Raw genomic sequence first — 57,671 nt, forward strand, 5'->3', positions numbered from 1 at the left:
AAGCATATGTAATTACAGAAATAGAATTCACTAACACATTAGTGAATTCTATTTCTCCGAATATTTATAATTATTAATTTATACTATACTTCCCCATTTAGAGTTATTTTATAATACATATTAAGCTTTTAAGTAAATATTATAATAAAACCCATTATTATAATAATAATTTTTTTAATATAAATAATCAATACACTTTACAAAAACGATTATTATTTTTGATAAATCGACCATTAGTGATATTTAAATTAAATCATATATTGTTAGCTATTAGAAGTTTCCATTTTATTTTTTCTATATAAATCATCGCTCTCTATTTGCATGTACTCTATAATTAATTCATCTAGTTCTTGACTTATCCCAACTATATTATTATGTGTTAATTTAGCTAAATCATATTGTTCTATCTCGAATTCTAGTTTAGCTTTTAACTTTTTTATATCATCCATAATCGACATATAAAACATTATCCCCCTTATAATTTCAATTAAATTCAATAATGTACTAATAAAATTTATAATTTTTTATACTATTTTTCAATTAGCTTTGTAAAATTGATTAGTTTTTGCGACAATACGATAAATTTTATGTACTTTTTATAAGATAAAAAAGAGTATACCTCAATAATTTAATTATTAAGGGATACTCTTTTTTATATTTCTATATATCTTGTTGACCTTCAAGATTAGAATTTAATGTCTTTTTATAAAATATCATAAAACAAATTAGAGTAGTTGTTGCTGCTAAAATATCAGAAATTGGCTCAGCTAATAGTACTGCTTGGAACCCATTTTCTAATATAGCTGGAAGTATAAATATTAAAGGGACTAATAATACTACCTTTCTTAATAATGCTAATAGTAAAGAAATTTTCGCTTCCCCTAATGCTAAGAATGTTTGTTGACAAGCTATCTGAGCCCCAAATATTGCCATACCTGGGAAGTATATTCTCATCGCCCATGATGTTATTTCAACAAGCTCTGGTTTATTATTAAATATTCCTACAAATACAGATGGTAACAGCATTATTAATGTAACCATTGTAACTGTGTAAATTAAGCAACTTATTATTAATAACTTAAATGCTTTTTTAACTCTATCTAAATTTTTAGCTCCGTAGTTGTAACTTATAATTGGCTGTGCACCTTGGGTAAGACCCATAAGTGGCAATGTAATTATTTGCATTATACTACTCATTATAGTCATAGCACCAATAGCTAAGTCTCCACCAAATTTTGATAATTGATTATTTAAACTAATTAATACCAAACTTTCCGTACTTTGCATAATAAAAGGTGCTATACCTAAAGCCAGTACAGGTAATATTACCTTCTTACTTAGTAATAAATATTTTTTTCTAATTTTTAGAATACTTTTCTTTCCAAGTAAAAATTTTAATACCCAAATTGCAGAAACTGCTTGGGCTATTATAGTAGCAAGCGCTGCACCTTTAACTCCCATTCCAAATCCAAATATAAATATAGGGTCAAGAATTATATTTATCAAAGCACCTATAGATACCGTAAACATTCCTATTTTTGTGAATCCTTGAGTATTAATAAATGGATTCATACCTACAGATATTAGTGCAAATATAGTACCTATTATATATATTGTTAAATAATCCATAGAATATCCTATAGTAGCTTCACTTGCACCGAATGCCCAAAGTATTTGTTCTTTAAAAACTATAAATATTGTCGTTAAAATTAATGATAGTACAATAAGTGTAGAGAAACTATTACTCATTATTTTTTCAGCTTCATCATTATCTTTTTCTCCCATTTTAATTGCTACTAATGGAGCTCCACCACTACCAATTAATGCACTAAATGCAGAAACTAGCATTATTATAGGCATTGCCACTCCAATACCTGCCATTGCCAATTCTCCATTTGGCATTCTACCTATAAATATTCTATCTATTATGTTATATAGTAGGTTTACCATTTGTGCAACTATTGTTGGAACAGCTAAATTTAAAAGTAATTTACCAATGCTACCACTTCCTAGTGCAACATTTCTATTATCCATTTTTACATTCTCCTCTTCTTAAATATTAATTCGTATAAAGCTAATAAATTATATTTTCACTTCCTTGAATTCTTATTATTCTATTATGATATAATAAGATATAGGGTAACACTATAGTCAATAGGAGATTTAAAAATATGAGAAAAAATTTAAGATATCTTTCAACAGGAGAATTTGCAAAGCTTTGTAACGTAAAAAAGCATACATTATTTCATTATGATGATATTGATCTTTTAAAACCTGAAGCTTTTGATGATAATGGATATAGACTATACTCCCATGAACAACTAACCTTATTTTACTTTATATCTATTATGAAAGACTTAGGAATGCCATTATCTAAAATAAAGTATCATCTAGACAATCGTACTCCTAAGCAAATAGAAGAAATCTTTGTAGATAAAATTAATGATATCGATAAAGAAATTAATAAGTTAAAAAATCTTCAACATACACTACAAAATCGAGTTGATAAAATTAGATTTGCTTCTAATATTGACTTTTCCACATTTAATATTGAATATCATAATGAAGAATACTATATTCTAGGTAGATCCCTAAAGGTTTCTACAGATGAGGATATGTATGAAATTATTAAAGATAATCTTAGTGAGTATGTTCACCACTATGATCTTAGTGATTCAATATGCTTATTATTAGATATTGCTCATACAGGTAATGGGTATAAACTAGAGCGTGAACGTGCCTTACAATTAGTAGATAAAAATACTCCTACTTCTAAAATGCATATTAAGAAAAAAGGTCTATATTTAGTTGGATACCATAAAGGATATTATGTAACAGTAGAATCTACCATTGATAAAATGTATGATTATATACAAAAAAATGATCTAAAAATAGGAAATCATTCTTATATAAAAGAAATTTTAAATGAATTAACTTCTGCAAGTAAAGAAGGATATATACTAAAAATATCAATTGAATTAATATAGATAAAAAACCCTGTAACTAATTTTTTATAGATACAGGGTTTTATATATTAAATCAAATTATCTTCTTTTAACAAGTTAAATAATGTAGGATTAAAATTAAACTGATCCATTAAAGTCTTAACTTCATTTAATGATTTTTCTTTTTTATCCTTAGATATATTTCCTTTTGAAGCTCTAATTAGTATGTTCTTAGGAGAATGTGCTATATCTATAAATTCTAAAAGCTGAGTTTTATATCCAGCGCTTTCTAATAAGTTAGCTCTAGCTGCGTCAGTCATAAGTGCTGCTACTCTTTCTTGAACTATTCCATATTTAGTTAATATATCTAAAGATTTAGCTTTCATTTGATGATTAAACTCATGTTGGCAACAAGGAACAGAAAAAATCATTTTACTATTCCATTTTATCGCATTGTATAAAGCATAATCAGTCGCTGTATCACATGCATGTAACGTAATTACCATATCTACTTTATTATTATATTTAAACCCATTAACATCTCCGATTTCAAAATGTAGATTTTCATAATTATATCTTTTAGCTATATCATTACATTTTTTAATTACATCAGCTTTAAGGTCTAAACCTATCATTTTTACATTAATTTTTTTAATTTCTACAAAGTAATAATATAGTACAAATGTTAAGTAAGATTTTCCACATCCAAAATCCAGTATAGTAAGTTCTTTATAATCATTTTTTTTAATTTCATCATCAATAATTTCAACAAATCTATTTATTTGCTTGTACTTGTCATATTTAGAATTAACTACTTTACCTTCTTTAGTAAATACACCTAAATCTATAAGAGGTTGAATTATCATACCTTCTTTAAGAATATAATTTTTTTCTTTATTGTGTCCTTTATTTACAAGGTTTTCATTATCACTTTTCTTTTTTCCTAAAAATACTTTACCTTTTTTAGATATTTTTAAGTCAAATGTACTATCATTTGACCAAGCAGCTAAGTTCTTATAATTCCCTGATAAGTACTTTTCAACCTTCTCATTTAAATCATCTTTGTCAATATTTTCATGAAATACTTGCTTATCTGTGTATTTTTCTATTTGATAATACTTTCCTTTATTATTTTCTTTTAATCCAAATGCTATTTTATTGTACTCAATATCTTTATTCATTTTGTTACTTATAACTATTTTAATTATATCTTGGCTAGTTATTTCATCAATTGCTTTTTTTAAATCGTCCATTTATTCACACCTTATCATTTATTTTAAGTTAATTTTTTACACATCAATATTATTATATATATTAAATTAATTCAAACGCTTTTTTAATACTTATTTACTATTTTCTATTTTGTCTAATTTTTTATTATATAAAAATATATAAAATGCTGCAGAAAATACTATTAAATATCCAACTATACTTAGCATATCCGGTATTTGATTAAATAAAAATATGCTTAAGATTGCAGAGAAAATTATATTACTATAATCGAATATAGATATTTCTTTAGCAGGTGCATATCTATATGCTAAAGTTATTCCAAATTGACCTAAGCTAGCAAATACTCCGGCTAAAATTAAATATAATAATTGAGCTAATGTCATTGGTTCGTATACATATATAAATGCTGGTAAAATTGTAATTAATGAAAACATTGAGAAGAAAAATACTATAGTATAAGGCTCTTCTTTATTTCCAATAGCTCTTAAGCAAGTATATGCAGATGCTGCAAATAAAGCTCCCATAACCCCTATAATATAAGGTATTACTTCTATACTAAATGTAGGTTTTATTATAAATAACGCTCCTATAAATGCTATTATAATTGATCCTATTTGTATTTTATTTATCTTTTCATTTAAAAATATAGCACAAAGTATCACTACAAGAAATGGACTAAGTTTATTTAACATATTTGCATCTGATAAAACTAATTTATCAATAGCATAAAAGTTAAGAATTACACCTAGAGTTCCAAAAGTCGATCTAAGAATTAAAAGTTTCCTATTTTCTTTCTTACCAGTTAAACTTCCTTTATGCTTCATTATTAAATATAGTGCTACTAATGCTGACACTAAGTTTCTAAAAAATACTTTTTGAAAATTTGGTACATCACCAGCTAATTTTACGCATGCTGACATAAGAGCAAATCCTAATGCCGATGCTATTATACATATTATTCCTTTTGTTCTATTTGATTTAATTATTTCACTCATACTTTCAACCTCCTTTTACTTACTTTAATCCTTATGCAAGGATATATTTATCAATTTAAATATCCAATAATTTAGTATATCCTAAAATATGGATAGTTACAAATACATGATAGTTATTATAATTTATACACAAATTATATGGTTTATAATCCCTATAAAAATAGATATTGATTGAAATCAATATCTATTTTTAATAATTTAAAGTATTTTAGCAACATTATTTATTTTTTCTTTCAAATCTATGAGATTTTTTCTAATCTCTTTAAAGTCTGCGCTTACTAATTTCTTATTTTTTACCGCTACTTTTCCATCTACTATAACAGTATCTACATTAGAAGGATTAGCCGAATACACTATAGCAGCATAATAGTCGTATATAGGTTGCATATTAACAGAACTTGTTTCTATTAAAGTTAAGTCAGCTTTTTTTCCAACTTCAATTGATCCAACTTCTTTATCAATTCCAAGAACTCTTGCCCCGCCAATTGTTGCCATTTCTACCAATTCTACTGATGGCATTAGTGTTCTATCGTTATTAAATAATTTATGTACTTTTCCCACTTGAGACATTTGAGTTATTATATCTAATGTATTTCCACTCATCGGTCCATCAGTTCCTAATCCTACATCAATTCCTTTTTCTCTCATTTTTATAATAGGTGCTACTCCTTTTGCTCCCTTAGAATTTGCCCCTATATTATGAGATACTTTAACATTTCTTTCTTTTAATATTTGTATATCATTATCATCGACTAGAACAGCATGCGCTGATATAAAATTAGAATCTAAAATCCCTAATTTGTCCATATAAGCAACCGGTGTTAAATTGTATTTTTCTTTATACTCATTTAATTCATAATCCATTTCTGCTAAATGAGTAGTTAATGGAACATTATATTCTTTACTTATATTGTATGCTTCTTTTAAAGATTCATCAGTATTTGTATACGGTGCATGAGGAGCTATCCCTGGAGTTATTAAATTATCATCTTTCCATTTTTCTATAAACCATTTTGAATACTCTAATCCTCCAAATGGCTCTTTTGCATTTGGTGAAGGAAAATCTACTATAGTTTCACATAATATGCCTCTAATATTCATTTCTTTAGCAGCTTTTGCCACTTCATCTTCAAAATAGTACATATCACAAAATGTTGTGACTCCTCCTAACAACATCTCAGCTATACCATATTTCGCTCCTATATAAGTTAGTTCCTTATCTACTAATTTTTGCTCCAGTGGAAACAAGTATCTTTTTAACCTATCTTTATAATCATCTGCTAAACTTCTAAATGGAACCATTGAAACATGTGTATGACAATTTATCATACCCGGCATTAATATCCCTTCGTCTCCATCTATAATTTCAATATCATATTCATTTTTAAGTTCTTCTTCTATATTCTTATCTGAAACATATATTATTTTATTATCTTTAAATGCTACTAATCCATTTTCTATAATATCTCTATTTCCATTCATTGTAAGTATAGTAATATTTTTTAATATAGTTACTTTATCTTTTGTGTTCATATTATCCTCCAAAGTATAAGTATATTAAATTAGACTATGTATATACATAGTCTAATTCTTATAGTTCTAACTATTACTTAAATAAAGAGATAATCTTATTTTTACCCACATCTATTAATCCTTTATCTGTGATTTTAAGCGCCGGGCTTACTGGTAGTGATAACGTACTAAATGACATTATCTCATTCATATGATTATATCCTAAATCTTTCATAGCACTTCTTACTTTACCTAAATTTTCTCCTAGTATTTCAATAGGTTCATCACTAATTATTCCACCTATTGGTAGACTTAAATTAGCTAATATACTACCTTTATTAGCTACTGCATATCCTCCACCTAGTGAAATAACTTTATTTGCAGCTAATACCATATCATCTACATTATTTCCCATTACCATAAGGTTATGATGGTCATGAGCCCATGTAGTTGCAACTGCGCCCTCTTTTAATATACTACCTTCTACTAATCCAAAAGATACATTATTATTTTTACCATATCTTTCAAATACAGCTATTAATGCGCAATCATTATTTTCCCACTTAAGTATTTGATTATCTAGTTTTAAAGTTTTTTCACATTCCTGTGTAAATGTTGTATTTTCAGACACCTTCATTGTTCTACATGTAACATTATCTAAATATTTATTAGAAACTTTTACTAATAAATCATCATTAATAATTTTATCTAATTTTATGCTATTATAAAATTCTTTTTTTATAGTACTTTTATTTTTAAAATATTCTCTTTTTATCCCATTCGATTTACTGTATACTTGTTCTCCATTTTTATAAACTTCTTCTATTTTAAATTCTTCTAAATTACTAAGTAAAATAAAGTCTGCAATCTTTCCTGGAGCTATACTTCCTCTATCAAATAATCCCATTCTTCTAGCTGGAGTATACGTTGATACATATATGGAATTTTCTGGTGACATCCCCAAATTCATTGCTTCTATAACTAACTTATTAAGGTGTCCATCTAAAAGTTTATCTGCCATTACATCATCTGTTGCTAAGCAAAAATGCTCATATAAATTATTTTCTATCAAATAACTCATATTTTCTTTAGTCATAGATTTATGTTGAACTTCTATAAACATACCATTCCTAATTTTTTCTTCTAGAGATTTCACGCTTTGTTGAGTATGGTCTCCATTGACTCCACTACATAAATAAAGAGATAAATCTACACCTTCTATTTTGGGGCAATGACCTTCTAAAGGTATATTTTTATTATTATATTTAACGTAGTTTATTATATTATTAATTTTAGAAGTTTTATCATCTATTAAATCTTTAAAGTTCATTACTTCTCCTAAGCATAAAACTTTATCATAATTTAATAATTCTCTTACTTCCTTTACTCCTATTTGTCCCCCAGTAGTTTCTAGTTCTGACGATGTTGATGGAACTGAGCTTGGTATTCCATAAAATATATCTACCTTTTCTTCTTCCTTTAAAAATTCTTTAATTCCTTCAACCCCAAAAACATTTGCAATTTCATGAGGGTCAGCTACAACTGTAGTGACCCCTTGTTTTATGACAGCCTTTGAAAATTCACTTGGAATTGTCATTGAGCTCTCTATATGCATGTGTATATCTACAAGTCCTGGAATCATGTACTTATTATTACCGTCTATAATATTATTAGATGTTAGTCTGTCGTCATAGTTTTCCCCTATATGAATAAACTTACCTTCATGTATTATAACATCACCTAATATAAACTGTTTAAAGTAACTATTATATACTTTTAAGTTTTTTATAATTAATTGTACTTCCATAGTCTCACCTATTTAACACTAGTTCATTATTCTGTTCCAAGTATTAATCCATTCATTCATTAATGTATTTACAAATTTAAAGTCTATTACTTTTGCATTTTCTAACACTTTTCCGTATGTTAAATTCTTAGCATCTTCTTCATTTAATTTAACTTCGCCATTAACTGGAGCTTCACTTAAAGCTTTAGCTGCTCTTTCTTGAACTTCTGGACTTAAAGCATAGTTTATAAATTCATAAGCTAAATCTTTATTCTTTGAATTTTTGTTAATATTTATTGTATTGAAGTTTAAGTAAGTTCCTGATTCAGGTATTACATTTTTAACTTCTGGCTTAGCTTTTGCTATTGTTTCAAATGCAAAATCTGAAGCTACTGCTGCTACTATTTCTCCGCTTGAGAACATATTAGCTAAATCTGATGATTTAGAGTAAGTTTTAACAACATTTGGCTTTAATTTTTCTAATTCTTTAAATGCAGCTTCACCTTTATCTTTAGTTATATCTACACCTGCTTTTTGAGCCGCTATACTTACTACCGCAGCACCATTAGTAGTTGTTATATCTGGTATAGCTATTTTTCCTTTTAACTCAGGCTTCCATAAATCTTCCCATGATTTTATGTCTATACCTGCTGATGGATCTACTACTATTCCTATACTATTTAATGTATAAGCTGGACCATATCCTCTTTCTACAGTAGCTTTAGCTTTTTCATTTATACTTTTAGAATTTGGTATTTTTGAATAGTCTATTTTTTCAAATATTCCTGCTTCTATTCCTTGCTCAGCAAATGATTCTGCTAAATAAGTTATATCTATATTTGAATTTGGATTATTTTTCATTTTAGTTAATCTTTCAGAGTTATTTCCAACTTCTAAAACTAATTCTACTCCATGTTCTTTAGCAAATGGCTCAAATACTTCTTTCTTTAATACATCTTCATTTAATCCCCAAGTGGAAACTATAAGTTTTTTGTTTGATGCAGATTCTTCTGATTTTCCACATCCAACTAAAGCTGTCGCTGAAATCACACCTGTTAATAATAATGTTAAAATTTTCTTGTTCATAGTTTTTCTCCTTTATCCTATAATATAACTATTTTATTTGATGGTAATTGAAGTCTTACTTTATTTCCTTTTTCATATATAACACTATTTTCACTATTTACAATTATACTACCCATAGATGTTTTAACATCATATTGGTAAGCCTTACCTAGGAAGGTTCTTATTTCTATAGTGCCCTCTATCGTATTTTCTAATTCTTCATCAACTATTTTTATATCATCTGGTCTTATAGTTGCTTTTACTTGTGTTTTATCCTTATCTCTATCAACCTTAAATTTAACTCCACTTTCATTAACATAAGTGTTATCTGAAATTTTCTTTAAATCAATAAAGTTTTCAAACCCTACGAATCTTGCAACGAATTCAGTAGCTGGATTTGAGTAAATATTTTCAGGAGTATCAAATTGTTCTATAACTCCTTTATTAAGTACTGCTACTCTATCTGATATTGAGAAGCATTCCTCTTGATCATGTGTAACAAATAATGTTGTTATCCCAAGTTTTTGTTGAAGTTTTCTTATTTCAACTCTCATTTTAAGTCTTAACTTAGCATCAAGGTTACTTAATGGTTCGTCTAAAAGTAATAAGCTCGGTTCTATAACTAATGCCCTTGCTATAGCAACCCTTTGTCTTTGACCACCTGATAATTCTTTAGGATATCTTTTTGCTAAATGAGACATATCTACAGTTTCTAAAATATCTGCAACCTTTACTTTTATCTCATCCTTTGGTACTTTTTTCATATTTAATCCAAAAGCTACATTTTCTTCAACTGTTAAGTGTGGGAATAACGCATAGCTTTGGAATACTAAACCGAAGTTTCTTTCATGAACAGGTATTTTTGTATAATCTTTATCTTCTAATAAAAACTTACCTGCTGTTGGCTCTATAAACCCTGCAACAACTCTTAGTGTTGTAGTTTTTCCACATCCACTTGGCCCAAGAAGAGATACTAGTTCCCCCTTTTTAACATTTAGGTTTAAGTTTTCTAATATATTATTCTTTTTATCATATGAAACATTTATATGTTGTAATTTTATTAAATCCATTTTACTAATCCTCCAAGTCTTTATTAGTTATAACTTTATCCTGCAAAGTTGTTAAGACCTAATGTCTTTTCTAAGATGTACATAATTCCAATAGTTAATATCATTAGTATTACTGATAATGCTGATACTGTTGGATCATAGTTATATTCAACATAGTTCATCATTGTTATAGGTAATGTAGACACACCTGGACCAGTTAAAAACATTGATACTGGAACATTATTAAATGAATTTATAAAAGCTAACATAAATGCTGCCATTACTCCTGATGTTATGTTTGGTAATACTACCTTAAAGAAAGTTTGTGATTTCTTACATCCTAAACTCATAGCTGCTTCTTCTATCGAATAATCAAATACTTCTAAACTAGACCCTACAACCCTTATAATGTAAGGTATTATTACTAATGTATGTCCAATAAATAAACTCATATTTACTGAAAGATTTAACTTTACTAGTAAGAATTGGAATAATGAAAACCCAACTACTATACCTGGTATTATAAGCGGTGAGAAGAAGAAACTTTTAATAGCTGCTTTGCCCTTAAAATCATATCTACTTAACCCATAAGCTGCTGGCATACCTATAACTAATGCAGCTAATGTAGCTATACCTGATATCGTTAAGCTTGTTATCATAGAGCTAACAAAAGCTTCTGATTTAAATACAGTTGTAAACCATTGTAAACTAAATCCTTTCGGAGGAAATGCTATATAATTTTCCGTTCCTATACTTGTCATAGCAATTATAGCTAATGGTGCAAATAAGAATATATATACTAATACAACAAATGCCGTTAAAAATTTACTCTTTTTCATCTTAAGAAACACCTCTCTTATCTAATCTTGATGCTAGGAAGTTGATTCCTTTTATAACTATTAATGTAACTATAATCATTATAGTTGCTACTACTGCAGCTCCTTGCCAATCTCCTAATGTCATAGTCTTTTGATATATTAATGTAGCTAAAACTGTATTTTTATTTCCACCTAATAATTGAGGTGTTGTATATGCAGTTAAAGAACCTGTAAATACTAATACAGTTCCAACTATTAATCCTGGTAAACTTAATGGGAATATAACTTTAAAAAATGCTTTTAATTTGTTAGCTCCTAAGCTTTCAGCTGCTTCTAATAAATCATTTTCAACATTTTCCATAACTCCAACAAGAGATATTATCATTAGTGGTAAGAATATGTATACAGTACCTATTATAATAGCTCCTTCAGTATATAAAAGTGATAATGGTTCTGTTATTAAATTAAGCTTAATAAGTAAGCTATTGATAACTCCATTTTTTCCTAAGATACTCATCCATGCAAACGAACGAACAACAGAATTCGTTAAAATTGGAAATACTGTCAATGCAATAAATAACCCTCTTAACTTTTTAGATGTTCTTGATATGAAATATGCTACTGGTACTCCAATAAACATACATATTATTGACGATAATAATGATATCTTTATAGTTCTAATAAATATACTCATCATATATTCATCTTTAAAAAATGATGTATATGCACTAAACATTCCATCTGTCGTATTAGTAAACGTTGGTAATATAGTTCCAATTAAAGGAACTATCATAAAGTATGCTACTAATATTACACACGGTATAAATAACATATAATAACCTTTCTTTTTCATAATGTGCAAACTCCCTCTCTAGATATTTTATAAAAAACGAATATTTTTGTCGAAATTTGATTTTATATTTACATTTTACTCACATTATCGAACATTGTCAACATTATAAATTTTATATTTCGTTTTTTTATAAACTTTAATTATATATTTTCTTTTTTTATTCATTCAAAATCTAACTAACCCTAATTTTATTATGGACAATAAATTCAAACATACTCTTATATTTATTAAAGTTTGAGAATTAATTTAAGGTATAAAAAAAGATTGCAATATTAATCGCAATCTCTTTTATCTTATTTACAAAGATAATATTCTTTTACAAGTCTTACTATTTGCTTAGCTTCTTCTGTTTGAGCTTTAGGTACTTTAAATGATATAGGAGCATTGTATGATGTATTTTGAGTAACCACTGTGTTTCCATCAACACCTATTTTTATATCAACATCTAAATCCATTGTTGATGCTGTTTCAAAAGATATACTCTTAATATTCTTCTTAGGGAAGAACTTTACTTCTACTTTTTTCCCACTTAATCCTTGAACATCTACTCTATAAAGCCCATGATTAGTAAGTATTATAGAATCTCTTATAAATGTAAATCCGATAATAACTTCTTCATCATCTAGTAAATATTCTCTTATCTTATCCTCACATTGATTATCTACTGATCCATAACCTGCTATCTTATTAAAAAATGACATAGTCTAAAAACTCCTTTAAATCATTATTTGTTAAAATAATTATATCATTTAATTAACTATTTTGTATATTATAGAATTATTGGTAAATATAAAGTTTGGTTTTACAAAAGCACTTTATATAAATAAATCTATTATATCATCTTTAGATAAATTTTTAAGTGTATTACTATTATCTAAATTACCATCTATAATATCTTCAATAAGCTCCTTTTTATTTTCTTGTAAGCCAATTACTCTTTCTTCAACAGTATCTTTAGCAATAAGCTTTACAACATTAACAACATTTTTTTGACCTATTCTATGAGCTCTATCACTTGCTTGGTCTTCAACAGCAGGATTCCACCAAGGATCAAAATGAATAACCATACTTGCGCTAGTTAAATTAAGTCCTGTTCCTCCTGCTTTTAATGATATTAAAAATATTTTTTTATCTTCTTTATTATTAAATTCATTAACTAATTTAATTCTATCTTCTGCACTAGTTTTTCCATCTAAATAGCTATATGAGATTTTTTCGTTCTCTAATCTTTGTCCTATTATACTTAGTACTTTTGTAAACTGAGAGAATACCAGTATCTTTTTATCCCCTGAATCATTTATTATATCTACTAATATATCTATTTTAGAATTTTTACCAATATAATTTTTAACCATTAACTCTGGCGCTAAGCATAACTGTCTTATTTTAGTTAAGTAAGAAAATACAGTTATATTATTTTGATTATCTTCTTTTATCTTCTCTTTTATAAGTTTTATATATCCATTATAAGATTTTCTATGGCCTTTATCTAATTGTACAAAGAATTTTTGCTCTATTTTATCTGGAAGTTCTGATATAACTTCTTTTTTAGTTCTTCTAAGCATAAATGGTTTTATAAGTTTTTTAAGCTCACTTGTACTTTTATCGTTATTTACAAATATACTTTTAAATTTTTCTTTATGATATAGATAACCTGGCATTATAAAGTCAAATATTGACCATAGTTCTAATAAATTATTCTCTATGGGAGTGCCCGTTAATGCAAATCTTACTTTAGCATTTATACTTTTTATAGTTTTCGTAATAATTGAATCTGGATTTTTTATATTTTGTGCTTCATCTATAACACAATAATCAAAACTTATATTTTCATATTTATCTAAATCATTTCTAAACGTTGTGTAAGTAGTTAATATAACATCATAATCATTAATGTTATTTATTATTTTATCTCTTTCTACTTTATTTCCATGAGCTACTCCTATTTTCAAATCTGGAGCAAATTTATCAAACTCATTTTTCCAGTTATATATAAGAGCTGTCGGTGTTATTACTATACTTCTTTTATTTACTTGAGATAGTAAAAATGCTATTGCTTGAATAGTTTTACCAAGCCCCATCTCATCTGCTAATATACATCCAAATTCATAGTTTGATAATGTTGTAAAAAATTCAAATCCTCTAACTTGATAGTCTCTAAGTTTAGCATTTAAATTTTTAGGGACTCTACATTCTATTTTTGAGTTCTTTTTAAACTTTTTAATTATATTACTTACGTACTGTCTTCCATCTATAAAGTCTATATTTTCTTCTTCTATGAAATTATCTAAATATAAAGCTTTATTATTAGGTATTTTCATATTTTCAAAATCATTATATATCCCTAATACATCTATTAATTTAAGGGCTTTTACTAAATTTTCATCTTCTAAATCTAAGTAATCTCCATTTGAAAGTCTATGTAACTTTTTATTTTCTTTAAAAGAATTAAATATTCTTCTATAATTTATTTTATCAACTCCATCAATATTTAAATTTATACCCATATGACCATTTCTTGACTGAGTTATATTTACTATTACTTGAGGATTTATTGTTATTCCTTCATTATAAGATTCTTGTGTTTTTACATTTTTTAGATTATTAACACCATTAAGAGCTATTGCAACCATATGAGGACATATTTGAGCCTTATTATCTTTTGATATTGATCCACTACAATCGCAACTTATATTTGATACTACTCTAGTTTTTAGATTAATACTTATCATAGCAGTATAATTTTGTCTATGATATTCATCTATAATAGTTGCATAAAATATAACATTATCTCCTTCTATCTTTGAATAATCGTTAATAATTCTATTTCTTTTATACATAGTAAATCCACTGTTGAATTTTGTTCTATCCGTATTAAATTTTAATATATCTTCTATTATATTTAAGTCCACGTTATCACCCTTATTCCTATTTTAAATTATCTATCTAATATTATTTTTTAATTACTATATTTTTAATAACTTCTATTATACAACTAATATAAGCATTATTGTTATAATGTAAAATTATTTTCAAAATTTATATAATTTAATTATATTCTACTCACTTTCAGCTTTTATCTACATATTACCTAGGAAATATTTCATATTTTCCATTAAATCCCGATATTTTTATTTAAAATTTTACATATACATTCTATTATAAATGATATTAATACTAAAAATCTAAATTAACTTATAGTTAGTTTTTCTGTATAATAAATATGTAAAATTATTTGAAGTCTTATTAAGGTGGTGAATTGTTTGAAGCTAGAGATAGGAACATATATTTTAGATATCGATAAGGATGTTACAAAAAATTTTTATAAAAGTTATTATGAAATAACAAAAAATTGTAATTGCGCAAGTTGTAGAAACTATTTACTTGCAATTAACAATTTTCCTATCGAAATAAAATATTTGTTTGAAAAACTGGGTATTGAAATGGACAAAGCTGCTGAAGTATATATACCATATAAAGATGATAATGGATTACTTATCTATGATGGGTTTTACCATATTTCTGGAAGTATATTAACTTTTCAAGAAGTTTTTACTATGATTAATATTAGAGAAGATTTTTCAGTAGGATTTAGAAACGAATGTAATTTAGTACCTAAGACATTTCCAACTCCTGTAATTGAAATGTCTTTTAGAGCAAAATTACCATGGTTACTTAATGAAAAAAATACATATTGATATATCAGATTAATAAGTTTAGTATTTTATGACTATAAAAAAGATGTTAGTATTTCTACTAACATCTTAACTATTAATCAATTCTACAATGGCATCCAATAGATTTATCTTGTTTAATCATAGCATCTAAAAGTATAAGTGAAAAATTTATATAACTATCAAGCATAGATTTATCACTTATTGAAAGTTTAATATTAGAGATACTTACTTTTAATCTATTAATCTTATTTTTAGCATTTTTAATACTCTTTTCACTTCTTAATATAGAAACTTCGGTATATAACACTTCTCTAATTTCAGATATAGCATTTTTAAATTTATTATAATCATCTAAATTATATTCTGCACTATAATTACTATTTATATTAAAATCTTCAAAATTATTTGATCTACAATATTCACTGGCACTTCTTCCTGCTATAGCACCAAAAACTAATGCATTACAAGTAGATAATCCACCGATTCTATCGGCACCATGAACTCCACCAGTTACCTCTCCACATGCAAATATTCCATCTACTGTAGTACAAGCTTTTTCATCTATTTTAAGTCCACCATTACAAGCATGAGCAAATGGTACTATATGTATTTTATCATTGATATCTTTTTTCGATTCACTAATCCACTTAAAATAATTGTATATTAAAGTATCGTTTATACTATCTATATTTTTGGGATACTCAAAGCAAGCACTATTATTATCTTTTTGATAATATTTAAATAATGTTTTATCAACTATACTTGATCTAAGACGTGTGGTAAATGGACCATACGTTGACCTTTCATCCATTATAGTATCTATATCATCTATATTTTCTAAAATGTCATTTCCATCTTTATCCTTAAGATTTATATATTTGAAAACTCTTTCATTAAAAATAGTTTTATACATAGGTTTTATATACGCTGGTATAAATTGAACAAATTCTAGATTAATAAGTTCACATCCTATTTTATTAGCCAAGTACTGAACTATAGGAGAATCAAGTTCAAGAGAAAAGTTATGTTTAAATAAAGAAGTATAGCCTCCAGATGCTATTACTATTGATTTTGATTTTATTAAATCTATTGATTTATCCTTATTTTCTATTAAAACTCCCTTAGAGCTCTTTCCTTTATTATAAATATCAATAACTTTAGTTTTTGATATTAATGTAAAACTTTCATTATCTAGCATATTACTAAATACTTCTTTTGCACTTTTGAAATCAAAACCAAACCATCTTCTTTTATTAGAATCAAAACATGGAACAACTCCATCTTTATCCACAGACTTTTTTAAATTTATCCCTTGTTCTATTAGTAAATCGATTTCATTATTCACACTATCCACCAAAATAGAGCTTAATTGTGGATTAGATAAGTTACATCCAACTCTATTTATATTTTCTAATAAATCCTTCTTATCTTTTTCATCTTTAGGTCCAATCATTCCAAGTCCCCAAGTCCCAGGGTAAAAACTAGCTCCAGAACAAAATTCTTTCGAAGTTACCATACATACTTTTAAATTATTTTTTAAAAGTTCTTGTGAACAACGTATTCCACCAAGTCCTGCACCTATAACTATTACATCAAATACTGTGCTATTCATATAAAATTTCTCCTTATATTAAAATTTAGTGATTAATTAAATTTCTACAAAAAACTCTATATTCCTTTATAAAAATACATAAAAAAGACTATGAATATAAATTTATATCCATAGTCTTTTTATGCTTTATTTTTAATCTATTACTTATATGCTTTAAATCCTTTAAGTCTAAGTGCATTACTAATTACAGATACTGAACTTAAACTCATAGCTGCTGCTGCAAACATTGGATTTAATAAGGGACCACCAAACATGTATAGTACACCTGCTGCTATTGGTATTCCTACTGTGTTGTATGCAAATGCCCAGAATAAGTTTTGTTTAATATTTTTTATAGTTTCTTTACTTAACTTTATAGCTGTTGGAACATCCATTAAGTCACTTCTCATTAAAACTATATCAGCAGATTCCATAGCTACATCTGTTCCACTTCCTATTGCTATACCTATATTCGCCTCAGCTAAAGCTGGAGCATCATTTATTCCATCCCCTACCATAGCAACAAACTTTCCTTGTTCTTGAAGTTTTTTAACCTCATTTGATTTATCTTGTGGTAAAACTTCTGCAAGTACTATATCTATACCAACTTCTTTTGCTATTGCATCAGCAGTCTTTTTATTATCTCCTGTTACCATAGCTACTTTTATTCCCATACTATGAAGTTTTTCTATAGCTCTTTTACTGCTTTCTTTAACTACGTCTGCTACTGCTATTATTCCTGATAGGTCATTTTCCATAGCTATATACATAGGTGTTTTACCTTGTGTGGCTAATTCATCTGATTTATCTTTTAAATCCCCTAGACTTATATTTCTATCATCCATAAGCTTTTTATTTCCAAGTAAAACATTTTTATTATCTATAGTTACTTCTATACCATGTCCTGGTATAGCTTTGAATTTTTCTACCTTCATAAATTCAATATTTTTTTCTTCACCAAATTTTACTATGGCTTCTCCTAGTGGATGTTCTGAACCTTTTTCAGCGCTTGATGCTATGCATAATAAATAATCTTCATTTACACCATTACTTACTACTATATCTGTAACTTGAGGTTTTCCTTCTGTTATCGTTCCAGTTTTATCAAATATTATCGTATCTATCTTATGAGCTAACTCTAGAGCCTCTCCACCTTTTATTAATATTCCATTTTCTGCACCTTTACCTGTACCTACCATGATTGCTGTAGGAGTTGCAAGACCTAGGGCACATGGGCAAGCTATTACAAGTACTGATATAAATATTGTAAGAACAAATTCTAAGTCCTTACTTCCAACTACAAACCAAAGTAATGCTGATAATAAAGATATAGCTATAACTGTTGGTACAAAATACCCTGATACAGTATCTGCTAATTTTGCTATTGGTGCCTTTTTACCTTGTGCATCTTCAACTAATTTTATAATTTGAGATAGTACAGTATCTGCACCTATTTTTTCTGTTTTAAATTTTATGCTACCATTTTTATTAATACTTGCTCCTGTAACTTTATCTCCTATATTCTTTTCTACAGGTATACTTTCTCCTGTAAGCATCGACTCATCTACAGAAGTGTGACCTTCTATTACTATACCATCTACAGGTATCTTACTACCTGGCTTAACTATTATTATATCTCCAACTTCAACTTCTTCTATTGGTATTTCTATTTCTTTTCCATCTTTTATAACTATTGCCGTTTTAGGCTGAAGACCCATAAGTTTCTTTATAGCCTCACTTGTTTTACCTTTTGATTTTGATTCTAAATATTTACCAAGTAATATAAGTGCAATTATTATACCTGCACTCTCATAGTACAATTGATGATGCCCATGACCTGCTACCATATCTGTAGTAGCCATTTGAATTGTTGTATATACACTGTATAAAAATGCTGCTAGTGTTCCTATTGCTACTAATGAATCCATATTTGGACTTTTGTTAATTAGTGCTTTAAATCCATTTGTATAGAACTTATTTCCAGCTACCATTACTGGTATTACTAATACTAATTGAATTAAAGCATAGTTTAATGGATTTGCCATTGGATCTATAATATTTGGCACTGGCCATGGTCCAAATGGTTTTGATATCATAGGTCCCATTGCTATATAAAATAGTGGTATAGAAAATCCTACTGCAACTAAGAACTTTGTAAATAGTATTTTCATTTCTTTTTCTTTTCTCAACTTATCTTCATCTACATTTGAATCTTTAGTTGTGCTCTTTTCTAATACTTTATATCCTGCTTTTTCTATAGTATTTCTTATTTGAGTTAATTTTAATTTAGATGTATCATAGTTTATAGTAGCTTTTTCTGTAGCTACATTTACATTAATATTTTCTACCCCATCTAACTTTTTAACTGCTCTTTCTATTGCTTTTGCACAAGATGCACAAGTCATTCCACCTATCTTGAAATCTATCTTATTATAACTAACATCTTCTATCAAATTGTACCCTGCTTTTTTTACCGCTTTTTCTAAATCTTCAAATTTAACTTTACTATTATCATATTCTATTTGAATTTTTTCTGTAGCCATGTTTACACTTTGATCAACTACTCCATCAACTTTTTTTACAGCTCTTTCTGCAGCCTTACCACAAGCTGAGCATGTCATTCCAGTTACTTTAAAACTTCTTTTTACTGTATTACTCATTTTGTATCTCCTTTCATATTTTTATAGATGCTATATCTATAAACCGAATTTTATATATATTTCAGCCGCTTTAATTTATATTTTCAATACCCCCTACGGGTATCTTATAGCTATAGTATAGCTCATTTTTTTATTTGTCAATAATATTTTCCAAAATAAAAAAAGATATTGTGAGTCCACAATATCTTTTTTACTTAAACCTTATTATATATTTGAGTTATACAATTTTTCAAGTTCATCAGCTACAAACTGTACTTGTGTTCCTACAACAATTTGTATACTATTTTTACCTGGTCTAATTATACCTGATATACCTGATGATTTAATAACTTTTTCATTTATTAATGATTGATCTTTTATTTCTAAACGAAGTCTAGTTATGCAGTTATCAATAGATGTTACATTTTCTTTTCCGCCAAGACCTCTTAATATAATTTCTGCTTTTTCAGTAAAGCTATTATTTGAAAATCTAGAGTTATTGTTTAAAACATTTGAAGTATTGTCTACTTCGACCTCATCTTCTTCTCTACCTGGTGTATGTAAATTAAATTTAACTATAGCAAAGCGGAATACTACATAGTAAATTAAAGCAAATGCTAAACCTATTGGTATTAACATCCATGGGTTTTCAGCCATTGGAGCTTTAAAACTTAAAAACCAGTCTACAAATCCTGCACTAAAATTAAATCCTGATCTTACTGGTAATAATGCACAAACTACTCCTGATATACCTGTTAAAACTGCATGTATAAAGTATAATCCTGGTGCTAGGAACATAAATGCAAATTCTAATGGCTCTGTAACACCTGAGAAGAATGAAGATATAGCTGCTGCTAATAATAATCCATATACAGCTTTTTTCTTCTTATCTTTTGCAGTATGATACATTGCAAGTGCTCCTGCTGGTAGTCCAAACATCATTACTGGGAAGAAACCTGTAAGATACATTCCTGTAACACCTTTAGTTCCTACTGCTCCTGCTGTTCCCCAGAAATTAGCTATATCATTTATTCCAGCTACATCAAACCAGAATACTGAATTAAGCGCATGATGAAGACCTGCTGGTATTAATAATCTATTAAAGAACATATATATACCTGAACCTACTGCTCCAGTAGAAACTATAGACTCTCCAAATGCTACTAATGCATTATAAACTACTGGCCATACAAAGAATAACACTAATGCTGCTAAAACTGATGCACCTGCCGTCACGATTGCAACTGATCGTTTTCCACTAAAGAATGATAATGCGTCTGGTAACTTAGTCTTTTTAAATTTATTGTAGCAACTAGCTCCTATTAAACCTGATATAATACCTGTAAACTGAGTTTGTATTTTAGTAAATGCTGCTGCTACTTCTTCCACTGGTATACCTTTGAAGAATGCTACTGATTCTGGTGCTAATAATGTTGTAATAATTAACCATGAAACAAGACCTGCAAGACCAGCTGTTCCATCACTGTCATCAGACATTCCAACTCCAACACCTATAGCAAATAAAATCGCCATGTTATCAATTAATGCACTACCTGCTTTTATTAAAAAAGCTGCTAATACACTATTTGCTCCCCAACCTGTTGGGTCAATCCAGTAACCAATACCCATAAAGATACTTGCAACTGGTAGACATGCAACTGGAAGCATTAATGACTTACCTAATCTTTGTAAATATTTCATCATAATAAATATACCCCCCTCATATTTTTTATTTAAAGGATTTCATCCTTAAATACATTGTTATATTTATTTGATAACTTCAATAACTTTATCCAGTTCTTTTACTTTTCCTATTTTACTTTCTAATACATTGCTAAATTCAGCTGTATTACAAACTACAACTGGAGTAGTTATATCATATCCAGCTTCTTTAATTTTATCTATATTGAACTCAACTAATAAATCCCCAGCTTCTACTTTATCTCCTACATCTACATGAGATTTGAAATGCTCTCCTTTTAAATTGACAGTTTCAAGACCTACATGTATCAAAATTTCTACACCATCTTCACTTACTAAAGATACTGCGTGTTTTGTTTTAAACATAATAGTTACTTCTCCATCTACTGGAGCTACAACTCTACCATTACTTGGTTTTATTGCAATACCCTTACCTAGTATTTCTTCTGAGAAAGTAGGGTCATTAACTTCTTTTATAGAAACTACTTCACCTTCTATAGGTGATCCAATTAATATGCCATTATTTTCTTTTTTTCCTAGTTTTTCTTTTAATTTCTTAAACATTGTGTTCCTCCAAATACATATTCTATTTCTAAAGTTCATGTGTAAGCATAGATACTCTTTTAATATGTACCGTTAAATATGCTAACTCTTCCCCAGAAACATTTTTCTTATATTTATCTTTTATATAATTTTTTATTTTTAAACTACATTCATATTCTTTAGGGTATCTACTGATAATTATGTCTGTAAATACATCATCATTTTCTTTTAATAATTCATCTGCAAATATTCTTTGAGATAGAAATTTTAAATGAGTGATAAACCTTGAATAATGCAAACTTTCCTCATCTAATTCAATTATATAAAAATCTTTAACAATTTTTAAAATATCACTTATTAATGTAGTAATTTTAAGGGCATCTTTCATATCTGTGTTGTACTCTGCATTTACAATATGAAGGGCAATATTTGCTGCCTCATCTTCAGTCATACTTATTCCTAACCTTTTCTTGATCAATCTAACAGCATATTCACCTATTAAGAATTCACTTTTATAAAATTGTTTTACCTCCCATAATAGTGGATTTGAAAACTGCATTCCATTTTCAAATCTCTGTACTGCAAAATTAATATGATCAGTTAATGTAATATATATATTTTGATTCAATCTTTTACCTAAAGTACGTCTTGTATAACTAATAATCTCGTGAGATACCTTAAAGTGCTCCAAAGGTAATTTTTCAATAAGTTGCTTAAACTTATCAATAGTAGATTGACTATCCATTGTAAAGATTTTTTCTACCTTACGCTTATCAATTTCTTCCCCTTCTACTGCTTTGAAACCAATTCCTTTACCCATAATAACAACTTCTTTGTTATTTGCATTGTAAGCACAAACAACATTATTATTAATCACTTTTGTAATTTTCATAAATATTTTCATGCCCCCCTCTTTTAAAATTCAAACAAAAAATGACCAAACCTTATAAAACATTATAAAAACTATAATGTTTTATAAAATTTGGTCTTGCCTGCATAATCAGTAACACGCCAAATGCGTTATATCCAGTTATTATTTAATATAAATATAGCTTTTCAATAAAAGTTTGTCAATATTTTTAATTAATATTATTAATAATTTTCAAAAAATAAAATATTTTATAAAGTTAAAATGCAAACTAGTTAGTTTTCTAAATTATTTTTTCTTTTTTATACTGTTTTATTTAAAATAATAACTTCTCTAATATCATTACATTCAATTTCAATTCCATATAATTCATTTTTATAAACTTCTCTAAAACTCACTCTTTTTTCTATTGATGGATTTTTATAATTAAAAAAATCAAATCTTACTGCCGATATAATATTTTTACCTTTATATAAATTATAAGAATAATATATATCTTCTTCACTTTTTAAAATTGAGTTTTTAGGATATATTTTTAAAGTAGATTGCTTATTTTCTATTGTTAGTGTTATATCCCAATTTTCACTATACCCAACAAGTTCAACCATCCTATTTTTATTCATTGTAAATACACAAACTATTGATATAGAAATTATGGTTATTAATATATGTATTATTTTATTATTCAACTTTATATCTCCCAAGCTATTTAAATTTATTTTAGTTGTGATATGTTTTCAAAGATAAATATAAAGTCCTTTCTTAATATCACTATAATATATAACGATATTAAGGAAGGATTTGTGACTTATTTATATATTAAATTTATTTAATTTAAAAAGGTATTTTCTCTAATCAATTTATAATTTAATGTTTTAAATCTATCTAGATTCTTTCCAATCTCTAGCATACTCATCAAATAAATTATTTATGGCTTTTCCTATTTCAATATATTGCTCGTCTTTTAAATTTGCAAGAGAAACACGAATTGACCAAGTTGGACCTTCAAATCCACCACCATTTAGTAATACTATACTATGCCTTTCAGCTAATTCAAATAAAAACTCTATAACATCTCTCTCTTTTTCTAGGTATCTTGCAAAATCTTTTCCATATTTCATTTTAGCCCAAATTAATAAATCATATTGATTATAATAGGAAGTACTATGCGGGTCTACTTTAATTGGCAATCCAATCAAGTTATCATATAATAATTGCTTACGCTTTCTACAAATAGATTTTGTTTTTTCTTTATATCGGTTATCACTATCTAGCAATGCAAATATTGAAAAGATTGCCATTTGAACTTGTAAAGGCGTTGATAATCCTGCAGTATGATTTAGAGCCACTTGCCTACTATCAGCTACTATTCTATCTATAAATTTAATTTTTTCTGGTTCAGTAGTTAAAGATGAATATCTTTCTGCAATTATATCTTTTTTATCATTTGGTAGTTCTGATATTAATTTATTAAATATATTATCTTTAGCAAGTGCTATAACACCTAACCTCCAACCAGTTACTCCAAAATATTTTGAGAAAGAGTATACACCCAAAGTATTAAATGGCATTGTAACCATTAAAGACTTAAAATTATCTGCAAATGTTCCATATACATCGTCTGTTATAATTATTAAGTTCGGATTTTTTTCTTCAACAATTTTCTTTAAGTAATTCATTGATTCTTCGTCCATTGCAACTGATGGTGGGTTACTTGGGTTAACTATGCAAAGGGCTTTTATACTAGGGTCGGCAAGTTTATCTAATTCTTCTTTGGGATATTGCCAAGTATGTCTACCTTCTTCACTCATTGATGATGCACGAACTTCTACCACATCAAATTTATATCTAGGTAAATCTGGTATATCTATATATGGCGTGAAAATTGGAACCATTAACGCTAATTTATCACCTTTATTCATTAAATAATTTGCTATTAATGAATCAAATATGTAGCACATTGCAGCAGTACCACCTTCTACTGCAAAAAGATCTTGTGTTGCATCTTTTAAGTTTCCACCCATTTCTTTAATTAAGTATTCTCTTACTACTTTTTCAATTCTAATTAACATACGATCTGGTACTGGGTAGTTATCACCAATAATACCATCTACTAATTCAAATACCCATGAGTCTGGTTCAAAGTTATGTTTTTCTATACCATAATCTATAATTTTATCTAATAATTCAATCCCTTCTACATCTTTACGTTCATTGTAATAAGCTTTAAATCTATCATATATACCTTGTTTTTCTGGCATACCAGCTAAATCACCATCACACCAAACTCTTTGACTTTCGTGTACTGCAAATTGTCCTAATGTAAAAAATGATTGTCTTGGAGTCGATGCCGTCCAGTTTGGATTTCCTCTTCCTGCATTAAGTAAAACCCTTACACCTTTTCGCTCTGACTTTTTAGCTAAATTTATTAATTCATCCTTTAATTCAAAAGGGCTTAATGTCTTGACTTTTTCTATTAGTTGCTCTCTTTTAAGTTCTCTATCATCCATAAATTTTACACACTCTTTCTTTTAATAATTATCAAGATCTTATGCGAAAAATAATATAATTACTTAACTTCAAACTATTGAACTCATATTTTAGTTACTATCAAAACTATTGTTTCCAACTATTTATACATTATCCAAACTGTATATAAATTATATTTAGCTTCTATGTTAAAATTCCTCTTATTATGTCTCCAAAATATTGGTAATCTCATCTTCGCATAGTTAAATATTAATAACATATACTATTTATGATTACATAATATTATTTTTTATGGAGGTATATATGAAAAAACTATTGGTTTCGACACTCTGCTTTTTATTACTTTTTACAAATATTTCATTTGCCAATCCAGCTCTAGTTGAAAAATCAGTTAAAGATTTAGATATGGTCAATAATAATATGAATGTTCTATTTAAAACCATTTTATCTAAAGAAAATCTTAGTAAGGATGATATTTTTAAACAAGTTGCATTTAATGATTCTATACTATCTGAAAACTCTAATAAAATAATTACAGCATATTCTAAAGAAAATAACTTGCATATAAAGAGGACTTATTCTTCAATAATGTATATTAGTTCCTTATATCAACTAGGTTTATCTAGTTTATTAGTTTACTTAGATGATACAAGTCAACTAGATTATTTTCTTGATGCCAGTGCAAGTGCAGTTTCTGCAAATACTCTCCTTTTACAACTAAAATCTGATATAAAAAAGTAAATAAATAAAACCGTATCATCTATTTTTGACACGGTTTTATTTATTATAGATAAAATCAAACAAATTAAATTATATATTTAAATAATATGTTACTTAACTTCCATCCAATATCCTAAAATTGATTTATCTTTAAATCCTCTGTTTTTGTACATATTATAAGCTCTTTGATTTTTTTTAATAACAATTAATTCAATATTTTCTACAGATTTTTTATTTAAAAAATCTATTGCTGTTTCCAATAAAGATTTACCATATCCTTTTCCCCTATATTCCTTACATAGCCCAATGTCAAATAATCCTCTATCTTTTTCTATTTCAATATTCATAAATCCTATAATATTATTATCTTTAACCACCATAAAGAAATGATTATTTTCATCAGATTTATTTATGTATTTTTCTATGTCTGTAATATAATGGTATATTCCATGAGGCATATCGCTAAATGAATCATTAATTATATTTAAATATATTTCTTTATTTTCATTACTTAATTTAATTAAATCTAAAGTCTTTTCTCTTAATGATTTATCATCTAAAGTCATACTAAGAGACATATATTCTTCTTTATACCCTAAATTTTCGAGTATTCTAAGGTGTTCCTTATTACCTGCGCATAAATATATTGAAGTAGGATTATGTTTTTTAGATATTTCTATTGCTGTATTAGTTAAATCTATTACAACCAATTCCTTATTTTCAAAATCATCTAATATCTCGTGCGAATATATATATACAGCTCCAAGTTCTTTACAAACCTCTAGAACTATAGATACTTTCCCAACCACCTTATTATCTATAAAACAAAATAAACTTCCCTCACCATATCCATTTACCTTATTATTAAATAAATCCTCAATTTCATCTAATGATTTTTCTGAATCCCCATTTCTATTAACAAACTTATAAACTTCATGTTTTTCTAAATTACTTAAATCTGAATACCCCTTAATCATATATATCACCCCTATTATTAGTCTCCACTAAAATTTCATATAATATTATTATAAACTAAAAAGCTCTAGAAATATTTCTAGAGCTTTACTTTATTATAAAAATTAATTAAAATTTGCTTGCTATCTCTTTAGCTTGTTTTTTACCATTTTCTATTATTTCATTTATATCCGCAACACCTGTGTCTGTATTATCTAATGCTATTGTTTTCATATCTGTAATTCCGAAAAATCCTAGTATAGTTTTTAAATATCTATCACCCATTTCATATGGTGAATTATTATAATCTCCACCTCTAGATACTATATGAACAGCTTTTTTATTATTTAAAAGCCCAACTGGCCCTTGTGCTGTATATTTAAATGTTATACCTGATACACTTACATAATCTATATATGCTTTTAATATTGCCGGGATACTTAAATTCCACATTGGAGCTGCAATTATGTATTTATCAGCTTCTGCAATTGGTAAGCATATTTTAATTTTGGATGATTTTTACTATCCTCATCTTTAGGACTAAATAATTTTTCTAAATCTTCCGGTCTTAAAAAATCTATATTTTCCTTATATAAATCTAATGTTACAACTTCATCATTAGGATTATTTTTTTTGTATTCTTCCACAAATTCATCTGAAACTTTAAATGTTCTTGATTGACCTTCTGGTTTAATATTTGCTTTTATATATAATACTCTGCTCATTTTATTTCTCCTTTTAATTGAATTTATATATATTTATATCTTTCTTAAAATGCCTTAATTTTGTTTATATAATATATAGATACCCATTTACTTAGATTTTCCATCTAAATTTATAATATTTGCATCTTTTATATATTCATCAATTATACTTTTTCCTATATTAAAATAGCTTACACACTTATCAAGTATTGCCGCATCAGTACTAACTACTCTCTCTAGTTTGTCTAAGATAACATCTGCATTATTTACTAATTCAACTTCAGTTTTAATTTTCCAACGGTTAGCATAATCTAATATTTTATACTTTAAGTTTCTAGAATTAGAAACTGGTGCATCTAAGTAAAATTTAATTTCTTTACAATTATATTTTTCTAAAAACTTTCCTATTAAGTTTAAAGCTTCCTCTGTCTTATCAATAATTTTATAAGTTCCCCTTAGCCCTGCCAAATCTCTAATATTATTATCGCTACCTAAAATTAAAGTTCCTCCAGATAACGCAACCTCAAGGGTTATTATCAAATTAAATCCATCTATATATAAACATCCGTCATTTATTTTATCTATAGAAAGATTTTTTGACTTTCTTATTATTATTTTTTCCTCTATACATATTGATCTTTTCAATGCATCCCTTTGCCTAGATGAAAATTGGTATCTATCCCCAACAAAATTTACTACTGGGTCTATTTTATAATCTCTATTTATTAACCACTCAATTTCTTCTTTAGCTTTTTTTAATCGTATTAATTCTTTATCAGAAAACCATCTTTTATCATTTTCATCAAATCCTCTTCTAGATACTTTGCCCATGCCACCCTCACCACCGGATTCTATTTGTATAATGTTTTAATTAAACTATGAAATATTTAAAAATCAAAGGTTCCAAACTTTCCAAAATCAAAGTCATCGTATGCTTGTATTATTTCTTCTTTTGTATTCATTACAAATTGACCATGCGTAAATATTGACTCATTTATTGGCTCTCCACTTAATACAATAACTAGTGATTTTTCAGTAATTGATTCTACTATAATATTCCCATCTACATTATTAAATAATACAAAATCACTTTCTTTATATGTAGAGCCATCATTAATTTTTATTTCCTAATTTAAAATTAATAATCTTGTATTAAAATTACCCGGTTCATCTAGTAATATTATATAAATTTTAATAAAAGTAAAAAGCTATTAATTAAATAATTAATAGCTTTTATTATACTTAAATAATTTACATTACTGAGTCTATCTATCAGTAAATATATATTCTTACTTTATTCAGTTATTTTTCCTTGTTCACTATGTCTCCATATCCATCTTCTCGTTCTAAATTTATATAAAAGGTACACATAATTTACAATTATCTATAGGTGAATCTATAAGTTTACACTTAACTCCAAATACATCTTTTATAAGATTTTCATTTATAATATCACCTTTATGGCCTTTAGCAAGTATATTTCCATTTTTTATTGCAACTATATTATCAGCATACTTTAAAGCATGGTTTATATCATGGATAACCATTACTATAGTTCTGTTTTCTTTTTCATTTAAATCTTTTAAAATATTTAAAATTTCTAATTGATATTTTATATCTAAATGATTTGTAGGTTCATCTAAAAGTATTATATCTGTATTTTGTGCTAATGCTAATGCAATCCAAGCCCTTTGCCTTTGTCCACCAGATAAGCTATCTAAAGTTCTATCTTTATCATCTATAAGGCCAACTTTTTTTATAGAATCTAATACTATTTCTTCATCTTTCTTACTCCAAAATGATAGTAAATTATGGTATGGATATCTTCCTTGTTTTACTAAATCATAAATAGTTAAATCTTCTGGAGCATTACTACTTTGAGGAAGCATTGCTAATATCTTAGATACTTCTTTTGAAGGCATTTTAAGAATATCTTTATTCTCCATTTCTATAGATCCATTTTTAGGCATAAGTATTCTTGCTATAGCCTTTATTAATGTAGATTTTCCACATCCATTAGAACCAATTAATGCTGTAATCTTTCCTTTTTCTATATCTAAATTTATATTATCTAATATAACTTTTTCATCGTAACATAATTTTAAGTCTTTTGCTTTTATCATTTTTATCTCCCCTTTGAATATTTTCTATTTTTTATTAAAAGATATATAAAGTAAGGTGCTCCTATTGAAGCTGTAAAAATACCTATAGGTAAATCTTGTGGATAGAATAACCATTTAGAAGCAAAATCAGCTACTAAAGTTATTATTCCACCTATAAGTATTGAAAGGGGAATTAAATTCTCAAACTTTGAATCTACAAGTTTTCTAGCAATATGAGGTGCTATTAAACCTACAAAGCCTATACCTCCTCCAATAGTCACAGCACCTGCTGTTAATCCTGCCGAAATACATAAAAGTATTAATCTACTTTTACGTAAGTTATTTCCAAGAACTGTTACTACATCATCATCTAATTGATGTAGATTTAAATCTTTTATAAATATTACTGCCATTATAGCGAAAACAAAGAATGTTGCCGTTATCATTATTACATGACTCCAGTTTGACCCATATATAGTACCTGTTATCCAAGTTGTTGCTTCTTTTATAAATATTACTGGTCCATTTATAATAAGGATATTAGTTAAAGCTTTACAAATAGCCGAAACTCCAATTCCTATTATAATTAATTTGCTTGTTGAAGTAGATTTTCCATACATGAAAAAAATAAATATTAACGCTAAAAATGAAAATGCAAAAGTAAATATTGGCATATACAGTATTGATGTTGTTAATGAGTTATTTTTAGGATCTGTAAAAATAGTTAAAAATACTAATGCACCAACAGACCCACCATTTACTATTCCTAATATATCAGGTGATGCTAAAGGATTTTTAACTACTCCTTGAAGTATAGCTCCAGCTAATGCTAAAGATGCTCCAACAAAAAATGCAACAAGAACTCTTGGTAATCTTATATTCATTACTAAAACAGAGGAGAATCCTGAGTCTATTCCTACTATGCTTTTTAATACGTCTAGTGGACTTACCATTACTTCTCCAAACCCTAAAGAAAATGTAATAAGTAAAGCCGTAATAAATAGTAAAATACAACTTAGCTTAATAGTTTTTTTGCTAACATTAATCATTAATTATTCCTCCTTTTTGCAATATATATAAAGAATGGACCACCTATAAGTGCAGTTAATGCTCCAACGGGAACTTCTTTTGGATAAATTATAAATCTTGACATTATATCTGCAAGTAATAATATAGCTGAACCAGTTAGTACAGAAAAAGGTATAAGCCATCTATAATCCGTCCCAATAAATTTGTGTACTATGTGTGGAGTTACAAGCCCAATAAAAGCTACAGGACCTGCAAGTGCTACTGATACGCCTGATAAAACTGCAACCATGCCTATTATAACTATTTTTAAATGTAGTGTTTTCATCCCTAAAGACCTAGCCATTTCTTCTCCTAATGAAAATACATTAAGCTTTTTTCCAATTAATAATGTTGATGCTATTGCTATTAATATTATTGGTGTAAACTGAAGAATAAGCTCTATTTTTTTACCTTCAACAGAACCTGTCATCCAGTATACAACTTGTTCTAGGGCAACGTCATTTTTATATAAAATACCTTGTGTCAAAGAAAATAATAATGCAGCTAAAGCAGTTCCTCCTAGCGTTAAATCCATAGGCCTTACATCCTTAAAAAGACCTCCTGATAATATAAAAACTAATGCTGAAGCAAATAATGCTCCAAAGAAAGCTACCCATGCAAGACCCATCGTAGATATTTGTGGTATATAAGTCATAGCTATAACTAAAGCAAATACTGCTCCAGAATTTATCCCCAATATACTTGGAGAGGCTAATTTATTTCTTGTTAGTCCTTGAGTTAAAAGCCCTGCTACTCCAAGGGCACCTCCAACTAAAAGAGCATTTAAAGTTCTTGGAACTCTAGATGTTTTTATAATTATATGCTCTTGAGAATTATTGAAGTTTTTATATGCATCTATAACCATATCGTAAGATGTATGTATAAAACCTTTAGTAATGCTTAGATAACATAATATAAAAATTAGTGCTGTTAACATCATAAGTAATACAGCTTTACCTTTATTACTTTTTGAAAATTTTTCATACATTTTCCTCCATTTTATTTTATTGATAAAAATTATCATTTTTTATTGATATTCTTTTTCAATTATGATATCATAACTGCATCGATATATCTACAGTATTCGACAAAAAATATAAAGTAATAGGAGGATTATTACATATGCAAAAAAAATTGCTATCTATAATTTCATTAAGCGTAATAACTATGGGCTTACTTGCTGGATGCTCAAGCCCATCTTCAGATAAAGCTGAAGATACATCAAAAGGAAAGACTGTATCTATACAAGATGCTATGGGAACAACAGAAGTTCCTACAGATCCTAAGAGAGTTGTTATATTAACTAACGAAGGTACTGAAGCTCTTCTTTCTCTTGGAGTTAAACCAGTAGGAGCTGTAACTGGTGTTACTGGTGAATGGTATGACCATACTAAAAAAGAATTAGAAGGTGTTAAACCTCTTGGAAAAGAAAAATCTATAAATATAGAGGCTGTTGCTGCTTTAAAACCAGATTTAATAATCGGTAATAAAATGAGACATGAAAAAATATATGATCAATTAAAATCAATAGCTCCAACTGTTTACTCAGATACTATAAGAGGTGCATGGAAAGATAATTTCAAATTCTATGCTAAAGTTTTAAATAAAGAAGCTGAAGGTGAAAAAGCTATAAAAGAATATGAAGATAAAGTAGCTTACATACAAAATAATTACAAGGATAAATTAGATAGTGAAGTATCACTAGTTAGATTTATGGACGGAAAAACTAGAATATATCTTGGAGATACTTTCGCAGGAACTATCCTTAAAGAAATAGGATTTAAGAGACCAAAAGCTCAACAAGGAACAGAGTTTGTTAACGAAATCGGTAAAGAAAGATTAAAAGAAGCTGAGGGAGATGTAATGTTCTACTTCACTTATGAATTAGGTGATGGTAAAGGACTTGCTAGAGAAACAGAATGGATAAATGATCCATTATTTAAATCTTTAGATGTAGTTAAAAATAACAAAGCAATCAAAGTAAATGATACTATATGGAATACAGCTGGTGGTATAAAAGCTGCTAACTTAATGCTTGATGATTTAACTAATACATTAAAAGAAGGTAAATTCTAAACCTTAAGTAAAAAGACACCTATATTTACAGGTGTCTTTTTCAAATCTGAATAAAAATAATAAACTCCCTATAACCCCTCATACAATAGATTCATAGAAAAATATATTTATACCAAGTATTCCATTTATAATCATCAAATTTCTGAGATTCTACAGAATTGAATGCATAAAATATCGCTACTACAAATATCAATGTTAAAAAGTATATAGCCTAATCTCAAAAGCTTCTTTTTACATTCTTTATTGATAAATCTAAGAACATTACTAGAGTTACCTTGTTTTATAAAATAATTTTAACCTAATTTGTAATTTACTCATATTGATTCAGTTTTCATTAGCCTTTCAGTTTTGAAATAAAATGTTTTGTTGAACAAAAAAGTATCTAGTCTTATACTACATTCTTAATTGCAGCTCCATTATTACCTTGGAACAAATATAACTTATAGAACTTAAGTTTATTCTTAAATCTATCTTAGTTGTAATGTTCTTATATATGTATATGCCGATCTCCGTTAATTTTTCATAAGTTCTATTATTCTTCTGTAGACCATCTTAAAAATAATTTATCTAAATTGTAATTTAATTAATAACTATTGTACTATCCTCAGGTACATTATCATATATCCACTTAGCATTCTCTGTAGCTAATCTTATACATCCATGACTTATTGCCACTCCTAACCTACCATCTTTTATATATATACCCTTTCCATCATATAGTATTGAATGGTAATAGTAATCATCTGTTATATTAGTAGCATATTTTACTGAAGTATTTTCATCCCCTATAGCTGGATATTTAACTCCTACAGAAAAAACACCCTTTGGACTAGGTGTTGAGGGCTTCCCAACTGTACAACTCCATTTATATAGTAATTTCCATGTGTTATTTTGTTTTTCATATATATAAGTAAGCTTATTTTTAGTAGATGTAATTATTAAGTAATCCGTTGGACTTTTGATATTATTATCATTTACGAATTCGATCATATTCGTATTAAATTTACTATAATTTAATGCTCTATTGTACATTAGATTCCTATAGTTTTTCATAAAAATTCTCCTTTACTTTTTTAATGAAGTAATTCCACTCATATAGCTTCATAGTATATAATACTTTCTATTATAAAATTGGTTACTAAACCATTTACATTTTATTAGCAAATAAAAATACCCCAGAATATTATCTGAGGTATTAAAATATATAATATTAAATATCTGCTATACGTTTAACTTTTGAAAGTGAAAACTTATAAGTTATAAACATAAATAATATTGTTACTAATATAATAAATAGTCCAACTAAAAGACCTAACATCTCTCCATATGTTATAGATCCATCTCCACCATTTCCATAAAATATCATAAAGAACATCATGTATATAAAAGCACTTCCTATTACTGTAGGATATATAAACACCTTAGCAAGCTGTTTCTTTATATTATTTTCAATATATTTATTACTTGCCCCAAGCTTTTTAATATCTGAAAATAATTGCTTATTATCAAGACCAATAGTTACTGCTCTAGTATAAGTTATTATTGCCACAGCCGCAAAACAAATTATAGATATATAAGTAAATAACATAAGAAATACTGCCATATTTTTCAGTATATCCTGACTCTCTAAAGGTTTAAAGCTAGGATAATACGCCCAATCATTAAAAAGTTGAGTATTATCAGGCGAAAGATCTATCTTAGTTCCATAGTAGTATTCATCACCTTTTTCTTTTGCTACTTTCTCTTTGTATTCATCATAAATTGTATCAAAAGCAACATCATCTGAACTTCTTTTTAGAATTTCATTTTTTAATTCTTTTGCAAATAAATATGTTTCCTCCGGATTTTTTACATTAAATAATACATATTTATCATATTTTTGGTCTGGCAAATCTTTCGAAAGTCTTTCATAATCTTCATCTGATATTATATATTTTTCTTTATAATATTCAGCTACAAAAGGTCTAAATGATGTAGTTCCTGCAAATTTTACTTTTTCTGATTTTCCTGTAACTGGGTGAGTTATTAGGTCTAGGTCATCCCATTTATTCCAAATACTTTCTGAATCTCCATCAAGTATAATTCTTTTGTATTCTCCTTGTTTTATATCAACATTTTGTCCTGAAATTCTATTAAATTCACTTTCTTTAAAAAACTCATTGTGCTGCCTTTTTTCAACATAATCGTTTGTAAGCATATTATTTTCATCATACTCTCTATAGTAACCATTTGTAACAAGTGATATTACATCTGTTTCATAATAATCAGTTATTGAAACATTATTATCATTAGCAAGTGAGTATATCTCATCTTTACTTATTTGATTTTCACTTCCTTTATAATAAAAAGAATAATCTATTGGGTTATTTTTAATGTCTACAATTAAGTTAGAAATCATTGTTGGTACGTAAAATGATGCAAACAATCCTCCTGCAATTAAAAATGTGATAACACACATATTTTTAACAGTTTGTCTTCCTGAAAATCTCATCATATTTGTTGATATAATATTTTTATAATATTTTTTTGGATTCTTTCCTTTTTTACTATAAGTTACTGCATGAAGCATTATCATATAAATACCTACAAGTGATAATATGTATACTACATTCCATATAGACGGCATAAGATATCCAAACACCCTAACTACTATACTTGGAACTAAATATCCTAAAAATATACCACTAATAACTAGAATCCAACCAACTATACCACACCAAGGTTTAATATCTTTAACAACTTCAGATTTACGTTGTTCATATATAACATCCATAATATTACTTCTTTTTATAAACTTTGTTCCATTTATAAAAATACAAAGTGTTACAAAAATACAAAATCCAATTCCAAATACAAGACCTGTAGCTCCAAACTGATATGCCATTTCTTTAGTGTCTACAATAAATATTTGGAAAAGTTTCCATATTCCATATGATGTTGGAATGCTAAGAATTACTCCTAAAGCCAAACATAAAGGAATAATAAATATAAGTTCTTTTAGAAGTAATTTCTGAAGCTTTGATTTTTTTTCTCCTAATGCCATTAAAATTCCAAACTCACGGCTTTTATATTTAAAAAATAAAGAAGATGCATAAGTTGTAAATACTGCACATCCAGCAATTGCTATGGAAAATATCATAAAACCTTGTTTTCTACTGTCTCCACCTGCTGGTAAAATGTTTAATACAGTTGGGCTAAAAAACATTAAAGCATATGAAGTAACAAGTAACACAGATAAAGTTATACAAAATACAAGTATATAGTAATTTTTTATACTGTTTTTTCTAAGCTTTGATATAATCTTGTTCATTGTCACTATCATCACCTCCTAGTTTTTTTAATGTATCAAGAAGTTTATCCATAAACTCTATACGATTTCCGCTTCTTGTAAGCTCAGTGTATACTTTCCCATCTTTAAGAACTATAACCCTATCACAAAATGATGCTGCAAAACTATCATGAGTTACCATAAATACAGTTGCTTCAAGTTTACATTTAGCTTGAACAAATGAATCTATAACTGCTCTGGCTGATTTACTATCTAAATTTCCTGTTGGTTCATCAGCTAAAATAACATATGGATTATTAATAAGTGCTCTTGCAACAGCGCTACGTTGCTTTTCTCCTCCTGAAATTTCTGCTGGGTACTTATCTCTAATATGTGAAATTCCAAAAGTATTGCAAAGCTTATTTGCAAGTACTTCCATTTTAACAACTTCTTTATTTGATATAATTTGTGGTAAGCATATATTTTCTATTACACTTAATCCATCTAATAACATAAAATCTTGAAAAACAAATCCAAGTTTTTGATTTCTAATATCTGCAAGTTTTTCTTCATTTAGTCCAGATATATTTTCTCCTCCCAGTAATATTTCGCCTTCTTCAAATGGTATAAAGCAAGAAATACTATTTAAAAGAGTTGTCTTACCACTTCCTGATGGTCCCATAACTGCTACAAATTCTCCTTTTTTCACCTCAAAAGATATATTTTTTAATACATCATAAGTTACATTTCCTGTTTTATAACTCTTATATAAATTCTTTACTTTAAGCATAAATTTACCTCCTAATATTTATAATTTTTATTATGTATTTCAAATAAGTCATAACTTAAAATAATTCTTACTGAGTTTCTTTATATATTAATTGTAAGGTAATTTCTAGAAATTAAATATTAGCCTAAATGTAATCTTTGGTACTTATATTGTAATTTTCGGTAAATGAATTCATCTATAATAGAAAGCTACTATTTCAAATGATATAATTTAAAATATAAGGGGTAGAGTTAATGCTAAAAATTGCAATATGTGATGACGAAAAGTCTCAGCTTAATTTATTAAAAAATATATTATCTATACATATGGACTTAAAGGGGTTAGATTATAAAATTTATGAGTTTGAATCTGGGGAAGATCTTATTGATTCTATAAATAATGAAAACTACGATATTATATTTTCAGATATAGAAATGAAAAATTTAGATGGTATTGAAACAGCCAAAAATATAAGAATACACAATAAAAAGTCTGTCATTATATTCGTTACTGCATATCCAGATTTTGTTTTCCAAGGATATGAAGTTAAAGCTTTTAATTATATATTAAAGCCTTACAAGTCTGAAAAAATAGGACAAGTTTTAGACTCTGCTCTTGAGGAATTAGAATATATTAAAGATAAATTTTATATTGTTGAATTAAAATCAGGAACTAAAAAAATAAACTTAAAAAATACTATTTATTTTACAAGCGATAAGCGTAAAGTAAACGCAGTTACTTTAACTGAGAATATAGATTTTTATGATAAGTTAGATGATCTTGAAAATAGTCTACCTTCTTTCTTTGTAAGAATACATCAACGTTATCTTGTAAACATTAACTTTGTTTCTTCTGTAGAATCTAATAGTTTAACTATAAATGGTGAAAGCTTACCTATAAGTCGCAGTAAGTATAATTCATTTATGGTTGAGTTTGCAAAAACTATGTTAAGGTAGGTGTAATTATGTACCACAATATAATTGAAAATCTTATTTTTTTAATTTTTTATTTTATTACAAGCTTTTACTTTTATAAAGTAATTAATAGCTTTTGTAATGTTAAAGATAGCAAAATAGCTAAATTAATTTCTATAGTTGGAGCTTATTTTATTCCAAATGTAATTATTTACGCTTCTGACATTGTAAATGTAGGTTATACTATGATTGGTTTTATTTTAATGATGGTTATTTTTTATAAGGGTAGCTATATTAAAAATATTTCTGTTGTAATGATTTTTTATCCTATTGTAGTATCATTAAACTTACTTGCAAAAGATATTAGTGGAAAAATATACTTTATTTTAGGAGAAACATTGTGGCTAGATTACTTTACTGCTATCCTTGAAATGGGTATTATTGCTCTTACATGGTGTTTAATTTATAATTTTTCAAAAGATAAGCTTAATAATATAAGCAGATACATTGATATAAAAACATGGATTATGATTGATATTATATGCATAGCCCCTTTCATTTCGATTATAGTAACAATTATAAATACTCCTAATTCAAATGTACTTCAAGCATACCCAATTGCAATTGCATGTATAGCAACAAGTCTTAGTATGATTTTTCTTATTGAGTACATTGTTAAAAGCGTTAAAAATAAACTTGAAATTCAAAATTTTAAACTTGAATATAGCTACTATAAAGAACTTGAAGAAAACCAACTTGGAATACGAAAACTTCATCATGATATGAATAATCATTTATCTGTAATATATTCGTTTTTAGAATATGATAATTTAGATGGTGCTAAGGATTATTTTAATGGGCTTTCAAATAAGTTTAGGTTAAGTAATAGGGTGTTTTGTAAAAATAGTATAGTAAATGCAGTAATAAATTCAAAGTATAATTTAGCAATTGAAAATAAGATTGATTGTTTTTTTAATATTGATATAAATAATATTCTTCCAATAGAAGATATTGATTTGTGTTCTATTTTTGCAAATACACTTGATAACTCTATTGAAGCTTCACAAAAAATAGGTGATATATCAAGCAGAAAAATTTCTTTAAAAGCACGCTGTGATAAAGGATATTTTAGCTACTCTATTACTAATAATTACAACGGTGATATTAAGCTTAATAATGAAAAGTATATCTCAACTAAATCAGATAATAAAATGCATGGTTTTGGGCTTGAAAATATAGGTGACATAGTAAGAAGGTATAATGGTACACTTAATATTACTTATTCTGACCTTGAATTTAGTGTATTAATTATAATAAAAATTTAGGCAAAAATAAAAAAGTCCTATATTAAGATACCTTTATATCATCGTATCTTAATATAGGTTTTGCATGATTTATAAATAATAGTCTGTTTATGTTAATTTTTCAAATTGTTTATATATTATTTATTTTATTTTTATAACGATATTAAATTATTATAAAAACGATTTTCTCTAATCTTCATTAATACTTAGCTTAAATACATCTGGTCTAGAATAATGACCAGTTGGATCAAAATCCATTCTACTTAGTACAACTTGATCCATATCTAATTCAGCATACAATATTTCTTCCTTATTCCATACAGGTCCTGCAATATATTTACCGAAAGGATCAATAATACAACTACCTCCTGGACACATATCTTCTGGGCATTTTTCAATCTCATCTTGACATTTAAAATCAGTTGGATACATACTTTTTGTTACATATTGATTACATCCAATTACAAAGCATCTACCTTCTAAAGCAATATGCTTCATAGTAGCCTGCCACTCTTCTCTTGAATCCGCAGTTGGAGCTAAATAAATTGATACACCTTTTTGATACATAGCAACTCTTGCTAATGGCATATAATTTTCCCAACAAATTAATGAACCTACTGTTCCAAATTCAGTATCAATTGTAGTAAGGCCGCTTCCATCGCCTTCACCCCATATACATCTTTCTGTACCCGTTGGTTTTAACTTTCTATGTTTTCCTAATAAACTTCCATCTGGCCCAAAGAAAAGTTGAGTACAGTATAAAGTACAATTTATCGGATCCCTTTCTGTTATCCCCATAGATACATATGCATTTGCTTCACGAGCAGCTTCTCCAATAATATCAGTGTCACAGCTTGGAACAATAACTGAATTATCATAATATCTTTTCCAATCTTCTCTACCTTCCATAGTTCTACTTCCTACAATATACCCATAAGAAAATCCTCTCGGATATGCAGGTATAAAAGCCTCTGGAAAAACAATCATATTGGAATCGTTTTCAGATGCCTTTTTAATAAGCATTACTGCCTTCTCTATCGTTTTTTCTTTGTTAAATAAAACTGGTGATGCTTGTACAACAGCTATTTTACATATTTTCTCTAAATCTTTCATACTTATCTTATCCTCCTTGAAATAAATTTCAAACTACGGTATCCTAAAATTATTGTAGTATAAAATCGCATATCAGTAAAATTGAATTATATGATATGTTTTATTATAAATTATGATAAGGAGATCTTATGGAACTTAGACATCTTGAAACCTTTATTAAAGTGGCTGAATTTCAGAATTTTTCAAAGGCTGCTGATCAATTAAAATACGCTCAATCAACTGTTACTATGCAAATTAAACAACTAGAAAATGAACTTGGATTTTTACTTTTTGAAAGAATTGGAAAAAGGATATCTCTCACTAATAAAGGTATTGAGTTTCTAGACTATGCTTATGCTATTACAAAATGTACTTCAGAAGCTCTAGAGGCTATGTCTGGTAATAAAGAACCTTCTGGTGTTCTCAAAATTGGTATTGTAGAATCACTTTGTACATCTATATTTAAAGATATTTTTAAAGAATTTCTAATAACCTATCCTAAAGTTGAACTTGTAATAAAGATAGGTACTACATCCGAAATTATGGAGATGTTAAATAAAAGCCAAGTTGACTTTATTGTAGCTTTAGATAATAAAATTAATAATCCTAATTGGGTTACAGTTTTTGAAAAAGAAGAAGCCATTTCTTTCTTTTGCTCTAATAAGCATCCTCTTGCAAAATATGATGAAATCCCTTTACAAAAATTAATTAATGAAAACTTTATTTTAACAGAAAAGGAATGTAACTATCGTGAATCCTTTGAACAAATTCTTAATAAAATAAATCTTTCGGTTACTTCCTCTTTAGAAATCGAAAATACAGATATTATAATAAAATATGTAAAAGAAAATCTTGGTATATCATTCTTACCTAAGGTAACTCTTGTAGAGTCTGTATATAAAAATGATATTCATATACTTTCTGTACCAAATTGTAGTATTCCTATGTATACTCAGTTAATTTATAAAAAAAATAAATGGCTGTCTCCATCAATGCAAGCATTCTTTTCATTAAGCAATAAAGTTCTATGTAATAATATTTAAGTTAACCTATATTATTATTTATTGATAAAAAACTGACAAGAATTAATTGTCAGTTTTTTATCAATATTTTTAACCTTTATTTTATTTTCATCCTTTGCAAGGTATCATAATCTTAACAATAAATTTATTTTCAGAATGATTAATAACCATTTCTCCTAAATACTTTTCAACGGAGCTTTTTATATTATTTAAACCTATTCCATGGATATATGAATCCTTTTTACTAGTTATAAATAAATTTTTTCTTATTTTAATCTCATTTATTTTAGTATTTTCAATTAAAATAATACAAAGCTGGTCTATATATTTACTTTCTAGCTTTATTTTTTTGATTATATTAGATTTATTTATCTTATCACAAGCCTCTATGGCATTGTCTATTAAATTAGAAAATATAGTACATACATCCATCATATCCATAAAATCATTTTTTGAAAAATCTATATTAATATCAAAATCAATTTGTTTTTCAACACATATTGATTTTTTATTTATCAGTATTGAATCTAATATCATATTTCCTGTATTAAACTCCTCTTTATATTTATTATATTTTATTATATTAGTTTCCATACTATCTATATATTCTATTATCTTTTCTGTATCATTAGTTTTACATAAATGCCTTATACATATCATATGGTTTTTAGTATCATGATATAAACTTTTAACTTTATCCTTTTCTTTGTTGATATTTAAATAATAATTATACTCTTTAAATATATTTTCTTTAAGAGTTTTATTTTCATGTTCTACTTTGTAACCTTTTATAATTTTTTTCATCATATTAAGGAAATATATATTAGAAATTAATATTAGAACAGGCATACATACTAAAATTAAAATATCAACTTTAAAAAATATTCTATCTATTGCAATTAGTCTAAAAGCTACTATTAAAGTCAAAATATTTATTATGACTGGGATACATATAAATATATCTGATATTTTTTTAAATTTATAAAAGTTTTGTGCATATATGAATGTATATAATGACGATAACATAAATACAAATTGAATTATCATACTTTCTAACTCAACTTTATTAGGATTTATATAGTAGTCTTTAGTTAAATCATTAAAATTTATAATAAAAGCTAAATCCAAACTAATATATTCAATAGGTATATATACACAAAACCAATATATACAGCTAACTAAAATACACTTTAAAATACTTTCATTATAATTAATTTTATAAAAAATAAAACATATTAATACAAATAATAGAGGACTCTCAAACTCAAATATAAATATAACTATAGAAATTGCAATCATTACTGCATAAATAACCTTATTGTCAAACTTTTTTTGACTGAAATAGTCTAAGATATATTTAAATAAAATTAAATATGTAAATATATTCATAAAACTTATGATACATGTAAAATAATCATGTATGTCTATCATAATAAATCCCCTAATATATTAGTTATTTTTATTCTTAAGTCTTTTATTTTATATCTACTAACCAATATTTCATTATTTTTAATTAAAACCGAATCTCTACCTATACATCTTACCTTATTTAAATTTATTAAATACGATCTATGGCACCTATAAAACTTTTTATCTTTTAGATCATTTTCAAATTTATTAATCTTTACCTTTGTCCGGTATGATTGAGTATCTGTATGTATCAATACACATCTAGAGTCTGTCTCCATATATAATATAGACTCTATCGGTATTATAATAATATTCCCTTCAGTATCATCCTTAATAGTTAAATAATTTTTATTATTATTTATAATATCTTTTTCACATTCTAATAAATGTTTTGAAAAATCACTATAATCTATAGGTTTTAACAAATACCTAAATGCTCTTACTTCATATCCTTGTTGCATGAAATCTATAATAGCAGTAGTAAATATTATGACTACATTTGTATCAAACATTCTTATTTTCTTTGCCGTTTCAATCCCATTAAGCCCCGTCATTTGAATATCTAGTAATAATATATCAAGTTTTTCAGGATAATTTTCTAATAACTCTTCCCCACTAGCAAATTTCACTAACTTATAGCATCTATTAGGAAATGCTCTATCTAAATAATCTGATATAATCTGCCTATGTATAGGCTCATCATCACAAATAGCTATATTAAGGACCATAAAAATATCCCCTCCTAACAAACAATTATTCCCTTTTAATAAATATACGTAAGTATATTATTTATATTAAATCCCCAAACTTATAAAGTTTCTATTTTAAATTATAACAAAATTTAACACGATTTTAACATTTTTACCATATTTTTCCATATAAATGCATAGATTTTAAATTTATAATAGCTAGAATACGTTATCATTTCATTTAAATATTATATACTTATATAATTTGTATCTTAAAATAAAAAAGAGCCATAAATAATTATGACTCTAATAGGGTTATTTTTCCAAGTGGAAAAACTATATTAACTTTTCTTCCTATATTTTCTCTAGAACTTAATGTTATGCCTAAACCTAATTTAGTTACAAGTTTTTTACATATATATAACTCCATACCAGTTGATTTACCATACTTTCTACCATTAGTTCCTGTAAATCTTTTTTCAAATATATGGTAAGCTTTGTATTTTTATATCTAATTTTATAATAAAAAACTTTATTTTAATTACCTATCAGATGCCTTATAACTAAAGTAAGATCTTATCCCAGTAACTATTAGTCCAACTATTCCAGTAGCAAGAAATAAGTATCCAATTGGAACTAAGAAGAACGGTTCAACAAGAGTCCCATCAGGAGCAACCTCACTTCCTATTATACTAAAAGCCATAAAGCATCCTATCCCTATTATAAAAGGTATTAAAGCTAAAATGTATTTTTTCATTTCATTTCCTCCATTAATAAAATTTATATTTTAAGTTTTATTTATTTCATAAACAATGTTTATATTTGAATTAATTATAATATCTTTTTTTATATAAGTCAATATTTTTTTATCGTTTATCAATAATATTTTATTCTTAATCATACATTTCAATTTAATGTCATCATAATATAAAAAGCTATTGATTAAATTTCAATAGCTTTATATATATCTTATATTTTTACTACTTTTTCCTTGTTATAATCTCTATTCCATAGCTTGGGACTATAATATTTTTTCCAATGTATCGTCCTGTAATTATATTTAAGTATTTAGATTTGTTTAATAATACTTCTTTATCCTTATCCGAGTAATTCTGTATAAATAAATACTCATTATTATCATCTTCTCTTTTAGAAATAGTAACCCCCTCTTGAATTGCAGTATCTAAATTTCGTTCAATCCCTATTTTATCTACTAAGTTAGTTAAAAAATCTCTATTAAATTCATCTTCATTCCTAGAAGCAATATAATATGCATTACCTTTTCCATATTTATTTTCAGTAAGTGCCGGCCTTCCTTTATAAAAATCACTACTATATTCTGCTAACACCTTTGCTTCATTTGCATGGATTAGGTCACATATATGTGTACATTTATATGTTTTTCCATCTTTATATCTTTTTATAGTATTTACTTCATCATCATAAAGTGCATCTACCTCTTCACTTCTTATTCCAAATACGTCTGTTAAATCTCCAGGAAATCCTCCTAAGTAACATAAATCTGTATCATTAACTATAGCTGAGAAATAAGTTAATACAAAACTACCACCTTTCTCTACAAAGTTTCTTATTTTTGCCTGATAATCAGATCTCATCATATATAATATTGGTGCTATTACCAATTCGTATTTATCTATATCACACTCCATATCTACAAAATCAATATTTATCCCTAAATCCCAAAATACCTTATAATGCTCTGTAACTATTTCATTGTAATCTAGTCCAATATTTCTAGGACCTTGAGAATCATTTAAAGCCCATAAGTTTTCCCAATCATATACAATAGCCACTTTAGATTTTGTAGTACTATTACAAATCAATCCTATTTTTTCTAATATACTACCTACTTCAGATACATCCTTAAAAACTCTAGTATCTTCTTTTCCATAATGATCTACTACTGAACCATGAAGTTTCTCACTTGAACCTCTACTTTTTCTCCATTGAAAATATTGAACAGTATCAGATCCATGAGCTACCGCTTGAAGAGATGAAAGCTTATGCATACCAGGCTTTTTAAGCTTGCTAACACGTTGCCAATTCGTCATACTCGGTGTGCTTTCCATAAGCATAAATGGCTTATTTTTTATGCTTCTCATAATATCGTAATATGCTGCAGTTTTATATCCAACTTCAATATTATCTTCACTATGCCATTCTGGATAACAATCAATAGAAACAATATCTATTTTATCTTTAAACTTAAAATAGTTTAATCCTTCAAAATACAACATAAAATTAGTTGTAGCAGGTATACTCGAATTATAAGCTTTAACTACATCAATCTCATGACTCATAAAATCTATTGTTCTTTCTGTTACAAATCTCTTCCAGTCTAAATTTAGAGCATGTATCTGGTTTTCCCCAATTGGAGATGGACTTTCAATTTGCGACCATGATGTATATGTATGACTCCAAAAAGTAGTCCACCAATCTATATTTAACTTATCTAAAGTTTTATATTTTTTCTTAAGAAAATTTCTAAACTCTTCTTGGCAAAGATCACAGTGACATTCTCCTCCAAATTCATTTGATATATGCCACATAATGACTGCTGGATTATTTGCATATCGTTTTGCTAATTTCTCATTTAATATTTTTATTTTTTCCCTATAAATTGGAGATGTATAACAATGATTATGCCTAAATCCATGTAGATTTCGAACTCTATTAGCTTCCACTCTTAAAACTTCTGGATACTTTTGTGACAACCATGCTGGCCTTGCTCCACTAGGTGTTGCTAATATAGTATTTATTCCATTTTCATAAAGTGTATTTATAACATTATCTAACCACTCAAAATCAAAAAACCCTTCTTTGTGTTCAAGTTTGGCCCATGAAAAAATACCAATTGACATAACATTACACTTAGCTTTTTTCATTAAATCTATATCTTGCTTAAATATTTCAGGATAATCTAGCCATTGTTCTGGATTATAATCTGCACCGTGCAAAAACTTATTTATAATATTATTCATACTTTATTCTCCTCTATATAGTTAATTAAACTTCAATGGATTTTTAATTTATTTAAAATTAAATCCTTAACCATAGTTTATTTTGATATCTACGGTCAAGGATTTAACTTTATTATTGTTAATTTACATTATTGAATTTCCATTTTATCTAATATAATATTTATATCTGATTCGTTATAAAATCTTATTGTGTTGTTACCAGCTAAAAGTGGTAATTTAATTTCAACTTTTCCAAATCCTGACGTTTCTGGAAGAATTACTTTATTTACTTTACCTCCATTAATCATATAACTTAACTCTACCTCTTTAGAGCTATTATATTGTAATGAAGTTGTATATTCTAAGCTTGCTTTTGTATCAATTGGAACATCTACTGAATTGGCATTTCCTCCTGAAATTTTAGTTACTATTCTTCCATTTGAAGCTGACTCATTATTTTCAATTTTAGCTAATCCACTAAATTTATTTATATATGATTCAAATTCTATTGTTTTATCATCTATATCTATTGTATTTGCCTCTAATATAACTCCTACAACTCCATTTGAACCTATGGAATCTACTTTAACTACTATTGAACCGTCTTCAGTTACAGTTTCTTCTACTACCACTGGTTCTATATCTATCGTTGAATCAGTTGTCATAGAATATACTTTTACAGTTACTTTTTCTCCTTTTGAATAAGGTACATTATTCATATTTACAACAATATCACCATATTCATTAGATGAATAATTTGTTAAAAATACTACTGGCTTTCCATTAGCATTAATTGCTCCTATACCATCACTTATCTTACTATTTAAAACATCAGTTGATTTTACTTTAAAATCTCCATCACCTAATTCTAATTTTTTAGATAGTAAGTTCCAAGTTTTTGTAAATGTTGCTAGTGTTGGATTTCCATTATTCCAAGCATATACGCCCTTTCCTCTTTCTATCCAACCTGAACTTGCTTCATAATCATCCATTGGTACATCACTTGGATAACATGTATAGTATCCTCCACCCTCATATCCATCAAGCATCATATCTATCATTAGCCTACCATGATATGACATACTCTTGGCTCCAGTATGATATTCATGTGGTTGCCCCGTACTTGCATTATATTCATTTAAAAATATTGGTAGATCTTTACCTGTTTTTTGTCTTAACCAATATTTGAAATTTCTACTATTAGCTCCATCATTAGAAGTACTTTGATTTGCTGGCCTTTCTCCATATTTGTGAATTGATACAAATTTAATTCTATCTTGCCATTCTTTGCTGTATTCATTTGAGAATAAAGTTCCTAAAACTCCATAGTCACCACCCCAACTATCATCAGCACCCCCACCTAACTTCATAGATGGATTTTTTCCTTCTAACTCATATATCGCATCAATTGCTTGATACATAGTATCTGATGCTATTAAATTTACTTTATTTGTATTTGGATATAGTGTTCCATCTGGTCTTCTTTGTTCTCCACCCTTTGGTACATACCAATGTGGCTCATTTAAGAATTCATAATAATCTGCATATGGCTTAACCATTTTATATACTTTTTTAATTATATCTCTAAATATATCCCAATCTTTTGGTGCACTGTTGCATGCCTTTTCAGTGTGAGGAGCTCCTGGTAATGGATAACCAGATGCTAACCATTCTGGTATTTGGAATGTCATAACCATTACTTCAAAATCCATTTCATCCGCTTTTTTCACCCAATTCATAAGTCTTTCTGTATTCCAATTATCTGGATTTGACATACCATTTAGATATTGTCCCGTCTCTGCAAATTGATCCATATCATCTCTATATCCTTCTACAGAGAACTGTCTATCAACTCCATCTGGTCCTGTTACATAATAGTACTCAGCTTCTACATAGTTTGGTTGGCCTGGTTGAATATCAGAATTTGATTCCCAGTTTGTATTTGGAGTCTTAGTCCAAATTGGAAGTATCTCTTGCAGACGAGCATCTGCTCTCATAAATTTCACTCCCATGTCATCCCTTAACATTTCCCAAACTTTTGAGTGATCTCCAATATCATTATCTTTTTTATTTATACTTGGATAATGAGTCACTCCAAATATTCCTGGTGAACCATTTGCTATTGTACTAGAATAATCTATATTTATTACTCCTGCTAACTCTGGCTTAGTAACTGTTATCGAACAAGTTGCTTCATATCCTCCATCTTCAGTTCTTGCAGTTATTATAGCACTTCCAGTTTCTCCAATAACTTTAACATTAGCCTCATTGTTATTACTATTTTCTATTCTAACAAGGTCTTGATTAGATATATTCCAAGTTATATTTTTATTTTCTGCATTTTCTGGTAAGACTTTTGCAGATATTTTAGCTGTTTGATTTTGCTTTAATGTAGTTGTTTTTGGAGTTACAGAAATTCCTGAAACTGCATTTTCAACTACTATTTTAAATGTATTATTAACTTCTGTATTCCCAACTATATTAGCTGTAATCTCAGCTTCTCCTACAGATAATGGAGTTAATAATCCCTGATTATTTACTGTCACAACATCTTCATTACTTGACTTATATTCAAGATTGTAAGAGCTAGACACATTATCTGGGAATATTCTACCATCAACTTTAAAATCTTTACGTGCTAATGGAAGTATATATTTTTTATTACTTCCTTCCCCTGTTGATGAAAGTGTATTTAAGTTCTGAAATCCAATTGATAATTTTACATCTTTTGCTACCAATACTAATCTATCAGGTCTTAATTCTCCTGATTCTGTGTATACTTTTATATTATTTTCATTTCCTGCTTTTAAGTCTATATCAAAATCTACAGAATTTGATATAGTAGCACTGCTTCCATCAATGGTTATTGGATTTTCTCCATTTACAGATACTTTTATTGATGAATTTTTAGAACCTGTATACAGTTTAGCTGTATATTTTCCTGCACCATCAGCTGATATTTTATTTAAAGTAACAAAGTTATTTTCTCCACCAAAATTCTTTACAACTCTATTAAAAGAAGCTCCATTTTGCCATGTAATTTCTGTATCTCCGCCAAAGTGATTATCTTGACTTTCAAATTCATAAATAGTTTGTGCTGGTAAATTTTTTTTAGTTCCACCTTTTACTATTATACCTGTTGCTCCACCTGCTGGAATCGAAGGTATTGTAGCATTTATCATTCCATTTACAACATTTGCCGATACTTTTGCATATGCCTTCTCTATTGAAACGCCTTCCTTTGCAACATAACATTCCAATTCAACTTTACCATCTTCATATGGTACACTTTTTAACTCTATATTCACATCCGCCTTTTCATTGGCAAAGTTACTTGCTAGAATTATAGATTCATTTTTGCTATTTATCATTGCAATAGAGTCATCCACTATCCAGTTATTTACCATATCTGTTGAGACTATCTTAAATTCTCCACTTCCTAGACTAAGCTTATTTGAAAGTAAATCCCAAGCTTTTGTAAATGGATTTAATGTAACGTTATCTCCATTTATTGTATATGAATAACTTGCTGGAGAGTTTTTAGATGATGTTGTACTATTGAAAAGTACCAAATCCCAACCATCTCTCATTGCTTTAAATAAGGCATTGGCTTGCTGCTTTATTCCAATATTTCCAGTAACATTATTATCTGGAGTACTGGCATTTTTTGATACTGTTGTCCATCCCGTTATAAACAAAGGAATATCTGCATTATTTGACCATCTACGAATCTTCTTTCTACCTTCTTTAAACTCGCCAAAATAGTCAGATTCATAATTATTAACATCTACATTGTATGCTCTCAAAGATATAAACTGTAAAAGGCTTTTATCTGATTCACTACTATATTTAGTTAATAAATCTTGTATTTTACCTAAGCTAGTATCATTTACTCCTGATAGAGTATATCCTGGACCACCAATAGTATAATTAACTCCTAAACTTCTAATAGCCTTTGCTGTTGTATAATAAACTTCAACAAAATCTGATGAGTTCAATGATACATCTGGCGCTATTTCAACAAACTTGATTATATCTTTGTATTCAACAGCATCATTTAAGAATTCTTTAATCATTGATGTGTACTTAGCTTCATCATCATATTTCTTATTATTATCAGTATCTAACCACGATGGCAGGTTCACAAATTCTAACATAATATCCATGCCAGCTCCCCTAGCTCTTGTAAACTGACCTGATGCAACGTGTAGATACTCTTCTTTAACATTAGTATCTACTTGTCCATTTGAATTTGGATAAAGTCTTGATAAATCAACTGGGATTTTAACTAATTTAACTCCCATTTTACTATTCATCGAAGACCATGCTGAAACTTCATCAGATGAAGGGATTCCTGAACCACCAAATATATATTTACTTCCAGTTCCTATATTCGAATTATAATCAACAGTAATTTGTGGATTTTTATTCCCTCTAGAAGCAGCGCTTACTTCTACTACCATTGATGTTGCCATTCCTATTGCTAACATTGAAGATATTACTTTTTTTAAAGATTTTTTCAATCTCACTATAATCATCTCCTTAATTTCATATATATTTGAGCAACCGATATAACTGAATGAGTATGAGTACTACATCGTCAGATGCATGGTAAAAGTAATTTTTTTATTTAACTGATCCAGCAATCATTCCATCTATTATGTATTTTTGAGCAAATAAGTAAATTATTAATATTGGTAGTATTGTTAATATTATAAATGCACAAACATAGTTCCATTTATAAGTCATATATCCTACGAAGTTATAGATTCCCATAGGCAATGTATTTTTCGCACCATCTGTTATAAAATATAATGATATTTGGAAATCATTCCATACACCCATAAAAATTATTATTATATTAGTAAATGTTGCTGGCTTTAGTAAAGGGAATATAATTTTGAAAAACATTCTGATCGGTGAACATCCATCTAACATAGCCGCTTCATCTAATGATTGTGGAATTCCCTTCATAAAACCTGTATAAAGCATAATGCTCAATGGAAGCTTAATTGAAACATGTATAAGTATTACTGATAAGTAACTTCCACTTAATCCTAAAGCCTTAATTATTGCAACCTCTGGAATTAATGCTATTGGAGCAATAAGACCTAGTATAAAGTAGTTACTTATAAACTTTGTAATTTTATCGTTTCTTCTAGCTATTATAAATGCCGCAAGAGAACCAAATATAACTGTTATAAAAACTGTACTTCCTGTTATAAGTGCACTATTAAAGAACGCTCTCAATAACTTACCTTCTTTTATAACATAAGGATAATTTTCAAACATGAATTTTTCTGGCATACTTAATCCTACTACCGCTGATTCTGGAACTGTCTTAAAAGAATTAAGTAATACCAGATATAATGGTAATAAAACAAGGAATGACATAACGACACAAGCTGTGTATATTGCAATTTTTGAAATAGATGTTTTATTTGCTCTACTTATTTCCATTATATTTCCTCACCTCGTTTCAATAATTTTAAAAGTGGTGTTATTACTATTACAATTAATACTAATTGTATTACATTTATAGCTGATGCATATCCCATTGTTCCAGATCTCATAGCATCATAAGATAACTTACTTATAACCTGTGTCGCTCCATTTGGGCCACCATTAGTCATAGACATTACTATATCAAATACATTAAATCCACCTATAATACATAATGTTATTGTTGTATTAATTGTCGGTCTTAAAAATGGTAATGTTATCTTTTTAAATCTTTGAAAAGCATTTGCTCCATCTATACGAGCAGCTTCATAAACTTCTTCTGGAATAGATTGTAATCCTGCTAGAAGTATCGCTACATTAAATCCTATCCATATCCACGATTCAACAGCTGCTACTGAATAAAGTGCAATTTTAGGATCTCCTAACCAATTAAGAGCAATTGATCCTAGACCTACTGAGTTTAGAAATTGATTTAACACTCCAGTATCCGGTTGTAATATGAAACTAAATACATAACCTATAACTAAAGTTCCTATTGTGCAAGGTAAAAAAGATACTGCTCTAAATAAATTTCTTCCTTTAAATTTATTGTTTAATAATAATGCTATTAATAGTCCTAATCCAACTTTAACTATAGTCGTTATTATTGCAAATATAGTTACATTCTTAAGTGCTGGTAAAAAACTTATTGAAGTAAATAAATCCCTAAAATTTTCAAACCCTATAAATTGTGGATTACTAAAATTATATATATTCCAATTAGTAAATGAGAATACAATTCCTCCTACTAGGGAGCCTACATAAAAAATTGTAAACACAACTAGTGCAGGTATTATTAAGTACATTGGGTAATATTTCTTTTCTAGTTTGTTCACTCTACTCTCTCCTTTTAAGAATTTTCGCTAGCGAAACCGCTAGCGAAATTATTTTGTTATATTATTTTATTTTGTGAATCCTTCAAGCCCAAGCTGCTTTCCGTTTTTAATTATTTCATCACTCCAGATTTTAGCAGCTTCCTTAGGAGTTTTTTGTCCTAGTAATACTGAAAGTAATGCACTTTCTGATTCTGCTGGCGGCATTATAACATAAGTTTGGTTATAATGCTTTTGGCTCATACCTTCATCAAAGTAAACTTGAGAATCTTTTAATGTTGTGCTTACATTTTCATTAGTAATACCTTTCCATACTGATGTACAAGCTCTTTTATCTATATCATATTTGATAGTATCTTCTGAAGACATATAGTTAAGGAAATCTTTTACTACATCTAAATTTTTAGATTCTTTTGAAACATATAATCCACCAGGACCTGCTGCTGCTAAATAACTTTTTCCATCTTCACTCGGTGCTGCAAACATTCCCATTTTGCCTTTTGCTGATGGTTCAGTTTTTACATACTCTGGATCTGCCCAGTCTCCCATATGCATCATAGCTGCTTGACCTGAACCTATAGCCTTTTGTGCCATCTCATAACTTGCTGTGCTTAAATCGCTATTTATATATCCTTTATCAACCCAACCCTTTATTCTTTCAAATAAGTTAACAAATTCAGGAACTTCGTCCCATCTTATTTCATTATTATTTAATTTTTCTAATAATCCAGGGTTCTTAGCTAATATATTTGGCCATTCTCCATTTATTATTTGATTTACAGTCCAAGCATCTCCCATTGAAACATACATTGGCGTAATACCTGCAGATTTTAATGTTTCACATACTTGTTCAAATTCCTTATAAGTTTTAGGAATTTCTATATTATTTTTTTCAAATACTTCCTTGTTATAAACTATCCCATATGAATTTATTCCTCCTAATGGCATACAATATACCTTACCATCTGTATGAGTAACAAAGTCTTTACCTATATCACTTAAATTACTCACCCATTTTTCTGATGAAAGATCAACTAAGTTTTTGCCATGATTATATTTTGTAGATTGTGTTCCTGTATCTCCTATAAACATATCCCACATTCCACCTGAGGTCATTTTTGTTAACATTAATTGTTCAAATTGATTATCATCAACTGCTTGTATCTCAAGCTTATTACCTGTTTTAGCTTCCCACTTTTCTTTATGATAATTCATATTTGTAACTTCTAACTGAGTTGCTTTCATCCCTAAAGTAATCGTTTTCCCATTACTCGAACTTGAACTATCACCTTCTTTATCATTTGTAGACCCACAAGCTACCATTGAAAGTGATACTAATCCTGTTGTAAGTAAAGAAATACTTCGTTTTAATAATTTGTTCATCTCAAATCCCCCTCAATTTAATTCTTATATAATTTCCTTACTTTAATTATATAAATATAAATACTGAATAAAAATGTACTTTTCTATAAATATTTAATGTATTTTCTTGCATTCATTTAATTATTCAAATTATTATGTTAGAATATTCCAGTAAACATTTTCCTATAACGAATATGCAGAGGGTATTTAATATGAAAAAATCTGGATTTAAATATAAATTAGCTATAAATATTACATTGATTATAACTACAATAGTTTTTTTAAGTTTCTTATTATACAGGTACCATACATCAAAAAATTTAAAGATTAATGAAACTAATAACTCTAGGATTATACTTGAAAATATTTCAGCACAAATAGACCTACTATATAATGAAATGGACACTGCTATATCATCATTAATTTATAATTCTCAATTAAAAAATTCATTGTATACTATCAATAATCCTGACATATCACAAAATTCACTCGAGTTTATAGAACAAAAAAAAATAATTGAATCTAATTTAGGAACTGTTTTGTTTTTCCCTAATATATCAAATGTATTTTTATATAATTCTAAAAAAAATTATTTTTATTACTCGGGATACTATTTAAATGATTTTAATTACATAAAAAATTCTCTTTCTAATAATAACTATTTAAATAATTTGAGTGATCATTCTTCGAGAATTATGCTCGGATCACATATGAGCCCTTGGTCACCAAACCTTAAACCTGTGATATCTGTTTATGGAAACTTCTCTGATAATCTATTGCTAAAAGATACAATTATTGAAGCACAAATACCTTATAGTGTAGTTGATAATATTTGTACTCAAGAATCTTTTAAAAATAATAAAGAAATAATTATTTTTGATAATGATTTTAATGTAGTTTATCCGCTAAAAAACTATTTCAAAATCATAGATGATAAAGAACTAAGTAATATAAAAGAAAATTTAAATAAGGATATATATGAAGATTATAATAAGACTTATAGTTACCTAATGAAAAAATCTGATTATACTAATTTAAATATTATGCTAATCTCTAATAGTAGTTATATTAATAAACAAAACTTTGATTCTTTGGTTTTAACATTTATAATTACGTTGATAATACTATGTACCATATTAGGAATTTGCTTTTTTATATTTAAAAAGCTTCTAGAACCACTAAATGAATTAATCGATTATATTCACTCTATTAATTCTGGTAGTAAAATGAAACTCTCTATAAAAGATAACGGAATTGATGAATTTAAAATTATAAATGATTCTTTTAATAATATGTTGGAAAAGCTTAAAGATTCAATGTCCTTAGCTTACGAATCCCAAATTAAGGAAATGGAAGCTAGTTTCATTGCACTTCAAGCTCAAATTAATCCACATTTTTTATACAACACACTAAATTCAATCAGTGCCGCTAGCGATATTTATGGCAGTGAAGTAACTCAAAAGATGTGCCAAGAATTGTCTCTTATGATGAGATATATAACATCAAAGCATCAGGAAACAAAACTAATTGACGAAATTAATCATACTAGAAATTATTTAGAATTAATGAAGATCTCTCATGTTGATGCTTTTGACTATGACATTAACATTGACATCGAAACATACGATTTTATTATACCTAAGTTAACAATTCAACCTATTGTTGAAAATTGTTTTAAGCATGCATTTAGTACTTGTACTCCACCATGGCATATTTCAATAAATTGCAAATTAATTAACGGATGCTATAAGATTACTATTATTGACAATGGCATTGGTTTTACTAAGGAAGCTTTAAGGGATTTAGATGATTTTATAAAAAAATATGAGGGCAATAAATATTTAGACTCTTATAAAAACTTATCAATTGGTGGTCTCGGTATTAAAAATATTTATTCAAGATTAGCAATTTTTTACCAAGGAGACTTTTCATTTAAAGTATCCTATGACAATGGATGTAAAATTACAATTGAAAGGATGATTAATATTGATTAACGTAATTATAGCTGAGGATCAACAACTCATATTAAAGGATTTATGTAACAAAATTTCTAAAATAGATAACGATATTAATATTGTAGCTACAGCAATTAATGGAGCTGATGCATATGAAAAAATTATTAATTTAAAACCTGATATAGTATTTACAGACATCAATATGCCTATCATAAACGGAATTGAAATGATAGAAAAAGTTAAAAATGAAAATATTGATACTCGTTTTGTGATAATTAGTGGTTATAAAGATTTTGAATATGCTAGAGCTGCTATTAAAATTGGTGTTGATGAATACCTTTTAAAACCAATATTAATAGATGATATAAAAAAAATATTAAATAATTTAAAGTCAAAAATTTCAATGAAGCAAAAAGATTATGAACAACATATTATAAATAAATTAATAGACTCAACACTTACTGATAAACCTACAATAAACACTAACTTTGATTACAAGTATTATTATGTAATACTATTTATAGCTGGTCCATACTCAAGTTTTACAATTGATTTTGATACACCATTTACTAAAATTTTAACTACTATAGACTTAATGAATCTGTCTAAAAATTATCTTGACTCTGAGGATAAAATGTTTTTAACTAAAGGTAAACATTGCAATGAAATAGTTGGGATATGGGCAAGTAATCATGAATCTTCTGATAAAATTAGATTGTTCTGTAATGAAATTATCTCTATATGTAATGAAGAAAATATATTTTTGACTGTTGGTTTAAGTAGGCCTATTAAACATATCGATAATATCGGTATTACTAGCCAGATAGTTAGGACTGTATTAAAAAAGAAAATAGTATTTTCACAATCGAATATTTTAGATTGTTCCAAAAGCGAAATATACATTCATAATCATAGAGTTTTTCTTACAGATAGTATGGAAAAAATCATTAAATTTATGATTCAAAATAATCAAAAAGATAATTTTATCAATATCTGTCTTGATCTTGTAAAGACTTTAGAACAAAATAATGCAACTCAATTAGAGATTGACAAGTGCCTAAAATCATTAATAAATATTTGCAATACTTATATTCTATCTGAGTACAATATTTCTGATATTGATATTAAAATCGATGAGTGTATCTCATCATCTAGTAACTACGATGAGCTTGCGTCTAATA

General features: G+C 27.3%; 46 protein-coding genes and 2 pseudogenes (1 of these 48 running past the window's edge). 9 read left to right on the plus strand and 39 right to left on the minus strand.

What is annotated here, in order from left to right; genetic code table 11:
* Positions 1-263: 263 nt before the first annotated feature.
* Together JWF52_RS11475 and JWF52_RS11480 are read right to left on the minus strand one after the other, a co-directional pair.
* Positions 264-458 carry an aspartyl-phosphate phosphatase Spo0E family protein gene (locus JWF52_RS11475; RefSeq protein ID WP_208333699.1) on the minus strand — a complete coding sequence of 65 codons (195 nt, stop codon included), beginning with the start codon at positions 456-458 and terminating at the stop codon, positions 264-266.
* Between the two features lie 202 nt (positions 459-660).
* A complete protein-coding gene (locus JWF52_RS11480) occupies positions 661-2,034 on the minus strand; it encodes an MATE family efflux transporter (protein WP_208333700.1) in 1,374 nt (457 codons plus the stop codon).
* Between the two features lie 137 nt (positions 2,035-2,171).
* Between JWF52_RS11480 and JWF52_RS11485 the strand changes: the two genes are divergently transcribed.
* Positions 2,172-2,987, plus strand: coding sequence for a MerR family transcriptional regulator (locus JWF52_RS11485; protein ID WP_208333701.1), 816 nt, complete (start codon positions 2,172-2,174; stop codon positions 2,985-2,987).
* A 47-nt stretch (positions 2,988-3,034) separates the two neighbouring features.
* Here the strand turns inward: JWF52_RS11485 and JWF52_RS11490 are convergent, their stop codons facing one another.
* The 10 genes from JWF52_RS11490 to JWF52_RS11535 form a co-directional block, all read right to left on the minus strand.
* Entirely contained in the window at positions 3,035-4,198 is a 1,164-nt protein-coding gene (locus JWF52_RS11490; RefSeq protein ID WP_208333702.1) for a class I SAM-dependent methyltransferase, read from the minus strand.
* 90 nt (positions 4,199-4,288) lie between these two features.
* Positions 4,289-5,173, minus strand: coding sequence for a DMT family transporter (locus tag JWF52_RS11495; RefSeq protein ID WP_208333703.1), 885 nt, complete (start codon positions 5,171-5,173; stop codon positions 4,289-4,291).
* A gap of 198 nt (positions 5,174-5,371) precedes the next feature.
* Positions 5,372-6,706: an amidohydrolase gene (locus JWF52_RS11500; RefSeq protein ID WP_208333704.1), complete on the minus strand. Its 1,335-nt coding sequence runs from the start codon at positions 6,704-6,706 to the stop codon at positions 5,372-5,374.
* Positions 6,707-6,779: 73 nt separating this feature from the next.
* Complete coding sequence (locus JWF52_RS11505) at positions 6,780-8,492, minus strand: adenine deaminase (RefSeq protein WP_208333705.1); 1,713 nt, start codon at positions 8,490-8,492, stop codon at positions 6,780-6,782.
* Between the two features lie 18 nt (positions 8,493-8,510).
* The gene (locus tag JWF52_RS11510; protein ID WP_208333706.1) at positions 8,511-9,557 is read right to left on the minus strand and encodes an ABC transporter substrate-binding protein; all 1,047 of its coding nucleotides are present in this window, start codon (positions 9,555-9,557) and stop codon (positions 8,511-8,513) included.
* Positions 9,558-9,574: 17 nt separating this feature from the next.
* Entirely contained in the window at positions 9,575-10,606 is a 1,032-nt protein-coding gene (locus JWF52_RS11515) for an ABC transporter ATP-binding protein (protein WP_208333707.1), read from the minus strand.
* Positions 10,607-10,641: 35 nt separating this feature from the next.
* Complete coding sequence (locus JWF52_RS11520) at positions 10,642-11,424, minus strand: ABC transporter permease (protein ID WP_208333708.1); 783 nt, start codon at positions 11,422-11,424, stop codon at positions 10,642-10,644.
* A 1-nt stretch (position 11,425) separates the two neighbouring features.
* Complete coding sequence (locus JWF52_RS11525; RefSeq protein WP_208333709.1) at positions 11,426-12,256, minus strand: ABC transporter permease; 831 nt, start codon at positions 12,254-12,256, stop codon at positions 11,426-11,428.
* 293 nt (positions 12,257-12,549) lie between these two features.
* The gene (locus JWF52_RS11530) at positions 12,550-12,957 is read right to left on the minus strand and encodes a PH domain-containing protein (protein ID WP_208333710.1); all 408 of its coding nucleotides are present in this window, start codon (positions 12,955-12,957) and stop codon (positions 12,550-12,552) included.
* 114 nt (positions 12,958-13,071) lie between these two features.
* Positions 13,072-15,168: a DEAD/DEAH box helicase gene (locus tag JWF52_RS11535; protein ID WP_208333711.1), complete on the minus strand. Its 2,097-nt coding sequence runs from the start codon at positions 15,166-15,168 to the stop codon at positions 13,072-13,074.
* A 351-nt stretch (positions 15,169-15,519) separates the two neighbouring features.
* Here JWF52_RS11535 and JWF52_RS11540 point away from each other — a divergent pair, with 351 nt between their 5' ends.
* On the plus strand, positions 15,520-15,954 hold the full coding sequence (locus JWF52_RS11540) for a hypothetical protein (protein ID WP_208333712.1): 435 nt from the start codon (positions 15,520-15,522) through the stop codon (positions 15,952-15,954).
* 73 nt (positions 15,955-16,027) lie between these two features.
* On the opposite strand, the gene JWF52_RS11545 is transcribed toward JWF52_RS11540, so the two are convergent.
* From JWF52_RS11545 to aspD, 7 genes are all read right to left on the minus strand, one after another.
* Positions 16,028-17,545: an FAD-dependent oxidoreductase gene (locus tag JWF52_RS11545; RefSeq protein ID WP_208333713.1), complete on the minus strand. Its 1,518-nt coding sequence runs from the start codon at positions 17,543-17,545 to the stop codon at positions 16,028-16,030.
* 140 nt (positions 17,546-17,685) lie between these two features.
* A complete protein-coding gene (locus JWF52_RS11550) occupies positions 17,686-20,184 on the minus strand; it encodes a heavy metal translocating P-type ATPase (protein WP_208333714.1) in 2,499 nt (832 codons plus the stop codon).
* Positions 20,185-20,388: 204 nt separating this feature from the next.
* On the minus strand, positions 20,389-21,867 hold the full coding sequence (gene nagE / locus JWF52_RS11555) for an N-acetylglucosamine-specific PTS transporter subunit IIBC (protein WP_208333715.1): 1,479 nt from the start codon (positions 21,865-21,867) through the stop codon (positions 20,389-20,391).
* A 63-nt stretch (positions 21,868-21,930) separates the two neighbouring features.
* Complete coding sequence (locus JWF52_RS11560; RefSeq protein ID WP_208333716.1) at positions 21,931-22,428, minus strand: PTS sugar transporter subunit IIA; 498 nt, start codon at positions 22,426-22,428, stop codon at positions 21,931-21,933.
* Positions 22,429-22,456: 28 nt separating this feature from the next.
* Positions 22,457-23,299: a BglG family transcription antiterminator LicT gene (gene licT / locus JWF52_RS11565; protein WP_208333717.1), complete on the minus strand. Its 843-nt coding sequence runs from the start codon at positions 23,297-23,299 to the stop codon at positions 22,457-22,459.
* Between the two features lie 278 nt (positions 23,300-23,577).
* The gene (locus JWF52_RS11570; protein WP_208333718.1) at positions 23,578-23,964 is read right to left on the minus strand and encodes a hypothetical protein; all 387 of its coding nucleotides are present in this window, start codon (positions 23,962-23,964) and stop codon (positions 23,578-23,580) included.
* Between the two features lie 192 nt (positions 23,965-24,156).
* Positions 24,157-25,785, minus strand: coding sequence for an aspartate 4-decarboxylase (aspD, locus tag JWF52_RS11575; protein ID WP_208333719.1), 1,629 nt, complete (start codon positions 25,783-25,785; stop codon positions 24,157-24,159).
* Between the two features lie 283 nt (positions 25,786-26,068).
* On the opposite strand from aspD, the gene JWF52_RS11580 reads away from it, so the two are divergent.
* Positions 26,069-26,506 (plus strand): hypothetical protein, encoded by a 438-nt coding sequence (locus JWF52_RS11580; RefSeq protein ID WP_208333720.1) that lies wholly within the window; start codon positions 26,069-26,071, stop codon positions 26,504-26,506.
* A gap of 89 nt (positions 26,507-26,595) precedes the next feature.
* Here the strand turns inward: JWF52_RS11580 and JWF52_RS11585 are convergent, their stop codons facing one another.
* The 7 genes and pseudogenes from JWF52_RS11585 to JWF52_RS11615 all read right to left on the minus strand — a co-directional run bounded on the left by JWF52_RS11585 (position 26,596) and on the right by JWF52_RS11615 (position 32,301).
* Entirely contained in the window at positions 26,596-27,462 is an 867-nt protein-coding gene (locus JWF52_RS11585; protein ID WP_208333721.1) for a GNAT family N-acetyltransferase, read from the minus strand.
* A 106-nt stretch (positions 27,463-27,568) separates the two neighbouring features.
* Positions 27,569-28,164 (minus strand): annotated as a pseudogene (locus JWF52_RS11590) (FMN-dependent NADH-azoreductase).
* Positions 28,165-28,251: 87 nt separating this feature from the next.
* Positions 28,252-28,974 (minus strand): DUF434 domain-containing protein, encoded by a 723-nt coding sequence (locus JWF52_RS11595; RefSeq protein WP_208333722.1) that lies wholly within the window; start codon positions 28,972-28,974, stop codon positions 28,252-28,254.
* A 56-nt stretch (positions 28,975-29,030) separates the two neighbouring features.
* Positions 29,031-29,267, minus strand: coding sequence for a pirin-like C-terminal cupin domain-containing protein (locus JWF52_RS11600; protein WP_208333743.1), 237 nt, complete (start codon positions 29,265-29,267; stop codon positions 29,031-29,033).
* Between the two features lie 228 nt (positions 29,268-29,495).
* Positions 29,496-30,266 carry an ABC transporter ATP-binding protein gene (locus JWF52_RS11605; RefSeq protein WP_208333723.1) on the minus strand — a complete coding sequence of 257 codons (771 nt, stop codon included), beginning with the start codon at positions 30,264-30,266 and terminating at the stop codon, positions 29,496-29,498.
* 2 nt (positions 30,267-30,268) lie between these two features.
* Positions 30,269-31,294: a FecCD family ABC transporter permease gene (locus JWF52_RS11610; RefSeq protein ID WP_208333724.1), complete on the minus strand. Its 1,026-nt coding sequence runs from the start codon at positions 31,292-31,294 to the stop codon at positions 30,269-30,271.
* A complete protein-coding gene (locus tag JWF52_RS11615) occupies positions 31,294-32,301 on the minus strand; it encodes a FecCD family ABC transporter permease (RefSeq protein WP_208333725.1) in 1,008 nt (335 codons plus the stop codon). The genes JWF52_RS11610 and JWF52_RS11615 overlap by 1 nt, the downstream gene beginning before the upstream one ends.
* A gap of 134 nt (positions 32,302-32,435) precedes the next feature.
* Between JWF52_RS11615 and JWF52_RS11620 the strand changes: the two genes are divergently transcribed.
* Positions 32,436-33,389 carry an ABC transporter substrate-binding protein gene (locus tag JWF52_RS11620; RefSeq protein WP_208333726.1) on the plus strand — a complete coding sequence of 318 codons (954 nt, stop codon included), beginning with the start codon at positions 32,436-32,438 and terminating at the stop codon, positions 33,387-33,389.
* Positions 33,390-33,968: 579 nt separating this feature from the next.
* Here JWF52_RS11620 and JWF52_RS11625 read toward each other — a convergent pair.
* The 3 genes from JWF52_RS11625 to JWF52_RS11635 form a co-directional block, all read right to left on the minus strand.
* A complete protein-coding gene (locus JWF52_RS11625) occupies positions 33,969-34,442 on the minus strand; it encodes a L,D-transpeptidase (protein WP_286184124.1) in 474 nt (157 codons plus the stop codon).
* 157 nt (positions 34,443-34,599) lie between these two features.
* Positions 34,600-36,699 (minus strand): FtsX-like permease family protein, encoded by a 2,100-nt coding sequence (locus tag JWF52_RS11630; protein WP_286184125.1) that lies wholly within the window; start codon positions 36,697-36,699, stop codon positions 34,600-34,602.
* A complete protein-coding gene (locus tag JWF52_RS11635) occupies positions 36,674-37,447 on the minus strand; it encodes an ABC transporter ATP-binding protein (RefSeq protein WP_208333728.1) in 774 nt (257 codons plus the stop codon). The genes JWF52_RS11630 and JWF52_RS11635 overlap by 26 nt, the downstream gene beginning before the upstream one ends.
* Positions 37,448-37,680: 233 nt before the next feature.
* On the opposite strand from JWF52_RS11635, the gene JWF52_RS11640 reads away from it, so the two are divergent.
* Together JWF52_RS11640 and JWF52_RS11645 are read left to right on the plus strand one after the other, a co-directional pair.
* Positions 37,681-38,382: a LytR/AlgR family response regulator transcription factor gene (locus JWF52_RS11640; protein ID WP_208333729.1), complete on the plus strand. Its 702-nt coding sequence runs from the start codon at positions 37,681-37,683 to the stop codon at positions 38,380-38,382.
* An 8-nt stretch (positions 38,383-38,390) separates the two neighbouring features.
* Positions 38,391-39,665 (plus strand): sensor histidine kinase, encoded by a 1,275-nt coding sequence (locus JWF52_RS11645; RefSeq protein ID WP_208333730.1) that lies wholly within the window; start codon positions 38,391-38,393, stop codon positions 39,663-39,665.
* 168 nt (positions 39,666-39,833) lie between these two features.
* On the opposite strand, the gene JWF52_RS11650 is transcribed toward JWF52_RS11645, so the two are convergent.
* Positions 39,834-40,757: a carbon-nitrogen hydrolase family protein gene (locus tag JWF52_RS11650; RefSeq protein WP_208333731.1), complete on the minus strand. Its 924-nt coding sequence runs from the start codon at positions 40,755-40,757 to the stop codon at positions 39,834-39,836.
* Between the two features lie 128 nt (positions 40,758-40,885).
* Between JWF52_RS11650 and JWF52_RS11655 the strand changes: the two genes are divergently transcribed.
* On the plus strand, positions 40,886-41,779 hold the full coding sequence (locus JWF52_RS11655; protein WP_208333732.1) for a LysR family transcriptional regulator: 894 nt from the start codon (positions 40,886-40,888) through the stop codon (positions 41,777-41,779).
* Positions 41,780-41,866: 87 nt separating this feature from the next.
* Here JWF52_RS11655 and JWF52_RS11660 read toward each other — a convergent pair whose 3' ends face one another.
* The 9 genes and pseudogenes from JWF52_RS11660 to JWF52_RS11695 form a co-directional block, all read right to left on the minus strand.
* Positions 41,867-42,886: a sensor histidine kinase gene (locus JWF52_RS11660; RefSeq protein WP_208333733.1), complete on the minus strand. Its 1,020-nt coding sequence runs from the start codon at positions 42,884-42,886 to the stop codon at positions 41,867-41,869.
* 299 nt (positions 42,887-43,185) lie between these two features.
* The gene (locus tag JWF52_RS11665) at positions 43,186-43,896 is read right to left on the minus strand and encodes a LytR/AlgR family response regulator transcription factor (RefSeq protein ID WP_208333734.1); all 711 of its coding nucleotides are present in this window, start codon (positions 43,894-43,896) and stop codon (positions 43,186-43,188) included.
* 259 nt (positions 43,897-44,155) lie between these two features.
* A pseudogene (locus JWF52_RS19345) lies at positions 44,156-44,344 on the minus strand (ATP-binding protein); the annotation flags it as partial.
* Between the two features lie 54 nt (positions 44,345-44,398).
* Positions 44,399-44,614, minus strand: a complete 216-nt coding sequence (locus JWF52_RS11670) for a DUF3955 domain-containing protein (protein WP_208333735.1) — start codon at positions 44,612-44,614, stop codon at positions 44,399-44,401.
* Between the two features lie 223 nt (positions 44,615-44,837).
* Positions 44,838-46,859, minus strand: a complete 2,022-nt coding sequence (locus JWF52_RS11675; RefSeq protein ID WP_208333736.1) for a beta-galactosidase — start codon at positions 46,857-46,859, stop codon at positions 44,838-44,840.
* A gap of 128 nt (positions 46,860-46,987) precedes the next feature.
* The gene (locus tag JWF52_RS11680; RefSeq protein WP_208333737.1) at positions 46,988-51,367 is read right to left on the minus strand and encodes an Ig-like domain-containing protein; all 4,380 of its coding nucleotides are present in this window, start codon (positions 51,365-51,367) and stop codon (positions 46,988-46,990) included.
* Positions 51,368-51,464: 97 nt separating this feature from the next.
* The gene (locus JWF52_RS11685; RefSeq protein ID WP_208333738.1) at positions 51,465-52,298 is read right to left on the minus strand and encodes a carbohydrate ABC transporter permease; all 834 of its coding nucleotides are present in this window, start codon (positions 52,296-52,298) and stop codon (positions 51,465-51,467) included.
* Positions 52,298-53,176: a carbohydrate ABC transporter permease gene (locus JWF52_RS11690; protein ID WP_208333739.1), complete on the minus strand. Its 879-nt coding sequence runs from the start codon at positions 53,174-53,176 to the stop codon at positions 52,298-52,300. Before JWF52_RS11690 ends, JWF52_RS11685 begins: the two co-directional genes overlap by 1 nt.
* A 66-nt stretch (positions 53,177-53,242) precedes the next feature.
* On the minus strand, positions 53,243-54,556 hold the full coding sequence (locus JWF52_RS11695) for an ABC transporter substrate-binding protein (protein ID WP_208333740.1): 1,314 nt from the start codon (positions 54,554-54,556) through the stop codon (positions 53,243-53,245).
* Positions 54,557-54,747: 191 nt separating this feature from the next.
* Between JWF52_RS11695 and JWF52_RS11700 the strand changes: the two genes are divergently transcribed.
* Positions 54,748-56,529, plus strand: a complete 1,782-nt coding sequence (locus tag JWF52_RS11700; protein WP_208333741.1) for a sensor histidine kinase — start codon at positions 54,748-54,750, stop codon at positions 56,527-56,529.
* On the plus strand, positions 56,522-57,671 hold the 5' portion of the coding sequence (locus tag JWF52_RS11705) for a response regulator transcription factor (RefSeq protein WP_208333742.1). 386 nt of this gene lie beyond the right edge of the window; the window shows 1,150 of its 1,536 coding nt (coding positions 1-1,150); its start codon is at positions 56,522-56,524; the stop codon falls past the right edge of the window. Before JWF52_RS11700 ends, JWF52_RS11705 begins: the two co-directional genes overlap by 8 nt.

It is taken from the genome of Clostridium sp. CCUG 7971 (assembly GCF_017590215.1).
Taxonomy (GTDB): Bacteria; Bacillota; Clostridia; order Peptostreptococcales; family Peptostreptococcaceae; genus Faecalimicrobium.

Coding starts and splice junctions, on each gene's coding strand:
- JWF52_RS11475 (WP_208333699.1), bottom strand. CDS start 458: ATGTCGATTATGGATGATATAAAAAAGTTAAAAGCTAAACTAGAATTC.
- JWF52_RS11480 (WP_208333700.1), bottom strand. CDS start 2,034: ATGGATAATAGAAATGTTGCACTAGGAAGTGGTAGCATTGGTAAATTA.
- JWF52_RS11485 (WP_208333701.1), top strand. CDS start 2,172: ATGAGAAAAAATTTAAGATATCTTTCAACAGGAGAATTTGCAAAGCTT.
- JWF52_RS11490 (WP_208333702.1), bottom strand. CDS start 4,198: ATGGACGATTTAAAAAAAGCAATTGATGAAATAACTAGCCAAGATATA.
- JWF52_RS11495 (WP_208333703.1), bottom strand. CDS start 5,173: ATGAGTGAAATAATTAAATCAAATAGAACAAAAGGAATAATATGTATA.
- JWF52_RS11500 (WP_208333704.1), bottom strand. CDS start 6,706: ATGAACACAAAAGATAAAGTAACTATATTAAAAAATATTACTATACTT.
- JWF52_RS11505 (WP_208333705.1), bottom strand. CDS start 8,492: ATGGAAGTACAATTAATTATAAAAAACTTAAAAGTATATAATAGTTAC.
- JWF52_RS11510 (WP_208333706.1), bottom strand. CDS start 9,557: ATGAACAAGAAAATTTTAACATTATTATTAACAGGTGTGATTTCAGCG.
- JWF52_RS11515 (WP_208333707.1), bottom strand. CDS start 10,606: ATGGATTTAATAAAATTACAACATATAAATGTTTCATATGATAAAAAG.
- JWF52_RS11520 (WP_208333708.1), bottom strand. CDS start 11,424: ATGAAAAAGAGTAAATTTTTAACGGCATTTGTTGTATTAGTATATATA.
- JWF52_RS11525 (WP_208333709.1), bottom strand. CDS start 12,256: ATGAAAAAGAAAGGTTATTATATGTTATTTATACCGTGTGTAATATTA.
- JWF52_RS11530 (WP_208333710.1), bottom strand. CDS start 12,957: ATGTCATTTTTTAATAAGATAGCAGGTTATGGATCAGTAGATAATCAA.
- JWF52_RS11545 (WP_208333713.1), bottom strand. CDS start 17,545: ATGAATAGCACAGTATTTGATGTAATAGTTATAGGTGCAGGACTTGGT.
- JWF52_RS11550 (WP_208333714.1), bottom strand. CDS start 20,184: ATGAGTAATACAGTAAAAAGAAGTTTTAAAGTAACTGGAATGACATGC.
- nagE (WP_208333715.1), bottom strand. CDS start 21,867: ATGATGAAATATTTACAAAGATTAGGTAAGTCATTAATGCTTCCAGTT.
- JWF52_RS11560 (WP_208333716.1), bottom strand. CDS start 22,428: ATGTTTAAGAAATTAAAAGAAAAACTAGGAAAAAAAGAAAATAATGGC.
- licT (WP_208333717.1), bottom strand. CDS start 23,299: ATGAAAATTACAAAAGTGATTAATAATAATGTTGTTTGTGCTTACAAT.
- aspD (WP_208333719.1), bottom strand. CDS start 25,785: ATGGATGATAGAGAACTTAAAAGAGAGCAACTAATAGAAAAAGTCAAG.
- JWF52_RS11580 (WP_208333720.1), top strand. CDS start 26,069: ATGAAAAAACTATTGGTTTCGACACTCTGCTTTTTATTACTTTTTACA.
- JWF52_RS11585 (WP_208333721.1), bottom strand. CDS start 27,462: ATGATTAAGGGGTATTCAGATTTAAGTAATTTAGAAAAACATGAAGTT.
- JWF52_RS11595 (WP_208333722.1), bottom strand. CDS start 28,974: ATGGGCAAAGTATCTAGAAGAGGATTTGATGAAAATGATAAAAGATGG.
- JWF52_RS11605 (WP_208333723.1), bottom strand. CDS start 30,266: ATGATAAAAGCAAAAGACTTAAAATTATGTTACGATGAAAAAGTTATA.
- JWF52_RS11610 (WP_208333724.1), bottom strand. CDS start 31,294: ATGATTAATGTTAGCAAAAAAACTATTAAGCTAAGTTGTATTTTACTA.
- JWF52_RS11615 (WP_208333725.1), bottom strand. CDS start 32,301: ATGTATGAAAAATTTTCAAAAAGTAATAAAGGTAAAGCTGTATTACTT.
- JWF52_RS11620 (WP_208333726.1), top strand. CDS start 32,436: ATGCAAAAAAAATTGCTATCTATAATTTCATTAAGCGTAATAACTATG.
- JWF52_RS11625 (WP_286184124.1), bottom strand. CDS start 34,442: ATGAAAAACTATAGGAATCTAATGTACAATAGAGCATTAAATTATAGT.
- JWF52_RS11630 (WP_286184125.1), bottom strand. CDS start 36,699: ATGAACAAGATTATATCAAAGCTTAGAAAAAACAGTATAAAAAATTAC.
- JWF52_RS11635 (WP_208333728.1), bottom strand. CDS start 37,447: ATGCTTAAAGTAAAGAATTTATATAAGAGTTATAAAACAGGAAATGTA.
- JWF52_RS11640 (WP_208333729.1), top strand. CDS start 37,681: ATGCTAAAAATTGCAATATGTGATGACGAAAAGTCTCAGCTTAATTTA.
- JWF52_RS11645 (WP_208333730.1), top strand. CDS start 38,391: ATGTACCACAATATAATTGAAAATCTTATTTTTTTAATTTTTTATTTT.
- JWF52_RS11650 (WP_208333731.1), bottom strand. CDS start 40,757: ATGAAAGATTTAGAGAAAATATGTAAAATAGCTGTTGTACAAGCATCA.
- JWF52_RS11655 (WP_208333732.1), top strand. CDS start 40,886: ATGGAACTTAGACATCTTGAAACCTTTATTAAAGTGGCTGAATTTCAG.
- JWF52_RS11665 (WP_208333734.1), bottom strand. CDS start 43,896: ATGGTCCTTAATATAGCTATTTGTGATGATGAGCCTATACATAGGCAG.
- JWF52_RS11670 (WP_208333735.1), bottom strand. CDS start 44,614: ATGAAAAAATACATTTTAGCTTTAATACCTTTTATAATAGGGATAGGA.
- JWF52_RS11675 (WP_208333736.1), bottom strand. CDS start 46,859: ATGAATAATATTATAAATAAGTTTTTGCACGGTGCAGATTATAATCCA.
- JWF52_RS11685 (WP_208333738.1), bottom strand. CDS start 52,298: ATGGAAATAAGTAGAGCAAATAAAACATCTATTTCAAAAATTGCAATA.
- JWF52_RS11695 (WP_208333740.1), bottom strand. CDS start 54,556: ATGAACAAATTATTAAAACGAAGTATTTCTTTACTTACAACAGGATTA.
- JWF52_RS11700 (WP_208333741.1), top strand. CDS start 54,748: ATGAAAAAATCTGGATTTAAATATAAATTAGCTATAAATATTACATTG.